We start from the raw sequence: 56010 nt of genomic DNA on the forward strand, positions 1-56010 counted from the left end.
CCGAGTTTCTGTTTGATCACTTCGGCCGCCACGTGAGTGGTCGCGACGCTGTCGGACCAGCCGTCAACGTAACCGATGTTCAGGGTCTGTTTTTCAGCGTTGGCGAAAGTGGAACTCATCGCAAGCGCCAGAGCGGCACCTGCGCCTAAAAGTCGTCGCATCTTCATCGTTTACTTCCCCGAAATGCTGCGCCCGACGGATGCCGGGCATCGTCAACGTATTGTTATGGTGCACAGCGCCCCCATCACGCCGGACCTCACACACCGAACATCAGCCGATTTTTCAAAAAGGGTACTGATGGTTTGATCATCAACCTCAAGCGGCCGGCGACCTGCTCTGTCAGCGACCTCAAGGCAGCGAGAAACGACATCAGAAAGCCATTAATCAAGCGCGATTAATTGACGCCAGACAATCCGCCCGAACTTTGCATGTACAACGCCTACAAGCCACCAGCCCTTCTATAAATGCAGGTAACATGCGTCGCTTTGCAGCCACTCGGCCTGACCATGTCCGCAACGTACCGATTTCCTTTTCTGCCTTATCTGTTCGCCTGCCTGCTCGGGCTCCTGGCCCTTGGCGGTTTCTGGTATGGCCTCGGCCAACCGGTGATCCTGCCGGACGCCGCGACGCCGACGCACAAGTTGCAATGCGCCTCCTACACACCGTTCGACAAAGACCAATCGCCGTTCGACGTGCCGTTCAAATTGCGCCCCGAGCGCATGGACGCCGACCTCGCGCTGCTGGCGACGCGCTTTGAATGCATCCGCACCTACTCGATGACCGGGCTCGAAGCCCTGCCCGATCTGGCGCGCAAACACGGTCTGAAGTTGATGATCGGCGCCTGGGTCAACAGCAACCCGATCGACACCGAGCAGGAAGTCGAGCTGCTGATCAAATCGGCCAATGCCAACCCCGACGTGGTCACAGCCGTAATCGTCGGCAACGAAGCGCTGCTGCGCAAAGAGGTCACCGGCGCGCAACTGGCCCGGCTGATCAACAAGGTCAAAAGCCAGGTCAAGCAACCGGTGACCTACGCCGATGTCTGGGAATTCTGGCTCAAGCATCCGGAAATCGCCCCGGCCGTGGACTTTCTGACCATTCACCTGCTGCCGTACTGGGAAGACGATCCGTCGAACATCGACGTGGCGCTGCAGCATGTGGCGGATGTGCGTCAGGTGTTCGGCAACAAGTTCGCGCCCAAAGACGTGATGATTGGCGAAACCGGCTGGCCGAGCGAAGGCCGTCAGCGTGAAACAGCCGTACCGAGCCGGGTCAACGAGGCAAAATTCATTCGTGGTTTCGTGACGATGGCCGAGCAGGAAGGCTGGCGCTACAACCTGATCGAAGCCTTCGACCAGCCGTGGAAACGCGGCAGTGAAGGCGCGGTCGGTGGTTATTGGGGCCTGTTCGATGCCGATCGCCAGGACAAGGGCGTGCTCGCCGGGCCGGTGAGCAATGTGCCGTACTGGAAAGAGTGGCTGGCGGTCGGTGGCTTGATCTTCTTCGGCACGCTGATCCTTGGCGGTGCCGTTCGCAGCACTCGTTCGGCGCTGCTGCTGCCGCTGCTTGGCGCCGTTGCTGCTTGCTCGATTGGCGCCTGGGGCGATCTGGCGCGGCTGACCACGCGCTTTGCCGGTGAATGGCTGTGGGTCGGTTTGCTCACCGGGTTGAATTTGCTGGTGCTCGCGCATGCCGCGCTGACGTTGAGTGCACGCAGCGGTTGGCGTTCGCGCGCGTTCGATTTCCTTGAGCGTCGCGCCGGGTGGCTGGTCGCAGCCGCCGGTTTTGCCGCGGCGGTGATGATGCTGGAGATGGTCTTCGATCCGCGCTATCGCAGTTTCGCCAGCATGGCGTTCGTGCTGCCGGCGTTGGTCTACCTGTGCCGTCCGGTAAGCGTGCCGCGCCGGGAGATTGCTCTGCTGACCTTTATCGTCGGTGCGGGGATTGCACCGCAGTTGTATCAGGAAGGGATGCTGAATCAGCAGGCCTGGGGCTGGGCGTTGGTGAGTGGATTGATGGTGGTGGCGTTGTGGCGCTGCCTGCGGGTTCGCAACCTCTGATCATCAGAGCGGTTCAGGCCTCTTCGCGAGCAGGCTCGCTCCCACATTGGATCTGTGGCGTTCACAAATCCCCTGTGGGAGCGGGCTTGCCCGCGATGACTGACTGTCAGGCGCTGCGGGACTCGCGGACCAGGCGCAACCCGGCAATCACCACCGCAAACACCGCCAACGTCGTGTTGTACAACGCCAGCGCCGGCAGGCCGAACACCAGCGCCAGCACCGCCAGCCACCACCCTGCCCGTCCCGGCACGACAAACGCCAATGCCGCCGTGCCCACCGCCGCCCAGCCCAACACCTTGAAATGGATCATCAGCCCCAGATTCGCACGCACCACGCATTCCCAACGACTGGCCTCGTCAACGCAGATGCCCACCCACTGCCCGTCTTCCATGAAGCCATAGCGCGCGGCATAGCTGGCGGCCAGCCACAGCGGCAACAAAACGAGCAGCGCAATCACGGGCAAGCGGCGGGACATGGAGCACTCCAATCTGCGGAAATCGGCGGCCAGCTTAATCTGCCGACCGGCATTCGCAAGCACTAACAACTGTTAACTGTTCAGCGAGCCCTTGCAACGTGTATCGTCCAGCTACTATTACCCCGAATTCCGCCTGTTTGGTGCCGCAGCATGGCACTTTGGCGCACGGCCGGTGGTCATAGCCTGCGAACTTCAATCGGCACCTTCCTCTAAGGGATCTAGTCATGCTCCGTTCCTTGCGCTTCGCCGCGCTGTTCAGCGGCCTTATCTTGAGTGCGTCCGCGCTGGCGGTGGATATCGACGCCGCCAGCTATGGCTACCCGCTGACCAACCCGTTCGAGGCGACGATCGCCACGACCCCACCGGACCTGCGTCCGGAGTTGCCGCTGGACGACGACATCAATCAAACGGACCGCAGCCTCACCCTGCGCCCGGAGCGTGAATTCCAGCTGCCGGACAATTTCTGGGCAGTGAAGAAGCTCACTTACCGCATCGCCACGCAGGACAAACCGGCGCCGCTGATCTTCCTTATCGCCGGCACCGGCGCGCGCTTTGACAGCACGCTCAACGAATACCTGAAAAAGCTTTACTACAAGGCCGGCTACCACGTCGTGCAACTGTCGTCGCCGACCAGCTTCGACTTCATCAGCGCCGCTTCGCGTTTCGCCACCCCGGGCGTTACCAAGGAAGACGCCGAAGACATGTACCGGGTGATGCAGGCCGTGCGGGCGCAGAACCCGAAACTGCCGGTCACCGAGTACTATCTGACCGGCTACAGCCTCGGCGCCCTTGATGCCGCGTTCGTCGCGCATCTGGACGAGACGCGCCGCAGCTTCAACTTCAAGAAAGTCCTGTTGCTGAACCCGCCGGTCAACCTCTATACCTCGGTGACCAACCTCGACAAGCTGGTACAGACCGAGGTGAAAGGCATCAACAACAGCACCACCTTCTATGAACTGGTACTGAGCAAGCTGACCCGCTACTTCCAGCAGAAAGGCTACATCGACCTCAACGATGCGCTGCTGTATGACTTCCAGCAGTCCAAGCAGCACCTGACCAACGAACAGATGGCCATGCTGATTGGCACGTCGTTCCGCTTCTCGGCAGCCGATATTGCCTACACCTCGGACCTGGTCAACCGTCGCGGCCTGATCACCCCGCCGAAATTCCCGATCACCGAAGGCACCAGCCTCACGCCGTTCCTCAAGCGTGCGCTGCAATGCGATTTCGACTGCTACATCACCGAGCAGGTTATTCCGATGTGGCGCGCGCGCACTGATGGCGGCAGCCTGCTGCAACTGATCGATCAGGTCAGCCTGTATGCGCTCAAGGATTACCTGCACGACAGCCCGAAAATCGCCGTGATGCACAACGCCGACGACGTCATCCTCGGCCCTGGCGACCTGGGCTTCCTGCGTAAAACCTTCGGTGATCGCCTGACCGTTTATCCACTGGGTGGCCACTGCGGCAACCTTAACTACCGCGTCAACAGCGACGCCATGCTGGAGTTCTTCCGTGGCTAAATATCTCCTGCTGATTGCAGCGTTCCTCTGTGCAGGCGTGGCCCAGGCCGACAACAGTAAAGCCGATGCCCCGGTAGTGGTCGACAGCGACGGCTTCAAGGAACCGCTGACCAAACTCAAGTTCAACCCGGGCCTGGACCAGCGCGAGTTCGAACGTTCGACGCTCAACGCGCTGAACGTCTATGACCCGCTGGAATCGTGGAACCGCCGGGTCTACCACTTCAACTATCGCTTCGACCAGTGGGTGTTCCTGCCGGTAGTCGATGGCTATCGCTACATCACGCCAAGCTTTGTGCGTACCGGGGTGAGCAACTTCTTCAACAACATTGGCGACGTGCCGAACCTGGTCAACAGCCTGTTGCAGTTCAAGGGCCAGCGCTCGATGGAAACCACCGCGCGCCTGCTGCTCAACACCACGATCGGCATCGCCGGCCTGTGGGACCCGGCCACCGCCATGGGCCTGCCGCGCCAGAACGAAGACTTCGGTCAGACGCTGGGCTTCTACGGCGTACCAGGCGGCGCCTACTTCGTACTGCCGATCTTCGGCCCGTCGAACATCCGCGACACCGCAGGTCTGGCCGTGGATTACACCGCCGACACTGCGATCAACTTCCTCAACGTCGCGGAAGTCAGCTCCAACCATCCGGAAGTCTGGGCCTTGCGTGCAATCGACAAGCGCTACCAGACCAGCTTCCGCTACGGCCAGATGAACTCGCCGTTCGAGTACGAGAAAGTGCGGTACGTGTATACCGAGGCGCGCAAGTTGCAGATTGCCGAGTAAATCGGCTGCCGCAAAACACTGTGGGAGCGAGCCTGCTCGCGAACGCGGAGTTTCAGTCAACATCGATATTGACTGAACTACCGCATTCGCGAGCAGGCTCGCTCCCACACTTGTTATGTGTTGCTGATTAACCCTTCAGCGCTTTCCAGAGCTTGCCTACGACCGAAACCACCGCCAACACCGCTGCGCCAGCAATAATCCCCGCAACACCATTGAGCAGCATCGGCACGGCGAACCCGGCGCTCCCTGCCGCTGCGCCGACGCCTTCGATCCAGTGATGCAGCACCGGCACGCCATGGGTGAGGATGCCGCCGCCGACCAGGAACATCGCTGCCGTGCCAACCACCGACAGGGTTTTCATCATGTACGGCGCGGCGCTGAGAATGCCGCCGCCGATCCTTTTCGCCATCTGCCCGGGTTTCTGTGTCAGCCACAGACCCAGGTCGTCGAGTTTGACGATGCCCGCCACCAAACCGTAAACGCCGACGGTCATGACGATGGCGATGCCGGACATGACCACCACTTGCTGAGTCAGTGAGGCATCTGCCACGGTGCCGAGGGTGATGGCGATGATTTCTGCCGAGAGAATGAAGTCAGTGCGGATCGCGCCTTTGATCTTGTCCTTTTCGTAAGCCACCAGATCAGTGGCCGGGTCGGCCACAGCCTCGGTCAACTGCGCATGACCGGCCTCGTCTTCCTCTTTGCTGTGCAAGAACTTGTGCGCGAGCTTCTCGAAACCCTCGAAACACAGGTACGCACCGCCGACCATCAACAGCGGCGTCACCAGCCACGGTACGAAAGCACTGATTGCCAGTGCCGACGGCACGAGGATCAGTTTGTTGACGAACGAACCCTTGGCCACCGCCCAGACCACGGGAATTTCCCGCTCGGCGCGTACACCCGAAACCTGCTGGGCGTTGAGCGCCAAGTCGTCACCGAGCACGCCGGCAGTCTTCTTCGCGGCCATTTTCGTCATCAATGCAACGTCATCCAGAACGGTGGCGATGTCATCGATCAGCACCAGCAAACTGCTTCCTGCCATGAATCCTGTTTCCTTCTGTGTATGAATGTTGCCAAGCATAACGCGACCGCCGGCCACAGGCTGCATTGTTGAGCGCCGCTCAAGGCCGGTGCTACCATGCGCCACCGCCAGAACAGGCAAGGAACCACCGGGTTTATGAGCACAATCCGCGAGCGTAACAAAGAACTGATCCTGCGCGCCGCCAGCGAAGAGTTTGCCGACAAGGGCTTCGCGGCGACCAAAACCAGCGACATCGCCGCCAAGGCGGGATTGCCCAAGCCCAACGTCTACTACTACTTCAAATCCAAGGAAAACCTCTATCGCGAGGTGCTGGAAAGCATCATCGAGCCGATTCTGCAGGCCTCGACCCCGTTCAACCCGGACGGCGTGCCGAGCGAGGTGCTGAGCGGCTACATCCGCTCGAAGATCCGCATCTCCCGCGACCTGCCCTACGCCTCCAAGGTGTTCGCCAGCGAAATCATGCACGGCGCCCCGCACCTGAGCGCCGACCTGGTCGAGCAGCTCAACGCCCAGGCCAAACACAACATCGCCTGCATCCAGAGCTGGATCGACCGCGGCCAGATCGCCCCGATCGACCCCAACCACCTGATGTTCAGCATCTGGGCCGCGACCCAGACCTATGCCGACTTCGACTGGCAGATTTCCGCGGTGACCGGAAAGGACAAGCTCGATGAAGCCGATTATGAAGCGGCCGCGCAGACGATCATCCGGTTGGTGTTGAAGGGGTGTGAGCCGGATCAGTGAGATCGGGGGAACCGCTTCGCGAGCAGGCTCGCTCCCACATTTGGAATGCATTCCCCTGTGGGAGCGAGCCTGCTCGCGAATGGCCGCACCGCAGATCTCAACTCATAACCAGATCGAATCCCACAACGGATAGTCGCCAAGGCTTTTGACCAGCCCTGCCCGCAATGGGTTGGCAATGACATACCGAGCCATCTTCACCAGATTCTCCTCTTTACGCAGTGCACGGTCATGGAAGCCAGGTTGCCAAAGGCTGTTCTTTCGACCGGTCGAAAGCTTTACCGCTTTGGTGCTGAGGGATTTGGTTCGCTGCATCAATTCGCCGAGCGAGCCACTCTTCAATTCAATCAGCCAGTGAAAGTGATCTGGCATTACGACCCAAGCCAGAGAATTGGCCAATCCCGTTTCCTCAACTGCCCGGAATTGGCTTACAAGCATTCTGCCAAGGAAGAAATCGCTGAATACGGGTTCTCTCCCGGCGGTATTGGCGGTCAGAAGGTAAATGCGGTTGTGTTCTGAATAGCGTCCGATGCGTAAGCGATGTGAAGCAGATAAACCCGGCATTCCGTTGCCTTCTCATAGGTTGATCATGAGAAGGCTAGCCGTGGAGATCGCAAAGGGAGCGTCAGACTTTTAGCAAGATGTGTAGCGCAGATCCTATTCGCGAGCAGGCTCGCTCCCACAGGGGCTTTCGAACACTCGAACACTTTGTGTCCAACCCAAACTCAATGTGGGAGCGAGCCTGCTCGCGAAAGCGGTTATTCAGACACTGACATTCAAACAGTCACCCCGCCATCCGCCCTCAAATCCAGCGCCTCTACCGCTTTAATTGCCACCTGCTCGTCGACATCCGACAAATCCCCACTGATCCCGATCGCGCCGAGCACTTCACCGGCCTGGTTGCGAATCAGCACGCCACCAGGTGCCGGGACGACGCTGCCCTGCCCCATGCTGTTCAACGAAGAAAAAAACGCCGGGCGTTGTTGGGCGTCCTGGGCGAGAAGGCGTGAGCCTTTGCCCAAGGCGATGGCGCCCCAGGCTTTGCCGATGGCGATGTTCGGGCGCAGCAGGCTGGCGCCGTCTTCGCGTTGCAGGGCGATCAGGTGGCCGCCGGTGTCGAGCACCGCGATGGTCAGCGGCGCGGCGTTGATGCCGCGTCCTGCGTTGATGGCTTCGCTGACCAGGTTGACTGCGACTTTCAAGGTTAAAGCGCTCATGGTGCCGTCCTCATTTTGTTATAGGGAAAGTCGTGGGACTGCGCGTTTGTGCCGCAGTCCGATGACACAAATAGAACACAATGAAGTATATTTTTGTATACAATAATTCTCGAAAAGCGCCACATGCGACGAAAAGCCACAGCACAGCGGGCTTCCGACGAATGAAACAGGCGCTTGAGAAAATGGATTGACCTGCGCCGTCCGCCGTGAATACACTCTGCGCAAAGCCACTTGTATACAATTACAAAACGTAAAGAGGCACAAAACCATGAGCAAAATGAGAGCAATCGAAGCCGCCGTTCTGGTGATGCGCCGTGAAGGGGTTGATACCGCTTTTGGCATCCCGGGCGCAGCGATCAACCCGCTGTACTCCGCCTTGCAGAAGGTCGGTGGCATCGATCACGTCCTTGCTCGCCACGTTGAAGGCGCCTCGCACATGGCCGAGGGCTACACCCGCACCAAGGCCGGCAACATCGGCGTGTGCATCGGCACGTCCGGCCCGGCCGGTACCGACATGGTCACCGGGCTCTACAGCGCCTCGGCCGACTCGATTCCAATCCTCTGCATCACCGGGCAAGCACCTCGCGCCCGTATGCATAAAGAAGACTTCCAGGCAGTCGACATCACCAGCATCGTCAAGCCAGTGACCAAGTGGGCGACCACCGTTCTGGAGCCGGGCCAGGTGCCTTACGCGTTCCAGAAAGCTTTCTATGAAATGCGCTCCGGCCGTCCAGGCCCGGTGCTGATCGATCTGCCGTTCGACGTGCAGATGGCCGAGATCGAATTCGACATCGACGCTTACCAACCGCTGCCATTGGCCAAACCGACCGCAACCCGCGTACAGGTCGAGAAGGCTCTGGCGCTGCTGGATCAGGCCGAGCGTCCATTGCTGGTCGGCGGCGGCGGCATCATCAACGCCGACGCTAGCGACCTGCTGGTGGAGTTCGCCGAGCTGACCGGTATTCCAGTCATCCCGACCCTGATGGGCTGGGGCACCATCCCGGACGATCACCCGCTGATGGTCGGCATGGTTGGTCTGCAGACGTCGCACCGTTACGGCAACGCGACGATGCTCAAATCCGACGTAGTGCTGGGCATCGGTAACCGTTGGGCCAACCGTCACACCGGTTCGGTGGATGTCTACACCGAAGGCCGCAAGTTCATTCACGTCGACATCGAAGGCACGCAGATCGGCCGCGTGTTCACCCCGGATCTGGGCATCGTTTCCGACGCCGCCGCAGCGCTGACCGTGTTCATCGAAGTCGCCCGTGAATGGCAAGCCGCCGGCAAGCTGAAGAACCGCAGCGCCTGGCTGCAGGATTGCCAGCAGCGCAAGGCCAGCCTGCATCGCAAGACCCACTTCGACAACGTGCCGGTCAAACCGCAGCGCGTTTACGAAGAAATGAACCAGGTGTTCGGCAAGGACACCTGCTACGTCAGCACCATCGGTCTGTCGCAGATTGCCGGCGCGCAGTTCCTGCACGTCTACAAGCCGCGTCACTGGATCAACTGCGGCCAGGCCGGCCCGTTGGGCTGGACCATTCCGGCGGCGCTGGGCGTGGTGAAGGCCGATCCGAACCGCAAAGTCGTGGCCCTGTCGGGGGACTATGATTTCCAGTTCATGATCGAAGAACTGGCGGTCGGCGCTCAGTTCAAACTGCCGTACATCCACGTCGTGGTGAACAACTCGTACCTGGGCCTGATCCGTCAGGCGCAGCGCGGGTTCGAAATGGACTACTGCGTGCAGCTGTCCTTCGATAACCTGAATGCGCCGGAACTCAACGGTTACGGGGTTGACCACATCGCAGTCGCCGAAGGCCTCGGCTGCAAGGCGCTGCGTGTGTTCGAACCGTCGGAAATCGCCCCTGCCCTGCGCAAGGCCGAACAGATGATCGAAGAGTTCAAGGTGCCGGTGATCGTCGAGATCATTCTGGAGCGTGTGACCAACATCTCCATGGGTACCGAGATCAACGCGGTCAACGAGTTCGAAGACCTGGCACTGGTCGGCAATGACGCGCCGACGGCGATTTCGTTGCTCGATTAACTGCTGACTGCTCTCCCTGTGGGAGCGAGCCTGTGTGGTGAGGGGATTTATCCCCGTTAGGGCGCGAAGCGGCCTCAAAACCTGAAACCGCGGCGTATCAGGTACACCGCATACAATGGTTTACGACTGCTTCGCAGCCGAACGGGGATAAATCCCCTCGCCACAGCTCGCTCCCACAGGGGACCTCACAAGATTTACGGGAGACCACCATGCCGCGTTTCGCAGCCAACCTGTCCATGCTGTTCACCGAACAGGATTTCCTTGCCCGTTTCGACGCCGCCGCCAAGGCCGGTTTCAGTGGCGTGGAATACCTGTTCCCGTACGACTTCAGCTCGGCTGAAATCAAGGCAAAACTCGAGGCCAACGGGCTGACCCAAGTGCTGTTCAACCTGCCGGCCGGTGACTGGGCCAAGGGCGAGCGCGGTATTGCCTGCCTGCCGGATCGGGTCGAAGAATTCCGCGCCGGGGTTGATCTGGCGAGCGCCTACGCACAAGTGCTGGGCAACACTCAGGTCAACTGCCTGGCCGGTATCCGCCCGCAAGGCGTTGACGATGCCACCGTGGAAAAGACCTTCGTCGCCAACCTCAAATACGCCGCCGACAAGCTGCAAGCGGTGGGCATCAAACTGGTGATGGAAGCGATCAACACCCGCGACATCCCGGGCTTCTACCTGAACAACACGGCGCAAGCCCTGTCGATTCGCGAACAGGTCGGCAGCGCCAATCTGTTCCTGCAATACGACATCTATCACATGCAAATCATGGAAGGCGATCTGGCCCGCACCCTGCAATCGCACCTGGGCGAGATCAACCACGTGCAACTCGCGGACAACCCGGGGCGCAACGAGCCGGGCACCGGTGAAATCAACTACCGCTTCCTGTTCGAACACCTTGATCGCATCGGCTATCAGGGTTGGGTCGGTTGCGAGTACAAACCGCTGACCACCACCGAAGCGGGCCTGGGTTGGTTGAAAACCCATAACGCAATCTGATTGACCACGCACTGCAAAAAATCTGGGGCAGCTGCGCTGCCCAACGGGGATAAATCCCCTCGCCACAAAAGCTCACCAGCCATGGGTTGGGGGCACGACAAAAACAAGAGGATTTTCTCATGGCTAAAATCGGATTCATCGGCACCGGCATCATGGGCCACCCAATGGCGGCGAACCTGCAGAAAGCCGGTCACAGCCTGTTCCTGTCGCAACACCACGACGCTGCCCCGGCCGATCTGGTCGCCGCTGGCGCCGTCGCCCTGGCCAATCCGCGCGAAGTGGCGCAGGAAGCCGAATTCATCATCGTCATGGTTCCGGATACCCCGCAGGTCGATGACGTGCTGTTCCGCGCCGACGGTGTTGCGGCTGGTATCGGCAAGGGCAAAGTGGTCATCGACATGAGCTCGATTTCGCCGACCGCGACCAAAGCCTTCGCCGCCAAGATCAATGAGAAAGGCGCGCAGTACCTCGACGCTCCGGTATCCGGCGGTGAAGTCGGAGCCAAGGCCGCGACCCTGAGCATCATGGTCGGTGGCGACGCCGATGCCTTCGAACGCGCCCTGCCGCTGTTCCAGGCCATGGGCAAGAACATCACCCTGGTCGGTGGCAATGGCGATGGTCAGACTGCCAAGGTCGCGAATCAGATCATTGTCGCGCTGAACATTCAGGCCGTTGCAGAAGCACTGTTGTTCGCTTCGAAAAACGGTGCCGACCCGGCCAAAGTGCGTGAAGCGCTGATGGGCGGTTTCGCTTCTTCGAAGATTCTCGAAGTGCACGGCGAGCGCATGATCAAAGGCACCTTCGACCCGGGCTTCCGCATCAGCCTGCACCAGAAGGACCTGAACCTGGCCCTGCAAGGCGCCAAGGAGCTGAACATCAACCTGCCGAACACCGCCAACGCCCAGCAAGTGTTCAGCACCTGCGCCGCCATCGGTGGCAGCAACTGGGACCACTCGGCGCTGATCAAGGGCCTGGAACACATGGCCAATTTCTCGATTCGCGACAACAAATAAAGCCTGCACAAAACCCTGTGGGAGCGAGCCTGCTCGCGAAAGCGGCTTCACATTCAACATCCAAGTTGGCTGACATACCGCGTTCGCGAGCAGGCTCGCTCCCACAAGGGATCTGAGTCGCCCATTCGAATAACAAGAATTCCGGGAGCCCGCCATGTCGGTCGATCCGCAACAACTGCTGCGCGAGCTGTTTGCCACAGCCATCGACGCGGCGCATCCGAACCAAGTCCTCGAAGCCCATTTGCCTGCCGATCGCAGCGGTCGAGTGATCGTCATCGGCGCCGGCAAAGCCGCTGCTGCCATGGCGCAAGTGGTCGAGCGTTGCTGGGAGGGTGAAGTCACCGGCCTGGTGGTGACCCGCTACGGCCACGGCGCCCCGTGCGAAAAAATCGAAGTGGTCGAAGCCGCGCATCCGGTGCCGGACGCCGCCGGTCTGGCCGTGGCCAAACGCGTGCTGGAGCTGGTCAGCAACCTGACTGAAGAGGACCGCGTGATCTTCCTGCTCTCCGGCGGCGGCTCTGCCCTGCTCGCCTTGCCGGCCGAAGGCATCACCCTTGCCGACAAGCAGTCGATCAACAAGGCCTTGCTCAAATCCGGCGCGACCATCGGCGAGATGAACTGCGTGCGCAAGCACCTCTCGGCGATCAAGGGCGGCCGCCTCGGCAAGGCCTGCTGGCCGGCGACGGTTTACACCTACGCGATTTCCGATGTGCCCGGCGACCTCGCCACGGTCATCGCTTCCGGCCCGACCGTGGCCGACCCGAGCACTTCCGCCGAAGCCTTGGCGATCATCAAGCGCTACGGCATCGACATTCCCGCCTCCGTGCGCACCTGGCTGCAAAGCCCGGAATCGGAAACGGTCAAACCCGGCGACCCGAGCCTGGCACGCAGCCATTTCCAGTTGATCGCCCGCCCGCAGCAATCGCTGGATGCCGCTGCGGTGAAATGCCGTCAGGCCGGTTTCAGCACGCTGGTCCTCGGCGACCTCGAAGGCGAATCCCGTGAAGTGGCGAAAGTCCACGCCGGCATCGCCCGACAGATCATCAATCACGGCCAGCCACTGGCGGCGCCCTGCGTGATTCTCTCCGGCGGTGAGACCACGGTAACCGTGCGCGGCAATGGCCGTGGCGGGCGTAACGCCGAATTCCTCCTCAGCCTGACCGACAGTCTCAAGGGCCAGCCCGGCGTCTACGCACTGGCCGGCGACACCGATGGCATCGACGGCTCGGAAGACAACGCCGGCGCAATCATGACCCCGGACAGCTACGCCCGCGCCGCCGCACTGGGTCTGAGCGCCAGCGACGAGCTGGATAACAACAACGGCTACGGCTACTTCCAGGCGCTCGATGCGCTGATCGTCACCGAGCCGACCCGCACCAATGTCAACGACTTCCGCGCCATTCTGATCCTTGAGAACTGCAAATCATGACGCCTGATAAAAAGGTCAAAATCCTCGCCACCCTCGGCCCGGCGGTCGATGGTATCGACGACATCCGCGAGCTGGTCGAGGCCGGGGTCAATATCTTCCGGCTGAATTTCAGCCACGGCGATCACGCCGACCACGCCAAGCGCTATCAGTGGATCCGCGAAGTCGAGCGCCAGCTCAACTACCCGCTGGGCATTCTGATGGATCTGCAGGGGCCGAAACTGCGGGTCGGCAAGTTCGCTGACGGCAAAGTGCAGTTGCATCGCGGTCAGGCCTTCCGTCTCGATCTCGATGCGACACCGGGCGATGAACGCCGGGTCAACCTGCCGCACCCAGAGATCATCGCTGCGCTGGAAGCCGGCATGGATCTGCTGCTCGACGACGGCAAACTGCGCCTGCGTGTGGTCACCAAGTACGCCGATGCGATCGACACCAGCGTGCTCAACGGCGGCGAACTGTCCGATCGCAAGGGCGTGAACGTGCCGCAAGCGGTGCTCGACCTGAGCCCGCTGACCGCCAAGGATCGCCGCGATCTGAGTTTCGGTCTGGAGCTGGGCGTCGACTGGGTTGCGTTGTCGTTCGTGCAGCGTCCGCAAGACATTGTCGAAGCCCGCGAATTGATCGGCGACAAGGCGTTTTTGATGGCGAAAATCGAGAAGCCTTCGGCGGTCGAGCAACTGCGTGAGATTGCTGAGTTGAGCGACGCGATCATGGTCGCGCGCGGGGATCTGGGTGTTGAAGTGCCGGCGGAGAGCGTGCCGCAGATTCAGAAAAACATCATCACCACTTGCCGTGCGCTGGGCAAACCGGTGGTGGTGGCGACGCAGATGCTCGAGTCGATGCGCTTCTCCCCTGCCCCGACCCGCGCCGAAGTCACCGACGTCGCCAACGCCGTGGCCGAAGGCGCCGATGCGGTGATGCTCTCGGCGGAAACCGCCTCTGGTGAATACCCGCTGGAAGCGGTGCAGATGATGAGCAAGATCATCCGTCAGGTTGAGAACGGCCCGGATTACCAGACTCAGCTCGACGTCAGCCGACCGAAAGCCGAGGCGACCGTTTCCGATGCGATCAGTTGCGCGATCCGCCGGATCAGCAACGTGTTGCCGGTGGCGGTGCTGGTCAATTACAGCGAGTCGGGCGCCTCGACGTTGCGCGCATCGCGCGAGCGGCCGAAAGCGCCGATCCTCAATCTGACGCCGAACCTGCAAACGGCGCGGCGCTTGAGCGTGGCGTGGGGCATTCATTCGGTGGTCAACGATCGCCTGCGTCAGGTCGACGAAGTCTGCTCGACCGCGCTGGAGATTGCTCAGGCGCAAGGGATGGCCGAGCGTGGCGACACGCTGCTGATCACCGCCGGCGTGCCGTTCGGGCAGCCGGGGTCGACCAATTCGCTGCGCATTGAGACGTTGATTTAGCGCTTGTACCGGCCTCTTCGCGAGCAGGCTCGCTCCCACATTGGTTCTGTGTCGATCACAGAACCGAGACTGGACGCAGATCCATGTGGGAGCGAGCCTGCTCGCGAAGCAGGCGCCTCGGTTTTCCCTGACTTTCAGAACTGCCATGCCTGCCAATCACTTCAACACCCACTGCCCCGACTGGGCCGAGGCTTTGCTCAACGGTTTCAGTCAGATTTTCTTCCAGCGCCATCCGCTGTGCGGCCTGCTGTGTCTGTTGGCAATTCTGCTGACGGCGCCGGTGCTGTTCGCCGGGGCGCTGCTCGGTGGCGTCGCCGGTCTGCTCACCGCGCAACGGCGCAACTACGCCAAGGCCGATCGCCAGGCCGGGTTGTTCAGCTACAACGGCGTGCTGCTCGGCCTGCTGCTGAGCCTGTATTTCCCTTGGTCGCCACTGCTGCCGCCGTTGATTCTTGCGGCGGGCGGCTTGAGTGCGATGCTCACTCAGCAATGGCTCAAACATGTGTACCGCAGTCGCGCCATACCGGCGTATACCTCGCCGTTCGTGGCGCTCAGCTGGGTGCTGCTGATGTTCGCCGAACCGTCCGCGCCGGTGGCATCGGTCGACCTGAACACGACAAATCTGCTGGCCGCTGAACTGCGCGGATTCGGCCAGGTTATGTTCCTCGACCATCCTTTGGCCGGGGCGTTGATTGCCAGCGGTCTGCTGATTGCCGATCGCCGTGCGTTCTGCTGGGCGCTGCTGGCGTCGGCGATCGGCCTGGGCTCGAGTCTGCTGCACCACGAAACGTCCGCCGCACTGCTCGGACTCGGTGGCTACAACGCTGTACTCGCCGCCCTCGCCTTCAGCGCTCAGCGACAAAATCCGTGGCTGCCGCTGCTCGCCATTGTCCTGGCCCTGCTGGTGACGCCGCTGTTTGCCGCCCTCGGGCTGGCCACCCTGACCGCGCCGTTCATCCTCGCCTGCTGGTTGATTCGTGCCGGCATTCAAATGCTTGGCAAAGCGTCGCTTGCGCATGAGTCTTGCGCTCACGAGGAGAATCACCCTAGGCTGCGCTGATCTTCGATTCAGGCGTTATCCATGGACAGCAGCAACAATTGGCGCGAACGGCTCTACGTCATGATTTTCCAGAGCGACACCCCGGCCGGGCGTCGCTTCGACGGCATCCTGTTGGTGATCATCCTCGCCAGCCTGGTGATCGTGATGCTCGACAGTATCGACAGCATTCACCGTAATTACGCCGACGTTCTGGCCTATATCGAGTGGGGCTTCACGGCGATTTTCCTCGGCGAGTACATCCTGCGTCTGTACTGCTCGCCCAAGCCACTGCGCTATGCCTTCAGCTTTTATGGTCTGGTGGATCTGCTTGCGATCGTGCCGGGCATCCTCGCGCTGTATTACAGCGATGCGCAGTATCTGCTGATCATCCGCATCATTCGGATGCTGCGGATTTTCCGCGTGCTCAAGCTCAGCCCGTATCTCAAGCAAGCCAACTATCTGATGTCGGCGCTGCGCGGCAGCAAGCAGAAAATCGTCGTGTTTCTGGTCAGCGTGTGCACGCTGGTGACGGTGTTCGGCACGCTGATGTACGTGATCGAAGGCCCGGAGCATGGCTTCACCAGTATTCCCAAGGGCATCTATTGGGCGATCGTAACCTTGACCACTGTGGGCTTCGGCGACATCGTGCCGAAGACGCCGCTGGGCCAGGTGATTTCCTCGCTGGTGATGATCACCGGTTACTCGATCATCGCCGTGCCCACAGGGATTTTTACTGCAGAACTGGCCAATGCGATGCGCGGCGAGCAGCTGCAAACTGACTGCCCGGGCTGTCAGAAAAAGATCCACGAGCAGAGCGCGGCGTTCTGTTCGCGCTGCGGTAGTCAGCTGTTCAAGAAACTGGAATAAGCACAGAGCTTTTTAATCTTTAAGCGACTATGCGAGGCCCGCTATAGTCGCTGGCAAATCGCCTCATTTTTGACACGACACCCCATAGAACAAGGAATGCGCAGTGAAAAAACTCTTTGGCGCCTCACTTCTCGCCGCCGGCCTGGCCTTGGCCAACATCGCCCAGGCAGCACCGACGCTGCTCAACGTTTCCTACGACGTGATGCGCGATTTCTACAAGGACTACAACACTGCGTTCCAGAAGCACTGGCAAGCCGAGCACAAGGAGAACATCACCGTGCAGATGTCCTTCGGCGGCTCGAGCAAGCAGGCGCGTTCGGTGATCGACGGCCTGCCGGCTGACGTCATCACCATGAACATGGCCACCGACATCAATGCCCTCGCCGACAACGGCAAACTGGTCCCGGACAATTGGGTCACGCGCCTGCCGAACAACAGCGCGCCGTTTACCTCGGCGACGGTGTTCATCGTCCGCAAGGGCAACCCGAAGGCCTTGAAAGACTGGCCGGATCTGCTCAAGGACGGCGTACAGGTGATCGTGCCGAACCCGAAAACTTCCGGTAATGGCCGCTACACCTACCTGTCAGCCTGGGGCTATGTGCTGAAAAACGGCGGCGACGAGAACAAGGCCAAGGACTTCGTCGGCAAGCTGTTCAAGCAGGCGCCGGTACTGGACACCGGTGGCCGCGCCGCCACCACCACGTTCATGACCAACCAGATCGGCGACGTGCTGGTGACCTTTGAAAACGAAGCGGAAATGATCGCTCGCGAGTTCGGTCGCGATCAGTTCGAAGTCATCTACCCGACCGTCTCCGCAGAAGCCGAGCCACCGGTTTCGGTGGTCGATAAAGTCGTCGACAAGAAAGGCTCGCGCGCTGCGGCTGACGAGTATCTGAAGTACCTGTGGTCGCCGGAAGGACAGGAAATTGCGGCGGCCAACTACCTGCGCCCGCGTGACCCGACGGTGCTGGCGAAGTACACCGACCGCTTCCCGAAAGTCGACTTCCTTTCGGTGGAGAAGACCTTTGGGGACTGGCGCACGGTGCAGAAAACCCACTTCAATGATGGTGGCGTGTTCGATCAGATTTATAGCGGGCAGTAAGTCTTGATCTGAAAAAATCAAAAGGCGACCCGCTGGGGTCGCCTTTTTTGTTGAGCCAGAAGCCCCTCACCCCAGCCCTCTCCCATTGTGAGAGGGGGCCGACCGAGGTGACTCAAGTCAGACATCGACCTGCAGGACCGAGTCGATTATGGATCGAGAGAGATAATTTTTGGATTCGACCGTTGTGGATTCAGCGAATAATCATCAGGTCGGCGTACCTCCCAAGCATCCCCCGATCGGTTCCCTCTCCCTCTGGGAGAGGGTTAGGGTGAGGGGCTTTTATGGGTGTACCAGGAAATACAAGACCCTACCCGCCCCTTTGACCCAGATTTCAAAACCAGTCATTACACAACGTAATAACAGTTATCATCCAAAAACGTCTTCTGCTAACCCGCGCTGTCCATTAGCCTCATCGCTTTCCTGTGCTCGACCCGAGATCCCCTATGACCACCACTCCTCACGCAATGACCCGAGGCATGGTCCTGCTGTTCGCGTTTTGCTGCGGCGCCATTGTTGCCAACATCTACTACGCACAACCGATCATCGGCCTGATCGCGCCGGACATCGGCCTCTCCGACACCATGGCCAGTTTCATCGTCTCGCTGACGCAGATCGGCTATGCGTTGGGCCTGTTCTTTCTGGTGCCGTTGGGAGATCTGCTGGAAAACCGGCGGCTGATGATCATCACCACGCTGGTGGCAATCGCCAGTCTGCTTGGCGCAGCGTTTACCGAGCAGCCCAACGTGTTCCTGCTGATCTCACTGCTGGTCGGCTTCAGCTCGGTGTCGGTGCAGATCCTGATTCCGCTGGCCGCGCATCTGGCGCCGGAAGAGTCCCGTGGCCGCGTGGTTGGCGGGATCATGGGCGGTTTGCTGCTGGGTATTCTTTTGGCGCGACCGGTGTCGAGCGTGGTCGCCGATCACCTCGGCTGGCGCGCCATGTTCATGATCGCCGCAGCGCTGATGGCAGCGATCAGCATGGTGCTGGCGCTGACCGTGCCCAAGCGCCAGCCAGATCACAGCGCAACTTATGGCCAATTGATCGGCTCGCTGTGGACGCTGCTGCGCCAGCAACCGGTGCTGCGTCACCGGGCGTTTTATCAGGGCTGTATGTTTGCCACGTTCAGCCTGTTCTGGACCGCCGTGCCGCTGGAGCTGGCGCGCAACCATGGCCTGTCGCAAAGCGAAATCGCGATATTCGCCTTGGTCGGCGCTATCGGAGCCATCGCCGCGCCGATCAGCGGCCGTCTCGCCGATGCCGGCCACACACGCATCGCCTCGCTGCTGGCCATGCTCTTCGCCAGCCTGAGCTTCCTGCCCGCCTTCATTCACCCGGCCTACAGCGTCATCGGCCTGGCCGTAACCGGCGTGGTACTCGACTTCTGCGTGCAGATGAACATGGTCCTGGGCCAACGCGCGGTGTACTCGCTGGACGCGAAAAGTCGTGGCCGTTTGAACGCGCTGTACATGACCAGCATCTTCATCGGCGGCGCCTTCGGCTCCTCGGTGGCCAGCGCGGTATACGAGCATGGCGGCTGGTTGTGGATCGTGATTGTTGGCAGCGTGTTTCCGTTGCTGGCGTTGTTGCGGTTTTTGAGCACTTCACGACGCGCTTCATTGGCCACGGCTTGAGGGCGTCAAAAGCTTCGCGAGCAAGCTCGCTCCCACAGGTTTTGGGTGACCTGCGAATCACTGCAATACACAAAACCAGTGTGGGAGCGAGCCTGCTCGCGAACGCGGTGTGTCAGCCAGATGAGTGCCTGACCTGACGCCTTCGCGAGCAGGCTCGCTCCCACAATTGGACAAGCCTTCAATACCGAACCAGTTTCTCCATCGCCGCATCCGCCAGAAACGACGAGCGGCTTTTCACGTTGTGCTCGCGCACATAGCGATCGATGCGCTGAATCACATAACCGGGCAGCGTAACGTTGACCTTCTCGGTCTTGCCCAGATACGGCGAGATATCCAGCTCCAGCATGCCCCAGCCCATCCTGGCAAAATCCGGATGGCTGCGATGCGCCGCTGCCGAGGTCGGCATCGGAATCGCCTGACCGGCCGCCGCGATCTCCTGCAGCATGAGGTGAGCCACTTCCACGGCCGCGTTGTAGGCCTCCTCAAAGCTGTCCCCGGCCGTGACTGCGCCGGGAATATCGGGGATCTGAATGCCGATGGCAGTGTTCTCGTCACCCCACTCGATGCAGATGGGATATTGCATTACGGATCTCCTTCATGACGGGTTGGCGGGCTGAATAACCCCGCGCGCCGCCGAATGCTTTTGACTGTCCCCAGCGGTAAATCCTTTTTCGGATGCGGGACGGCAATCGTGTTCGGGTTGTAACGATGAGTGAAGATGTGATGACTGCCCGCAACCCGATCCAGCGTCCAGCCCGCCTCCTCCAGCTCCTTCATCAATAGCCTGCTCTGCACCAACCGCCTCCTTGGCCTGGCCCATTAAAAGTAACTCTAGAGTTATCTTTACTCAAGCACAGAGTGGGACGGGGTGATGGTTGGTTGTTTTACAAAGTATTCCTGAACCAGTTTCGTTTATTGCGAATTTCGTTTGATTCGAATAACGTCCGCGGATCTTCCTTACAATGCTGGAACTGTCTTATGACCACCGCTACTCCATCCGCCATCAATCTGCCCGTCGAACGTGAGGTCAAAGCCGCGATTGCAGGCCAGCGCGCCCTGACCGCATTTCTCGCAAGCGGTTTTGAAACTCAGCGAATCCAGATTTTTGATGAACAGAACGAAGCCCACAGCGTCGAGCTGCCAACATCGGCGTTGCGCTTGCTGAGCGATATCCTCGCGGCGCTGGCGCAGGGCAACGCTGTGAAGGTGGTACCGATCCACGCGGAGCTGACCACGCAGGAAGCTGCCGATCTGCTCAACGTCTCACGTCCGCACATGATCAAACTGCTGGAGCGCGGTGAGATTTCCTACCACAAAACAGGCAAGCACCGACGTGTGCGTTTTGCCGATCTGATGGAATATAAAACCCGGCGAGACACCGCCAGCGAGCAGGCAATGATGCTTCTCGCGGAGCAGGCACAGGCGCTAAGGACAGGATACGAGTGAGGCATTCCTCTTTCACTGCTGTATACGATGCATGCGTTTTATATCCGGCCCCTCTAAGAGATTTCCTGATGTGGCTCGCGTTGTCAGGGCTGTATCGGGCTCGCTGGACTCAGGAAATACACCACGAATGGAAGCGTAACTTATTGAAGAACAGATCCGACCTGACCCTCGAACAACTCGATCGCACATCGCAATTGATGGACCTGGCCATTCCAGACGCGTGTATCGATGGCTATGAAGACTTGGTGTCAGGCCTGACACTGCCTGATGAGAACGATCGCCATGTTCTAGCGGCCGCAATCCGATGCGGTGCCGATGTAATAGTGACGTTCAACCTGAAAGATTTCCCCACCCGTCACCTCGCGCCATACGGCATTGAAGCTCAGCACCCGGATGAGTTTGTGGAAAACCTTTTCCATCTTGATTCGGCTGCCGTCGTCGCTGCGGCTCAAAGCCAGCGACGGCAATTGAAAACGCCCAATGTGGAGGTGGACAAATATCTTGGCTTTCTCCAACGGCAAGGACTAGTCGAGTCGGTAAAGGTGTTAGCCAACTATCGTGCGATTCTCTGAAAATCAGACGCAAAAAAAACGGCGATCCCAGGATCGCCGTTTCTCTTACTGCCCGAATTTCTTGCCCAACCCCGGCGGGACGCCGTGGATGTTGGTGTCTTCCCACGGGCCGTTGGGGCTGACCGAGCGGCTCCAGCCGTTGTTCCAGCGGTAGTAGGTGCGCTGGCGGTAGAAGGTGTTGGTCTGGTCGTCGAGGACGTAGACGCCGAGTTTCTGGTCCCAGTGGCTGTTGCCGCCCGGTGGCGGGGCGAAGCTGGCCGAGGTGCGTGGCACGGGCTTGGCGGGTTTGGCCGGGATGCTCTTGCCGGGAGTCGGCGAGGTCGACGGGGTCGGGCTCGGTTGCGAAGGCGGGATCGGTGGCAGGCTGGTGGTCGGTTCCGGGCGTTGTACCGCACATGCACTCAAGCCCAGGGCCAGTGTGAGGACTGTGATGCGGGCGATGGTGTGCATGGCGGTGCTTTCCTGTTGGATCCGGTTATTTGTCCGGGCTGTCGATAGTCAGTTTTTGTGGCGCGGTGGTGCTGCTGGCCAGTGGGCCGCTGCGACCGATCCACTCGCCGGCAGTCGGTTGACCGGCCCGTGAGATGCGCGCAACCAGTTGGACTTCAGGGAAGTTGGACAGTTTCAACTGCGGCATCATTGCGTCGGCATCGCCCAGTTCGACGGTCACCGGCAGGTCGGCCACGGTCAGGCGTTTGGCCGCCAGCGGCGCCGGTGGGCCTGAAGTGGCGCGGGCGAAGATGAACACGCTGTCGCCCGGCTGCACCTTGCCTTTGAGTTCGCTGGCCAGATCGACGCTGACTTTCAGCAACGCAGCTTTCGGCGCCCGCGCCTGAGCAACCCGACCACCGCTTGCCTTCAGCCGTTCGGCGGCACGCTCGATACCGCCTTGCAGCGCAGCGCGAGAGTTGTCATCCGGCGGCAGTTGCGCGAGCAGGCGATTCCAGTAGTCGATGGCCTCCTGATAACGCTCGCCTTCGAACGCGGCGATGCCGAGCAGGCCGAGGCTGGTGACTTCTTTCGGATCAGCCTTCAGCGCTTCGTCGGTCAGTTTCTGAATCTGCTCCGACCACTTTTTACCGTCAGCAAAATACTGCGCCTGCGCCCACTGGCCGAGCAGTTCCGGCTGGCGACCGGCGAGGTTGGCGGCGCGTTCGAACATCTTCGCCGCTTCCGCCGGGCGGTCTTGAGCCATATAGGTACGGCCAAGGAAATACAGACCTTCAGCGGAATCCGGTTGCGCGGCCACCGCACGCTCCAGACGCTGGGTCATCTCTTCCATCGACTGCGGTGCCTGAGCGAATTCGCGGGTCAGTTCGACCTTGTCGGCGGCGCCGAAATGCAGGTACAGACCGAGGCCCAACACCGGCACCAGCACGGCGGCCAGCAGCGGCAACGGTTTGCCCAGTCGGGAAACCCGTGGCGCGCTGACACCCTCGGTATCCGCCAGCAACTCACGTGCAGCCTCGGCGCGGCCGCTGTCCAGTTGCGCGGCGTCGAGCACGCCTTCGGCCTGCTGCGCTTGCAGTTCGGCAACACGTTCCTGATACAGCGCGACGTTCAGCGCGGTGCGATCTTCTTCCCGCTGGGCGCGACGTTCGCGCAGCACCGGGATCAGCAGAAAACTCAGGGCGACCAGAAGCAACAGCCCTGCGGCGAGCCAGAAATCAATCATTCTTGGTTTTTATCCAACAGTTGGTCGAGGCGCTGACGTTCTTCGGCAGACAGCGATGACGGCGTTTCGGCACGTTGCCCGCGACGCCTGCGCACGATCAGCGCGATCACCACGAAACCACCGAGCAACAGACCGGCCGGGCCGAACCACAGCAGTGCGGTCTTCGAATTGAGCGCCGGTTTGTAGCGGACGAAGTCACCGTAACGATCGACCATGAAGTCGATGATCTGCTGATTGTCCTTGCCCTCACCGAGCATGCGGAAAATCTCTTTGCGCAGGTCGGCGGCGATCGGCGCGTTGGAATCGGCAATGTCCTGGTTCTGGCACTTGGGGCAGCGCAGTTCCTTGGTCAGTTCGCGGAAACGCTCGCGGTCGCCCTCTTTGGCAAATTCGTAGGTGTCGATGGCCGCATGGGCGACACCGGCCAGGCTCAAACCCAGCACCACCGCTGCGAGAAAACGCTTCATGGCTTGGCCTCATCGACCAGCGCCTGATACTTGGCTGCGAGTTTTTCGCGCCAGACCTGCTCGTCGATCACCCCGACGAACTTGTCGCGGATGATGCCTTTGGCATCGATGAAGAAGGTTTCCGGCGCGCCGTAGACACCAAGATTCAAGCCCAGCGAACCCTCGTCGTCACGAATATCCAGCGCATACGGATTGTGAAACTCGGCCAGCCATTTCAAGGCGTCGGCGTTGGTGTCCTTGTAGTTGATGCCGTAGATCACCACGCCGCGCTCGGCGAGTTTGTTCAGCACCGGGTGCTCAACGCGGCAGGAGATGCACCAGGTGCCCCAGACATTGACCAGTGCCGGTTTGCCGAGAATGTCGGCCCTGGTCAGCGTCTTGTCACCCTGCACACTCGGCAGGGAAAACTCCGGGAACGGCTTGTCGATCATCGCCGACGGCAGCTCCGCCGGATCCAGATACAGCCCGCGATAAAGAAACACCGCCACCAGCAGGAATATCGCCAGCGGCAACAACATCAACCAACGCCTCATGCCGCCGCTCCCGTCATGCCCAGCGCTTCGCGCACTTTGCTTTTCACCTTGACCCGATAACGCCGATCCAGCGCCGCCAGCAAACCACCCAATCCGGTGAGCAAGCCGCCGAACCAGATCCAGCGCACGAACGGTTTGACGTGTACGCGCACGGCCCAGGCGCCGTTATCCAGCGGTTCACCGAGGGCGACGTAGAGATCGCGGGTAAAACCGGCATCGATGCCGGCTTCGGTCATCACCGAGTTCTGCACGGTGTACAGACGCTTTTCCGGGTGCAGCACGCTGATTTCCTTGCCATCGCGAATGACGCGGATGGTGCCTTTGTCCGAGGTAAAATTCGGCCCCTCGAAATGCTTGGCGCCTTCGAAGACGAACTGATAGCCGGCCAGATCCATCGACTCGCCCGGCGCCAGACGCAGGTCGCGCTCGGCACTGTTCTGGCTCGACAACACCACGCCCAGCGCGCACACGGCGATGCCGAGGTGGGCGATCTGCATGCCCCAATAACTGCGGGTCAGCGTCGGCAAACCTTTGATCAGGCCTTTGTGGCGAGTCTTGTCGAACAGGTCGCGCACACCGGCGAGCAACACCCAAGCGGCGAGCAGGAAAGTCGCAATTACCGCCCAGTTGAAATCGCCGTAGGCCACGCTGGCCACAACGGCCAATGCGACGCTGCCGAGCAGCACCGGAGTGAGCATGTTTGCCAGCCATTTCACCGGCGTGTCCTTCCAGCGCACGATCACACCGATCGCCATGACCAGCATCAGCAATGCCATCAACGGTATGAACAACGCATTGAAGTACGGCGGGCCGACCGACAGTTTGGCGCCACTGATGGCATCAAGAATCAGCGGATACAAGGTCCCAAGCAGGATCATCGATGCAGCGACGACCAGCACCAGGTTGTTGCCCAGTAGCAAGGTTTCCCGCGACCACAGATTGAAGCCAACCTGACTTTTCACCACCGGCGCACGCAGCGCAAACAGCGTCAGCGAACCGCCGACCACGAACAGCAGGAAAATCAGGATGAACACGCCGCGCTCCGGATCGGAGGCAAACGCATGCACCGAGGTCAGCACGCCCGAACGAACGAGGAAAGTGCCGAGCAGGCTCAACGAGAACGCGGCAATCGCCAGCAACACCGTCCAGCTCTTGAACACGCCGCGTTTCTCGGTGACCGCCAGCGAGTGAATCAGCGCGGTGCCGACCAGCCACGGCATGAACGAGGCGTTTTCCACCGGGTCCCAGAACCACCAGCCGCCCCAGCCGAGTTCGTAATACGCCCACCACGAACCGAGGGTGATGCCAATGCCGAGGAACGCCCAGGCGACGATCGTCCATGGCCGCGACCAGCGCGCCCACGCCGCATCGAGGCGACCGCCCATCAACGCTGCGATGGCGAATGCGAACGCCACCGAAAAGCCGACGTAGCCCATGTACAACATCGGCGGGTGAACGATCAGGCCAATGTCTTGCAACAGTGGATTGAGGTCAGCGCCATTGCTCGGCATCTGCGGCAGGATGCGTTTGAACGGGTTGGACGTGAGGATCAGGAACAGCAGGAAACCGGTGCTGATCATACCCATCACCGCCAGTACCCGGGCGAGCATGACTTGCGGCAACTGCCGGGAGAACACCGACACGGCGAAGGTCCAGCCGCCGAGGATCAACGCCCACAGCAGCAGGGAACCTTCGTGGGCGCCCCACACCGCGCTGAATTTGTAGTACCACGGCAAAGCGGTGTTGGAGTTGTTTGCCACGTAGGCGACAGAGAAATCATCGGTCATGAATGCGTAGGTCAAAATGCCGAACGCAAACAACAAAAAGGCAAACTGCCCCCATGCGGCGGGCTGGGCCAGACTCATCCAGAAACGGTCACCGCGCCAGGCACCGACCAATGGCACCACCGCTTGCACGAGGGCAAAGCACAGGGCAAGGATCATCGCCAGATGGCCCAACTCAGGAATAAAAATCGCCGAGGTCATCGATCAACCCTCCTTCACAGGCGTCGGTGCGGATTGACCGCTGTCCTTCAGCGCTTTGGTCACTTCCGGCGGCATGTACTTCTCGTCGTGCTTGGCCAGCACTTCATCGGCGACCACCACGCCATCAGCGTTGAGCTTGCCGAGGGCGACAATGCCCTGCCCTTCGCGGAACAGATCCGGGAGGATGCCGCGATAGGCGATGGTCACGGATTTGTTGAAGTCGGTGACGACGAATTTGACGTCCAGCGAATCCTTGGAGCGTTGCAGCGAACCGGCCTCGACCATGCCGCCGGCGCGGATGCGCGTGTCCTGCGGCGCTTCGCCGTTAGCGATCTGCGTCGGCGTGTAAAACAGATTGATGTTTTCCTGCAACGCGCTCAGGGCCAGGCCAACAGCAGCGCCCACTCCGACCAGAATCGCCAGAATGATGATCAGACGTTTTTTGCGCAGCGCATTCACTTGCCGTTCTCCCGGCGCAGACGACGCGCCTCTTGTTGCAGATAACGCTTGCGCGCCGCAATCGGCGCCACCACGTTGAGGGCCAGCACCGCCAGACAGATGCCGTAGGCCGACCAGACATACAGGCCGTGATGGCCCATGGCGAGAAAATCGCCGAATGAAGCAAAACTCATCGCACCGCCTCCAGACTCTGCTGCACTTCAGTCTTCACCCAACTGGCGCGGGCCTCGCGCTTGAGCACTTCAAGACGCATGCGCAGCAACAGCACAGCGCCGAAGAAGCAGTAGAAACCCAGCACCGTCAGCAGCAGCGGCAGCCACATTTCCGCGGGCATCGCCGGTTTTTCCGTAAGGGTGAACGTCGCGCCCTGGTGCAGGGTGTTCCACCACTCCACCGAGTATTTGATGATCGGAATGTTGATCACGCCAACAATCGCCAGCACCGCGCAGGCCTTGGCGGCGCTGTCACGATTGCTGATGGCGTTGCCCAGCGCGATCACGCCGAAATACAGAAACAGCAGAATCAACATCGAGGTCAGGCGCGCGTCCCACACCCACCACGAGCCCCAGGTCGGCTTGCCCCAGATGGCCCCGGTGACCAGCGCCACGGCGGTCATCCACGCACCGATCGGTGCAGCGCATTGCAGGGCGACATCGGCCAGTTTCATTTTCCACACCAGCCCTACCACACCGCACACGGCGAGCATTACGTAGATCGACTGGGCGAGCATCGCTGCAGGTACGTGGATATAGATGATGCGAAAGCTGTTGCCTTGCTGGTAATCCGGCGGCGCGAACGCCAGGCCCCAGACCACGCCAACGCCAATCAGCAGCAACGCTGCGATGCTCAACCACGGCAGGAACTTGCCGCTGATGCCGTAGAACCACTTGGGCGAGCCGAGCTTGTGAAACCAGGTCCAGTTCATACTGTTTCCATCACGGTTGCCGCTCATCATCGCGAGCTGGCAGAGGGTCATGCCTTTCTTCTGGAAGAAGTGGTCAATTTTTGACCAGGCCTCATTATTATTCGCCGACGCTGATCTTCAGGCCAGCGGCTATTGCAAAGGGTGTCAGGGTGATCGCCAGCGCTGTGAGGCTGGCCATCCACAACAGGTATCCGGTCGCCGGCATGCCTTGCAGCGCCGCTTGCAACGCGCCGCTGCCAAGGATCAACACCGGGATGTACAGCGGCAGAATCAGCAGCGCCAGCAACAGACCGCCGCGCTTCAGGCCGACCGTCAGCGCCGCCCCGACTGCACCGAGCAGGCTCAACACCGGCGTACCGAGCAGCAACGACAGCAGCAACACCGGCAGGCACGCGGCTGGCAAACCGAGCATCAGCGCCAGCAACGGCGACAGCAGCACCAGTGCCAGACCGGAGAACAGCCAGTGTGCCAGCACCTTGGCCAAGACCAGAAGCGGCAGCGGGTGCGACGAAAGGACCCACTGTTCCAGCGAGCCGTCTTCGAAGTCACTGCGAAACAATCCGTCCAGCGACAGCAGGACCGACAACAACGCCGCCACCCAGACTAACCCCGGGGACAGGTTTTGCAAGACTTGAGTTTCCGGGCCGACGGCCAGCGGGAAAAGGGCAATGACGATGGCAAAGAAAATCAGCGGATTGGCCAGCTCCGCCGGGCGGCGGAACAGCAGTCGCGATTCGCGGGCAAGCAGCAGGCCGAAGACACTCATACCGCCCATTTCCCCAAATCGATGTCGCGATAACCGGCCGGCATGCGGCTCAGGGTGTGGTGGGTGGTCAGCACCACCAGGCCGCCGCGTTCGCAGTGGCCGGCCAGATGCTCTTCCAGTTGCGCAACGCCCTGCTTGTCCAGCGCGGTGAAAGGTTCGTCGAGAATCCACAACGGCGGGCTGTCCAGATACAACCGCGCCAGCGCCACACGGCGCTGCTGGCCGGCGGAAAGGCTGTGGCAGGGAACGTCTTCGAAACCGCGCAATCCTACTGCTGCCAGCGCCTGCCAGATCGCCTCGCGTTCGGCAGGATGATGCAGGGCGCACAGCCACGACAGGTTTTCTTCAGGAGTGAGCAGATCCTTGATCCCGGCGGCGTGGCCGATCCACAACAGGTTTCGCGCCAGTTCGCTGCGTTGTTCGGTCAGCGGTTGACCATTGAGCAGCACCTTGCCATCGGTGGGTTGCATCAAACCGGCGAGCAGACGTAAAAGACTGGTCTTGCCGCTGCCGTTGGGGCCGCTGATCTGCACCATGTCGCCACTGGCCAGGCGCAATTCGAGGTTTTCGAACAGCAGCCGCAGATCGCGTTCACACGTCAGGGCAACGGTTTGCAGGACAGGACTGGTCAAGGGATCACGGGCCTTATACGGTTCAAGTCGGCTCTGGAGCGGCCGTTAAAGAGATGCAGCATAGATGCTTTGATCGCTCGATCTGGCGAGCTGGATCAAACAATTGCCAGGTTTTTTGAACGAAGCGCACGACGCGCGGCATTATACATGCCGTGCCTTACTCTCAAGAGCGCAATTTCCTCAGGTTGTGTCCGCGTATGACAGGCGAAATGAACATCCTCCCGCTGCCGCCCACCGTGTCGGCGAGCGCTCGCCCGCAGATGGGTGAACTGCTCAAGCTGCTGACGCCGGTGGAGGGCTTGATCGGCGCCGGGCAAAGCGCCAAGGCCGAGGTGTTATCGCTCAAGCAGGCCGACCAGACCTTTGAATTGCTGCTCAAAGTGACCCTCGACAGCGGTCGCCATACCACCGTGCAGGCCAGCAGCAATCTGCCGTTGCCACAGGGCACCAACCTGGCGATCACTCAGCCGTCGGCCGGCAATCTGGCGATCACCGTGCAGCAAGCGATCGCCAGCAGCGTCGCCACCCTCACCCTCATCGATACCGCGCAATTGCCCGCCGGCACCCTGCTGCAAGGCAAAGTCGTGACCTCGCAAGCCCTGCCGCAAACGCCGGGACAAGCGGCGGTATTTCGCTCGATGGTCACCCTGCTCAACACCGCGTTGAGCGGCAGCACCTTGACCGTCGACAGCCCGCAACCACTGCGCATCGGCACCTTGTTGTCGGCGCAGGTGCAGGACGCGCAGACCCTTAAATTCGTGCCGCTGAGCAGCCGTCAGGAACAATTGGCGGTCAGTCAGCAATTGCTCGGCCAGCAAAGCCGCCAGGGCTCGCTCGATGGCCTGCTGAAGATGTTGCAAAATCTGCCGCCGGCGACTGACCAGACCTCGGCCGATCTGCGCGCGGTGGTCGACAAGCTGCTCGCCAGCCTGCCGGACGTGCAGCAAATGAGCACCGCCAAAGGCGTGGCGCTGGCCTTGGCCAACAGCGGCGCGTTCCTCGAAGCGAAATTGCTCGGCGGACAAAATCCCACGCTCGCCCCGGACATGAAGGCCGACCTGCTCAAACTGATCGCGCAACTGACCCCGGGCCTGCCGAGCAACACCAATTTCAATGCGATCATCGCCGCCAACACCTTGGCGCAAGCGCTGCCGAGTTTCGTCCGGAACGCCCTCGGCACCCTCGGCCAGGTCAGCGCCAAACCGGTGCCCAGCAGCTTCCCGTTGCCCGAACGACTGCTGGCGAAACTCGAAGGCGAAGGTGATCTCGAACAACTGCTGCGCCTCGCCGCCGCTGCGGTGTCGCGTCTGCAGAGCCATCAGCTGTCGAGCCTGGAACAGACCGGCGTCACCGACGATGGCCGCCTGCTCAGCACCTGGCAGCTGGAAATCCCCATGCGCAACCTGCAAGACATCGTGCCGTTGCAGGTCAAGTTTCAGCGTGAAGAAGCGCCGGAGCGCGAACCGCAGCCCCACGAGCGCCGCGATGAGCGCGAAGCCAAACAGCAACTGTGGCGCGTCGATCTGGCCTTCGATCTGGAACCGCTCGGGCCGATGCAGATTCAGGCGCAACTGATCGCCGGCAGCCTGTCCAGTCAGCTGTGGGCCGAGCGTCCGTACACCGCTGACCTGATCGAAAACAATCTGTTTGCCTTGCGCCAGCGCCTGCTCGATTCCGGGCTCAACGTCGGCGACCTCGACTGCCACCACGGCACGCCGCCGCAAGGCAACCAAACCCGCCTCGAACACCGCTGGGTCGACGAAACCGCATGAACGATTCCACTGCCCCACGCCAGGCCATCGCCCTCAAATACGACGGCAACCACGCCCCGACCCTCACTGCCAAGGGCGACGAGGAACTGGCCGAAGAGATCCTGCGCATCGCCCGCGATTACGAAGTGCCGATCTACGAGAACCCTGAACTGGTGCGCCTGCTGGCGCGGATGGAACTGGGCGACAGCATCCCCGAAGAGCTCTATCGCACCATCGCCGAGATCATCGCGTTTGCCTGGAACCTGAAGGGTAAATTCCCCGAGGGACAAGACCCGAACGTGCCGATGGTCGAGAAGGACATCACCGCCCGTGGGGATGACTACTGAGCCGCAGTCGCAGTCTCTTCTGCGCCCTGCCATATACCGTTTGTCGCTACTGTCAGGTCTGACAGTAGCGCATGCCCGATCCCGCAGCGCTTGATTACGGACCAGACCTGAACCAGGTTGCCCGAAGGTCCACAATCTTGAGGGATTGATTCCATGCCAAACGAGAAAGATGAATTGCCCCTGAACATAAACGCTGAAGGCGGACTGCTGGTCATGGGCGCACGCGGCAATCGGGGTGGTCTTGGCAACTTCTACACGCGCAGCTGGCGACTTGTAGCGCTGGACGCCTCAACGCTCAAACCGTTGAACGTCACGTGGCAGTATGTTGGAGACAAGCAGTCCGCCACAGCTAGCGAATTTTTCGATGTCCGGCCTTATGAGGAACTGATCGTCTGGTCGGGCAAGAATCGGATAACCCTGAACCCGTCAAACATTCTCGGTACATCATTCGCCCTGTGCGCTGTTTTGGACAGCCGGGCAGTCCATGCATGGGGTCACGTCGATGGCGGCGGCATTTTGCCGGAACCGGTAAGAGAAGCGCACGACGTCGTAGAGTTGTCGGCGGGGATGAGAGCCTTTGCGATTCGGCGCGCGCAAGGCAATGTCCTCGCTTGGGGGCTTCAGCCCAGCGGGACCGTCCCCGAAGATATCGCACAGCTGAATACGGTTGTCGCGGTGTCGGGAAGCACTTATGTTTTCGTAGCCCTTCTTGAGTCGCGCAGGCTTGTCGTATGGGGCATGCCCGAGATGGGAGGCGCACTTCCGCCCGAAATCGCCGATTTGACCGATATCATGCAAGCGTCTGGTGGCCAGTATGGTTTCGCCGCGCTGCGCAGCACTGGCAACGTCGTCTGTTGGGGCTATCATGACCATTCAGCGCAGCTGCCGGACGATATCGCGTTGCTCACCGACATAACCAGACTGGCTTGCTCGACTCATGCTTTCGCAGTAGTGAGCGACAATGGCCAAGTGCGCGCATGGGGGCATGAATCGCTTGGAGGCCAAGTGCCGTCGGACATCGCAGCACTGAGAGATATCGTCGACCTGGCCAGTAACAGCTCAGCCTTTGCAGCACGCAGAAGCAATGGCGCACTGGTCGTATGGGGACATATGCCGCCCATGCCAGAAGAGATTGCCAGTCGCAACGACATCGTCCACGTCATAGGCTCCGGATCCGGATTTGTCGTGCTGTGCGGGGATGGCTCAGTGCACGCTTGGGCTACCCTCCCCAGCGATATCGTTAACATTCCGCCAGACATTCGCCAGTTGAGAGACATTGTCGCCATTAATGCCAACCAAGACGCGGTCGTAGCATTGCGCAGCAACGGCGTGGCAGTTGCGTGGGGAAGAGAGAACAGCGGCGGCGATACCAGCGCAGTTGCCCATTTGCTCACTGACGTGCGTGCTGTGTACGGAGGAGGCGATACTTTCGTGGCACTCAGGGCAGATCGTCGAGTAGTGGCTTGGGGCAACGCCGACTTCGGCGGTAACGGTGAGCAGAAAGCCCTGTATCAACTGATCAGTTACACAAAAACTCCGGCGAGCTGATCCGGACAACTGCGGATCGCTATGCCTGCGATGCAATCGAGAAAAAAGATCGCAGCCTTCGACAGCGCTTACACGAGATTTATGCAGGCGCTGCCTCCGATGCGATCTTTTGATCTTGCTTGCCGCTTGAAGCTTGAAGCTTGAAGCCCCTAGCTGCCTTTGTGCAACTTGCGCATCAACTCCGCCTCAGCCTGGGTCAACCCGCACGACTGAGTCAGTTCATCGACACTCGCGCCCATGCCCACCAGTTTCGCCGCCTGGGCGAATGACAGGCTCGACGGGTCGCGTTGTTCCAGTGCAACGATCTTGTCCGGCAACGGACTCACCACCGCACGCAACTCGTGCAGGGCCTCGCCCATGCGCACGTTGCCGTTCTGGTAGTCGTCAACGCGTTTGGCCAGGTCCTTGATGCGCTGATCACGCAGCGCATCGCCCTGGGCCTGCTGCGCAGCGATCACTCGCTGCGCCTTGATGTACGAGACGAACATCGCCAGCGTACCGGCCCAGAACAGGAACAGAACAATTACCGCAACCTCGAGAATCAAATCAGATGCTCTCCAGTTCCGACCATTCTTCTTCGCTCATCATCTTGTCCAGCTCGACCAGAATCAGCAGCTCGTTGTTCTTGTTGCACACGCCCTGGATGAACTTGGCCGATTCTTCGTTACCGACGTTCGGTGCGGTTTCGATTTCCGACTGACGCAGGTAAACCACTTCGGCCACGCTGTCGACCATGATCCCGACGACTTGCTTGTCGGCTTCGATGATGACGATACGGGTGTTGTCACTGATCTCGCCGCTGTGCAGGCCGAAGCGCTGACGGGTGTCGATCACGGTGACCACGTTACCGCGCAGGTTGATGATGCCCAGCACGTAGCTCGGTGCACCCGGTACCGGCGCAATCTCGGTGTAGCGCAGCACTTCCTGCACGCGCATCACGTTGATGCCGTAGGTTTCGTTATCCAGTTTGAAGGTCACCCATTGCAGGATCGGATCTTCAGAACCTTTTGCATTCGACGCCTGACTACTCATACCCTGACCCCTCGAAAAAACCGCCCCGGGCGGTGTGTGTTCTGTGTGGTGGCATTGAAAAATGCCATCGCCTGATTGTTATGTCGGCTGCTATGTCGGTTTATGTAGCGGCTTGTTGCCACTCAAGTGCTTTGCCCCACCGCTGGCGATCAACTCGGCCAGTGCGGATACGTCAAGCAATGCACACATGTGCTCGATCACGGTGCCGGCGAGCCATGGCCGCTGACCCCGGTGACTTCTCCATTTGATCTCATTCGGGTCCAGGCGCAACGAGCGGCTGACCTGATGCACCGCCAGCCCCCACTCGTAACCTTGTACCGAAATCACGTATTGCAGGCCCTGCCGGAAGTCATCGCGGTAGCGATCCGGCATGACCCAGCGCGCAGTGTCCAAGACTTTCAAATTACCGGCCTGGCTCGGCAGAATCCCGAGGAACCACTCCGGCTGACCAAACAGCGGCGTCAGCTCGTGGCCGGCCAGCGAATAGATCGAGCCGAGGCACACCAGCGGCACCGCCAGGGTCAGCCCGGCAACATCGAACAGCAAGCATTCGAAGGCTTCGGCAGCCCAGGCCGGACGGCCATCGGGCTCGACCGGTGGCGGCGGGTTGTTTGGCGGCAGGTGCACTTCCACCAGCGGCGGGACCAGCACCTGCGGCTCAGCAATCTGCGGCGCGGGTTCTGGCTCCGGTTCGGGTTCCGGCACGGTCAATAATTGTGTTTGCAGCAGCGGCGCCAGTGTCGACAGCGGCGCGCGCGGTTCGTCGATCAGCGCCACCGGTGCTTTGGCCACGGGGGCAACAGCAGGCGCGGCAATCGGAGCGACGGATTTCCGCGCGTCGCGGGCCTGTTCTTCCAGCACCGCGGCCTGGAACTCGTCCATGGCCTCGGTGCTTTCCACCACTTCAGGCTGCGCCGGCTCGACGACTGGCGGCAGCGCTTCGACCGGCGCAGGCAAGTCCTCGGGCAGGTCGAGCAGCAGGTCTTCCAGATAAGACTGCAAGGCCTGTTGCGGACGTGACGTGAGTTTCACTGGGCGGTTCATCGGTGATCAGCGCCTGACAGGGAAACCGCATCGCCTGCTTCGCGAGCAGGCTCGCTCCCACAGGGTTCGGGCAAGCGGATCGAAATCATCTCAGGCCACCTGCGGAACAAGTTGCTGCGCGAGCAGGTGCTTGAGCAGCGCGCGGTAGGCCAGCACGCCGCGGCTCTTGCCGTCGAATTGCGAAGGCGTGACACCGGCGCGGCTGGCGTCGCGCAGCCGGGTATCGACCGGGATGTAGCCGTGCCAGATATCCTCGGGGAATTTGTCGCGCAGCACGCGCAGGGTGCCCATCGACGCCTGCGTGCGGCGGTCGAACAGGGTCGGCACGATGCTGAACGGCAGCGGTTGTTTGCGCGAGCGATTGATCATCGCCAGGGTGTTGACCATGCGCTCCAGACCTTTCACCGCCAGGTGCTCGGTCTGCACCGGGATCACCAGTTGCTGGCTCGCCGCTAGCGCATTGACCATCAGCACGCCGAGCAACGGCGGGCTGTCGATGATCGCGTAATCGAAGTCCTGCCACAGTTGCGCCAGACTCTTGGCGATCACCAGGCCCAGGCCGCTCTGCCCCGGCGACTGCCGCTCAAGAGTGGCCAGTGCGGTGCTCGATGGCAACAGGGAAATGCGTTCGTCGCTGGTCGACAGCAGCAACTGCCCCGGCAGGCCTTGCGGCACGCTGCCCTTGTGCAGAAACAGATCGTAGTTGCTGTGTTCCAGGCTGTCGGGGTCGTAGCCGAAATAGCTGGTCATCGAGCCGTGCGGATCGAGATCGACCACAACCACGCGCTTGCCCGCCTCGGCCAGCAACCCGGCTAAAGCGATGGAGGATGTGGTTTTACCGACACCACCCTTTTGATTGGCGACTGCCCAGACTCTCATTCAGTTCGTTCCTCCCGGCCAGGTTGATTGGCCGAGACATGCTTCAGCGTGTTAATGCGGGCGACGGAGAATTGACGGCACTCTCGCGTCCCGGCGTCTTGACCGGGGTCGGTGCAGTTTGTGTGCCAGCGCGCTTCAACGCCGCATCCGGTTGCGCATTGGCGGTTCCGGTGCCGGTGAGGCTGCGGCGCACATCGAGATTGCGCGACACCACCAGCACCACGCGACGGTTCTTCGCCCGGCCTTCGACCGTGGCGTTGTTGGCCACTGGCTGGAATTCGCCGTAGCCCACCGACGCCAGTCGACCGGGGTTCACACCCTGCATGGCGAGCATGCGCACGATGCTCGCCGAACGCGCCGAGGACAGCTCCCAGTTGGTCGGGTACTGTGCGGTGCGGATCGGTTGATCGTCGGTGAAGCCTTCGACGTGGATCGGGTTATCGAACGGTTTGAGGATCGCCGCGACCTTATCGATGATGTTGAACGCGATGTCGCTCGGCATGGCATCGCCGCTGCCGAACAACAGGCTGGAGTTGAGTTCGATCTCGACCCACAACTCATTGCCGCGCACGGTCATCTGGTTGGAGCTGATCAAATCACCGAACGCGGCGCTGATGTCATCGGCGATGCTTTTCAGCGGATCGCTGGCCCCGGAAATACCGGCGTCGACCTGCTCGGCATCCTTGACCAGCGGCTTGGCCGGGGTCACGGTTTTCGGTCGTTCGTCGCCGATCGGAATCGGTTTGAGCGAGCGGTCGGAGTCGGTAAACACGCCGATCAACGCTTCGGAAATGACTTTGTATTTGCCTTCGTTGATCGACGAGATCGAGTACATCACCACGAAAAACGCGAACAGCAAAGTGATGAAATCCGCGTAGGACACGAGCCAGCGCTCGTGATTCACGTGTTCTTCCTGGTGGCGACGACGAGCCATGAGGTTATTCCCTTAGTCCATGAAGCCTTGCAGCTTCAACTCAATGGAACGAGGGTTTTCACCTTCGGCGATCGACAGAATTCCTTCCAGCAACATTTCGCGATAACGCGACTGCCGCAACGCGATGGACTTGAGCTTGGCCGCGACCGGCAAGAGAATCAGGTTGGCACTGGCCACGCCATAGATGGTCGCGACAAACGCCACGGCAATGCCGTTACCCAGTTGCGACGGATCGGCGAGGTTGCCCATCACGTGAATCAGGCCCATCACCGCACCGATGATGCCGATGGTCGGCGCGTAGCCGCCCATGCTTTCGAACACCTTGGCCGCTTCGATATCGCGGGATTCCTGGGTGTAGAAATCCACCTCGAGAATGCTCCGAATGGCTTCCGGCTCGGCGCCGTCGACCAGCAGTTGCAGGCCCTTGCGCGAATAGCTGTCAGGTTCGGCGTCGGCCACGCCTTCGAGGCCGAGCAGGCCTTCCTTGCGCGCCGTCAGGCTCCAATTGACCACGCGGTCGATGCCGCCAGCGAGGTCGACACGCGGCGGAAAGAAGATCCAGGCGAGAATCTGCATGGCGCGTTTGAACGCGCTCATCGGCGATTGCAGCAGCGCGGCACCGACTGTGCCGCCCAGCACGATCAGCGCCGCCGGGCCGTTGGCCAGCGCGCCGAGGTGGCCGCCTTCAAGGTAGTTGCCGCCGATGATGGCGACGAACGCCATGATGAGGCCGATAAGGCTGAGAACATCCATCAGATACACGCCTCGACGATGTGCTTGCCGATGTCGTCCAGACCGTACACGGCGTCAGCCAGATCGGCTTTGACGATGGCCATCGGCATGCCGTAGATCACGCAGCTTGCTTCGTCCTGCGCCCACACCGAACTGCCGCCCTGCTTGAGCAGACGCGCGCCTTCGCGGCCGTCGGCGCCCATGCCGGTCAGCACCACTGCCAGAACTTTGTCGCCGTAGGACTTGGCTGCAGAACCGAACGTGATGTCCACGCACGGCTTGTAATTCAGACGTTCGTCACCCGGCAGAATCTTCACCGCGCCACGGCCGTCGATCATCATCTGCTTGCCACCCGGCGCCAGCAGCGCCAGGCCCGGACGCAGGATGTCGCCATCCTCGGCTTCCTTGACGCTGATGCGGCAGAGCTTGTCGAGGCGCTCGGCAAACGCTTTGGTGAACGCCGCCGGCATGTGCTGGATCAGCACGATCGGCGCCGGGAAGTTCGCCGGCAACTGCGTAAGCACGCGTTGCAGTGCGACCGGGCCGCCCGTCGAAGTGCCGATGGCAACCAGTTTGTAGGCTTTGCGTTTCGGCGCCGACGACGAAGCACTGGCAGCGGATGCGCGAGCAGGCGCTGGCGCAGGCGCCGGACGTGCCGGGACAGGGCTGCTGTGGCTCGTGTGGCTGCCGTAGCTCGACGCTGCCGGAGCAGGCGTCGGCGCTGGCGCAGCGGCGGGAGCCGGCGCGCTGTAGGCACTGAAACGACGGTTGCTGCGCGAAATGCTGTGGACTTTCTCGCACAGCAGCTGCTTGACCTTCTCGGGATTGCGCGAGATGTCTTCGAAATTCTTCGGCAGGAAATCCACCGCGCCGGCGTCCAGCGCATCGAGGGTTACCCGCGCGCCTTCGTGGGTCAGCGAGGAGAACATCAACACAGGGGTCGGGCAGCGCTGCATGATGTGCCGCACTGCCGTGATGCCGTCCATCATCGGCATCTCGTAGTCCATGGTGATCACGTCAGGCTTGAGCGCCATGGCCTGATCGATCGCCTCTTTACCGTTGGTGGCCGTACCGACCACCTGGATGCTCGGATCCGCCGAAAGAATTTCCGAGACGCGGCGGCGGAAAAAACCCGAATCGTCCACCACCAGGACTTTGACTGCCATAAACACTCCATTAGGTGCAGCGGCGCGTCATCGCGCCGCCGCCCCGGATTCAAATACGCTTTGTGGCGTAACGCTTGAGCATGCTTGGAACATCGAGAATCAGCGCAATGCGGCCGTCACCGGTGATGGTGGCGCCGGACATGCCCGGAGTTCCCTGGAGCATTTTGCCCAATGGCTTGATGACCACTTCTTCCTGGCCGACCAGTTGATCGACGACGAAGCCGATCCGCTGTGTGCCCACCGAAAGAATCACCACATGGCCTTCGCGCTGCTCTTCGTGAGCGGCGGAGCTGACCAGCCAGCGCTTGAGGTAGAACAATGGCAGCGCCTTGTCGCGCACGATCACCACTTCCTGACCGTCGACGACATTGGTAGTCGACAGATCGAGGTGGAAGATTTCGTTGACGTTGACCAACGGGAACGCGAACGCCTGATTGCCGAGCATGACCATCAGCGTCGGCATGATCGCCAGGGTCAGCGGCACCTTGATGACGATCTTCGAACCCTGGCCCTTGGTCGAGTAGATGTTGATCGAACCGTTGAGCTGGGAAATCTTGGTCTTCACCACGTCCATGCCGACACCACGGCCGGACACGTCGGAGATCTCGGTCTTGGTCGAGAAACCCGGGGCGAAAATCAGGTTGTAGCACTCGGTATCGCTCAGGCGATCAGCCGCGTCCTTGTCCATCACACCGCGTTTTACCGCGATCGAACGCAGGACGTTCGGGTCCATGCCTTTGCCATCGTCGGAGATCGACAGCAGGATATGGTCGCCTTCCTGCTCGGCCGCCAGCACCACGCGACCGCCACGGGCCTTGCCCGATGCTTCGCGTTCTTCCGGCGACTCGATGCCGTGGTCAACGGCGTTGCGCACCAAGTGGACCAGCGGGTCGGCCAGGGCCTCGACAAGGTTTTTGTCGAGGTCGGTTTCTTCACCCACCAGTTCCAGGTTGATCTCTTTCTTCAGCTGCCGCGCGAGGTCGCGTACCAGACGCGGGAAGCGCCCGAAGACCTTCTTGATCGGCTGCATCCGCGTCTTCATCACGGCGGTCTGCAGGTCAGCGGTGACCACGTCGAGGTTCGACACGGCCTTGGACATGGCTTCGTCGCCGCTGTTGAGGCCCAGGCGCACCAGACGGTTACGCACCAGCACCAGCTCGCCGACCATGTTCATGATCTCGTCGAGCCGCGCGGTGTCGACGCGCACGGTGGTTTCCGCTTCGCTGGCCGGTTTTTCTGCCGGGGCAGCGGCTGGCGCGCGGGCCGGAGCCGGTGCAGCAGCGGCGGCAGGTTTCGGCGCCTCGGCTTTCGGTTCAGGCTTGGCGGCAGGTTTCGGCGCAGCAGCGGCAGCCGGAGCTTTCGCCGCTGGCGTGGCGACGCTTGATGCCGAGCCGGCAGTCGCAGCGCTGGCGTCAAACTTGCCTTTGCCGTGCAATTCGTCGAGCAGCGATTCGAATTCGTGATCGCTGATCAGGTCGCTGCCCGCCGCCGCAGCTGCCGGTGCAGCAGGGGCTGCCGGGGCCGAAGCAATGGCCGATTCCAGCGCGTCAACGGCGAAGTTGCCCTTGCCATGCAACTGATCGAGCAAGGCTTCGAATTCGTCGTCGGTGATGTCCGAGCTGTCGCCCTTGGCAGGCGCTGCCGGAGCTGCTGGCGCCGCTGGAGCGACCGCATCGACAGCGAACTGGCCTTTGCCGTGCAGTTGATCGAGCAGCGATTCAAATTCTGCATCGGTGATTTCATCGCTGGCCGCCGTGTCGGCAACCTGCGCTGGAGCAACAACAGCGGCCGGGGCCTCGGCCTGCGCCTTGACGGCATTCAGCGAGTCCAGCAACTGTTCGAATTCGTTATCGGTGATGTCTTCCGATGCGCTTTCGGCGACCGGCTCTTCAACCGCTTCTACCGGTGCGGCAACGGCTTCATCCGCCGATTGCGGTTCGGCCAGGCGCGCCAGCGCGGCCAACAGCTCCGGCGTCGCAGCGGTGATCGGTGAACGTTCACGGACTTCGCTGAACATGCTGTTCACCGCGTCCAGTGCTTCGAGCACAACGTCCATCAGTTCTGCATCAACGCGACGCTCACCCTTGCGCAGGATGTCGAACACGTTTTCGGCGATGTGACAGCACTCCACCAGCTCATTGAGCTGAAGGAAGCCGGCGCCCCCTTTTACAGTGTGGAAACCGCGAAAAATTGCATTGAGCAGATCTGCATCATCCGGACGGCTTTCCAGCTCGACCAGTTGTTCGGACAGTTGCTCAAGAATCTCGCCGGCCTCAACCAGGAAATCCTGAAGGATCTCTTCATCGGCGCCGAAGCTCATTAATGGGGTGCTCCTAACAGGTCTAAAAACCTAAACTTCAAAATCCAAGGCTGGATAGCAAATCGTCCACATCGTCCTGACCGGACACAACGTCTTCTCGTTTATCGGCATGAATCTGCGGACCTTCACCCTGCGAGAGATGTTTTTGTGGATCTTTTTCGGCAAGCATTGCGGCGCGGTCATGTTCGATGCCCGCAAAGCGGTCGACCTGGCTGGCCATGAGCACGAGTTTGAGCAGATTGCTTTCGACTTCGGTGACCAATTGAGTCACGCGCTTGATCACCTGACCGGTGAGATCCTGGTAGTCCTGAGCCAGCAGGATGTCGTTGAGGTTGCTCGACACTGCACGGTTGTCCGTGCTGCTGCGTGACAGAAAACCGTCGACCCGGCGCGCCAGTTCGCGGAACTCTTCAGCCCCGACCTCGCGACGCATGAAGCGCCCCCAATCGGCGCTCAACGTCTGCGCTTCATCAGCCAGACTGTTGACCACCGGCGTGGCGCTTTCCACCAGATCCATGGTGCGGTTGGCCGCGGCTTCCGTCAGCTTGACCACATAGCCCAGGCGTTCGGTCGCGTCGGTGATTTGCGACACTTCCTCGGCCTGCGGCATGTGCGGATCGATCTGGAAATTGACGATCGCACTGTGCAGTTCACGTGTGAGCTTGCCCACTTCCTGATACAGGCCGCGGTCACGGGTCTGATTGAGCTCATGGATCAGTTGCACCGCGTCGCCGAACCTGCCTTTTTCAAGGCTCTCGACCAGTTCGACCGCGTGTTTTTTCAGGGTCGATTCGAAATCGCCCTGTGATGATTCGTTATGCTCCATAGCTCCCCCGCGCATTCATCAGCCGATGCGTTCGAAAATCTTCTCGATTTTGTCTTTCAACGCTTGAGCCGTGAAAGGTTTGACTACGTAACCGTTCACACCGGCCTGAGCGGCCTCGATGATCTGCTCGCGCTTGGCTTCAGCAGTCACCATCAACACCGGGAGGTGCTTGAGTTTTTCATCGGCGCGCACGTGACGCAGCAGGTCGATACCGGTCATGCCCGGCATGTTCCAGTCCGTTACCAGAAAGTCGATGCTGCCGCTGTTGAGCACCGGAATGGCAGTGGTGCCATCGTCGGCCTCGACGGTGTTGGTGAACCCAAGATCGCGCAGCAGGTTCTTGATGATCCGCCGCATCGTTGAGAAGTCATCAACGATGAGGATTTTCATGTCTTTGTTCAATTCGACCTCCAAGCAGTCTTAAACGCGCCCAGCACCTGGACACGCCACTTCAATCAATCGGCATAGCACTCGAAGTTTGTCTGGAGCACAACGGATCGAGACCGGCGCCGTTGATCACCGCACCAGCCTCGTTTCGCAGTGTCCCCACACTGCCTTCAGCGCGCTCGCCACTCCCCCAAACGCCCCCGCAGACGGGCCGCGCACTGGCTGTGTAACTGGCTGACCCGCGATTCACTGACGCCAAGGACTTCACCGATTTCCTTGAGGTTCAGCTCTTCGTCGTAGTACAGCGCCAACACCAGTCGCTCACGCTCCGGCAAATTGGCAATCGCGTCCGCCAGCGCCGCCTGGAAGCGTTCATCTTCCAGATCGCGTGACGGCTCCATATGAGCACTCGCGCCATCCTCGTGCAGCCCTTCGTGTTCGCCGTCCTGCAACAGGTCGTCGAAACTGAACAGGCGACTGCCCAAGGTGTCATTCAGAATCCCGTAGTAATCGTCGAGACTCAATTGGAGTTCGGCCGCAACCTCGTGATCTTTAGCGTCACGGCCGGTTTTAGCTTCAATCGAGCGAATCGCGTCGCTGACCATCCTGGTATTACGGTGAACCGAGCGTGGTGCCCAATCCCCTTTGCGCACTTCATCGAGCATCGCGCCGCGGATTCGAATGCCCGCGTACGTTTCGAAACTGGCGCCTTTGCTGGCGTCGTATTTGGTCGAGACTTCGAGCAAACCGATCATCCCGGCCTGGATCAGGTCTTCGACCTGCACGCTGGCCGGCAGGCGTGCCAGCAAGTGATAGGCAATGCGCTTGACCAGTGGCGCGTAGCGCTCGATCAATTCGTATTGCGCGTCACGCGCCGACTTTTTGTAAAGATTCATGCCACTGGCGGTCATATCACAGGCCCTGCGGTTTGCTGCACGAGACGCTCGACGAAAAATTCCAGATGCCCGCGCGGGTTGGCCGGCAGCGGCCAGGTGTCGACCTTCTGGGCGATGGCCTTGAAGGCCAGCGCGCACTTGGAACGGGGAAAGGCTTCGTAGACGGCGCGCTGCTTCTGCACTGCCTTGCGCACGCTTTCGTCGTACGGCACGGCGCCGACGTATTGTAGGGCGACGTCAAGGAAGCGATCCGTGACCTTGGTCAACTTGGCGAACAGGTTGCGCCCTTCCTGCGGGCTCTGCGCCATGTTGGCCAGCACGCGGAAGCGGTTCATGCCGTAATCACGGTTGAGCAACTTGATCAGCGCGTAAGCGTCGGTGATCGAAGTCGGCTCGTCGCAGACCACCAGCAACACTTCCTGGGCGGCACGAACGAAACTGACTACCGAGTCACCAATACCCGCAGCGGTGTCGATCACCAGCACGTCGAGATTGTCACCGATATCGCTGAACGCCTGGATCAGGCCGGCGTGCTGCGCCGGGCTCAGGTGCACCATGCTCTGCGTGCCGGAGGCCGCCGGCACGATGCGAATCCCGCCCGGGCCCTGCAACAGCACGTCGCGCAGTTCGCAACGGCCTTCGATAACGTCGGCCAAAGTGCGCTTGGGTGTCAGCCCCAGCAGAACGTCGACGTTCGCCAGGCCCAGGTCGGCGTCCAGCAGCATGACCCGACGGCCAAGCTCTGCCAGCGCCAGCGACAAGTTCACTGACACGTTAGTCTTGCCGACGCCACCTTTGCCGCCGGTCACCGCGATCACCTGTACGGGATGCATGCTGCCCATGTTATTTCTTTACCTTGTCTTGCATAGACGGAGGCCACATTACTGGCTGCGCGTTCCTGATCGGAACAATGCGTGGCAGACCATCGATGTAGGTACAAAAACTGTTCATGATTACCTCAGCCAACCTGCTTGGTCGGGCTGTGATAGATATCAGCGAACATGTCAGCCATGGCTTCTTCGCTGGGTTCTTCCTGCATTTGCACGCTGACGGCGCGGCTGACCAGTTGATGACGGCGCGGCAGATGCAAATCATCCGGAATCCGTGGGCCATCGGTCAGGTACGCGACCGGCAATTCATGACTGATCGCCAGGCTCAACACTTCGCCGAGACTGGCCGTTTCATCCAGTTTAGTCAGGATGCAGCCGGCCAGCCCGCAACGCTTGTAACTGTGATAAGCGGCGGTTAGAACCTGTTTCTGGCTGGTGGTTGCCAGGACCAGATAATTTTTTGAGCGAATGCCACGCCCGGCCAGGCTCTCAAGCTGCATGCGCAACGCCGGATCACTGGCTTGCAGGCCGGCAGTATCGATCAAAACCACGCGTTTGCGTAGCAGTGGATCCAATGCCTGCACCAGCGACTGACCCGGATCGACGTGCGTTACCGGCACGTTGAGGATGCGCCCGAGGGTTTTCAGTTGTTCCTGCGCGCCGATGCGGAAGCTGTCCATGCTCACCAGTGCAACGTTCTGCGCGCCGTACTTGAGCACGTAACGCGCGGCGAGCTTGGCCAGCGTGGTGGTCTTGCCCATGCCGGCGGGGCCGACCATGGCAATCACACCGCCCTCTTCCAGCGGCTCGACTTCCGGTACGGCAATCATCCGCGCCAAGTGCGCCAGCAACATGCGCCAGGCCTGACGGGGTTCTTCGATATCGGTGATCATCGCCAGCAGATCGCGCGACAGCGGGCCGGACAGGCCGATGCGCTGCAGACGGCGATACAGATTGGCCTGGGCCGGACGGCTGCCTTGCAGCTGATTCCAGGCCAGGGTGCCGAGCTGAACTTCCATCAGCTCGCGCAGGCTGTTCAATTCAAAACGCATCGACTCCAGCGCACGCGGATCGACACCCGCCGAGGCCTGCGCAGGTGCTGCAGCCGGACGCGCCGGGGCAGCGTAGGTTGGCTCGCTCAGCGGTTCGGCAGCGGTCAGCGGCAGGCCTGCGGTCAATGGCAGCCCGGCGAACAACTGCTGATTGGTGTTGCCGTCGGCTTCGCCACGCAGGCTCAGCTCGGCCTGAGCGGTAACGATGCGCGACTGGGTCTTGCGCAGCTCGTCTTCGAGTTCCATGTTCGGAACCCGTGGCGCCAGCGCCGACAATTTGTAATCCAGTGCCGCCGTCAACTCGACGCCGCCGGCAATGCGGCGGTTGCCGATGATGGCGGCATCAGCGCCCAGCTCATCGCGAACCAGCTTCATGGCCTGACGCATATCGGCGGCGAAAAAACGCTTAACTTGCATAAACCACTACCTCAGCCGTTGGGCCCTACTGTCGCAACGATGGTCACTTGCTTGTTGTCCGGTACTTCCTGGTAGGCCAGCACATGCAGGCCTGGGACTGCGAGGCGGCCGAAGCGCGAGAGCATCGCGCGGATCGGGCCTGCTACCAGCAGGATCACCGGTTGGCCTTGCATTTCCTGACGCTGGGCCGCTTCGATCAACGAACGTTGCAGCTTCTCGGCCATGCTTGGCTCCAGCAGAACGCCCTCTTCCGAGCCTTGTCCTGCCTTCTGCAGACTATTGAGCAATATCTGTTCCAACCTTGGTTCCAATGTGATCACAGGCAGCTCGGACTCAGTGCCTACAATGCTTTGGACGATGGCGCGAGATACGCCGACCCGCACAGCAGCGACCAGAGCGGCGGTATCTTGACTCTTGGCAGCGTTGTTCGCGATCGCCTCGGCAATGCTGCGAATGTCGCGCACCGGCACGTGTTCGGCGAGCAGCGCTTGCAGGACCTTGAGCAACTGCGACAGCGAAACTACGCCCGGCACCAGCTCTTCTGCCAGTTTCGGCGAGCTCTTGGCCAGCAATTGCATGAGTTGCTGCACTTCCTCGTGGCCGATCAGCTCACTGGAGTGCTTGTACAGAATCTGGTTCAAGTGGGTGGCGACCACGGTGCTGGCGTCGACCACGGTGTAGCCCAGCGATTGCGCCTGGGCACGCTGGCTGATTTCGATCCACACCGCCTCGAGGCCGAAAGCCGGATCTTTGGCGTTGATACCGTTGAGCGAGCCGTAGACCTGGCCGGGGTTGATCGCCAGTTCGCGATCCGGGTAGATCTCGGCCTCGGCGAGAATCACGCCCATCAGCGTCAGGCGGTAAGCGCTCGGCGCCAGATCGAGGTTGTCGCGGATGTGCACGGTCGGCATCAAAAAGCCCAGATCCTGCGAGAGCTTCTTGCGCACGCCCTTGATCCGCGCGAGCAATTGCCCACCCTGATTGCGGTCCACCAGCGGAATCAGGCGATAGCCGACTTCCAGGCCGATCATGTCGATCGGCGTCACGTCGTCCCAGCCCAGCTCCTTGGTTTCCATGGCGCGGGCCGGCGACGGCAGCAGTTCCTGCTGACGCTTGACCTCTTCCAGCGCCACGACCTTGGCGACGTTCTGCTTCTTCCAGAACAGGTACGCGCCGCCCGCAGCCAGCGCCGCCATGCTCAGGAAGGAGAAGTGCGGCATGCCGGGCACCAGGCCCATCACCGCCATCAAACCAGCGGCCACGGCCAGCGCTTTCGGCGAGGCGAACATCTGGCGGTTGATCTGCTTGCCCATGTCTTCCGAGCCGGAAGCACGGGTCACCATGATCGCCGCTGCTGTAGATAACAACAGTGATGGCAATTGCGCCACTAAACCGTCACCGATGGTCAGCAAGGCGTAAACCTTGCCCGCATCGCCGAAGCTCATCCCGTGCTGGAAGATACCCACGGCCATGCCGCCGATAAGGTTGATGAACAGAATCAGCAGGCCGGCGATGGCGTCACCGCGGACGAACTTGCTGGCACCGTCCATCGAACCGTAGAACTCCGCTTCCTGGGCGACTTCCTGACGGCGCGACTTGGCTTGATTCTGGTCGATCAGGCCGGCGTTGAGGTCGGCGTCGATCGCCATTTGTTTGCCGGGCATCGCGTCGAGAGTGAAACGCGCGCTCACCTCGGAAATCCGCCCGGCACCCTTGGTCACCACGACGAAGTTGATGATCATGAGGATCGCGAAGACCACGATACCGACCACGTAGTTACCGCCGATCACCACCTCACCGAAGGCCTGAATCACCTTACCGGCGGCGGCGTGGCCGTCCTGACCGTGGAGCATCACCACTCGCGTCGAGGCCACGTTCAACGCCAGGCGCAGCAGCGTCGCCACCAACAGAATGGTCGGGAACACGGCGAAATCCAGCGGCCGCAGCGCATACACGCAGACCAGCAGGACGACGATGGACAGGGCAATGTTGAAGGTAAAGAACACGTCGAGCAGGAACGGCGGTACCGGCAACATCATCATCGCCAGCATGACCAGCAGCAACAACGGCACGCCCAGATTGCCTCGACTGAGGTCGGCAACGTTGGTACGTGCTGTATTGAATAACTGAGTGCGATCCACCGGTTTTCCCCGTTCCTTTAAAGCAAACTTTTGACGCCCCGAACGGACGCAGGGCGGCTATTGCAAGAAGCTTTCCAACTTTTGCCGGGGAATGAAATAGAGCGGTTTTACTTGGGATTATCGGCTGATTGGGTTGACCCCTTCGCGAGCAGGCTCGCTCCCACAGTTTGAAATGCATTCCCAATCGGACATTTGGAATACGGCCCCTGTGGGAGCGAGCCTGCTCGCGAAGAGGCCATCGAATGCCGCGCATTTTTTCGATTTAAACGAAGCTGTTTAAAAGACACCTTCAGACACGGTCTCAAGGCTACAAATCCTTGCGCCATTGCCTACAGCCAAGCCAGAATCCGCCGGCTTGTGCACCTGGGGGTCGAGTTTTATTGTGGTCCGGTCGCTGACGAATCAGCGATCGGGTTTAGCGACCCGGACCAACTCAGTGCATCAGCGATCGTGGCTTCGTTGCGGGATTTTTCGCCCGCAATAACGTTATGGCGGCTGTATGCGGGAGACCTTCGGGTCTACCGGGGTGCCTGAGACCGGTTCGCTAACCTGCGTACAGCTGCCACCTTCACTTGTTTAGCGACAGGGGGAAAGTGGCTCCATAACCTCAGGAGCTTCACCATGATCAAACCAACACCCAACCCGCCCGAATCCGACCCCACCTCCCCCTACGAATCCCTCGACTCAAAAAAACTCCACCAAGCCGCCGACCGCGCCCTCGACCACTACCTCTGCCCACCCGGCTCCACCCCACCGCCCTTCAGCCCCCGCGCCATGTACGCCGTCACCGCCGACACCAAAAACGAAGACCTGCTGGCCAACGCCTGCGAAACCCTCGCCTCCGCGAAAACCATCGCCCAGGAATTCGCCGGGCTGGTGAAGCCATCGCAGCGGCGGACGCTGATGGGGATTGCGCAGTTGATCATGCTTGGGGAATTGGCGGTGAATCGGGTGCTGGATAATCTGGAATTACCGCAGTAGCTCGGCGCAATGATCGTTCCCACGCTCCGGCGTGGGAATGCAGCCCGGGACGCTGTGCGCCCCATCCGGCGCCGAATCCGGAGCTTCCGAGACCGCTCGAACCACGACCGCTCGTCCGAGACAGGCATATACCTGTCAGGTTTGACAGGTGACGAAACCGGTCTTTTGGCTCTTGATACCTCCAAGCCAATCCACAGCAAGCTCGGAGATTCCCCATGAGAGGTACAAGCAAACCCAAAGCAATCGAACTCTCCCTGCCCTATGCGCCTGAGATGATTGATCTGGTTCCCCCCGACGAGAACTTTCACGGCGGTGTCTCGATTGCAGATGCAACGGCTGAGGCAGCTTTCGAAATGATCATGCTTGCCTATCTCAATCAGGAAAAAAGCGATGGGGTCAGGCTTTATCTCAATGATGAGCTTGTCGACAACACGACGATCGAAGAGGGGAAAGAAGCAGAAAACACATCTTTATACATTCCACCCGGACGTTTTCATTCAGGTCTCAACATCGCTCGCTTTGGCATCAAGCGCATTTCCCAAGATGAAGTACCAACCCCGGACCTGAAACTGCTTTACCGCAGCGTTCCGCCCGGCGGTACGCCGCCGGTGCTGAGCCTCAGGGCCAGCCACACCAGTGTCGGTCCCGATGAAGCAGACAAGTTTGTCCTGACCGTTAGCTATGACAAAGCGAACTGGTACGACCGAATCCATGTCGATTGCGCGGGCGAACCTGTGAGACATCAGTCGGTACCGCAGACCACTTCGCCACTGCCACCTGTTCCCGCCAGCATCGACATTCCGATTCCGAGATCGGTGTTTGAACAGGCAGGTGATAGCGCAGCATTTCCGATCACCTTCCGCGTCACCGATTACCTCACCAACTCCTCCCCCTCGTCGCTTCCTCTGACTATCGATGTGCATCTGCAACGCCAGCAATTGCCTGCGGCCGTATTTCGCGAAGTCCTCGCCGACATCAGTGACGATCCGACCGAGGTTAATCTTGGAAAAATGAAAGGCGGTCCGCTGTGGGCCCTCCTGTATTTGCCGAACACGACTTGGCAGCCGGAAGACTCCATTCACTTGAAATTCACATCAGTGATCGCCGCAGAAGTGGCGGAACACGACGTAACGCTGCTCAAACAAGACTTGCCCACCTATTTCAACTGGGAAATTCCGAACGTTAAGGTTCTGCGAGACAGTAAGGTCGAAATGATTTATGAGCAGATTCGGGATGGAAAAATTGTCGGACGCTCAATGGCTGCAATCGCTCAGGTGATCGGCAACCCGACAATCGAACTTCCACCACCAACCTTGAGCCCGCCCACGGTGCCAATTAACGTTTTGGCTAATCCGAATGGAGTGAAGCTGCAAGTAACAGATTTCACGGCAGAGAAAGACGATAAAGCCCAATTCGTCCAAGTAAACGCGCCGGCCGGAGCGCCGCCGTTTCCGGTGGTGGATTTTATTGATGGGCTTGCGGAGATTTTATTGAGTGCTGCGTTTTTGGCGGCGTGGCATGGGAAGGCGGTTGAGTTTCAGTGGAATTTGATACGCGCCGGAACTCCCGCAGAAGAATCACCAACTTCCAAATTTGAAATTATGAAAATTGCTGATGAGGATAAGCGGTTACCTTTACCGAACATTGCAGAGGTGCTCGATGATGTTCTAGACGTAAATAATCTTGCAGACGATGCACGTATCCATATCGCAAGATGGCAACCAATAGCGATTGGACAAAAAATCTGGCTGCGTTTGACGGGCACTGACGAGAATGGCGAACCATATGGCTGGATAATCTACGATGGTGCAAACGTGGAATCGAGCGATCTCAACGGGTTATTCCCACTAGCGTCGGCAGACAAGCTACGCGCATTGCAAAACGATTCTGAGCTGCAGGTTGAGTTCAAAATAAATTATTCCGGCGACACTAACGAAGATCAAGCAGTGACCGCCCCAATCAGGAGCTACATCATCATGTCAACGCCGAGATTATGCATCGAAACGACCACGCTGTATTTAGATGGCAAAAACGCAATCGTGATCAACCCGCCCGCAAGCTGGGCACGCTTCAGTGACCCTATTGGCTCCATGGACCGTCGACATGCATGTGGGGGCACCCCCCCTTACACCTATCGTTCGAACGATGTTTCCGTAGCTTCGGTTAATGACAGGGGAGTCGTGCGTAGCATCGGAAATGGAAAAGCGACGATAATGGTTACTGACGCAAAAAATAACTCAGTAAACTTTGAAGTACAAACAGCCAATGTATGGACCTTGATAATCTCCACAGAAACATTCGCAGACCCAGCGGCCTCCGACGCATGGATACGCTCGCAGAACGGGATCAAATTAGATCCTGACACATTGCTTCACCACGAAATACTTCAACTCGCAACCAGTTGCTATGGAGGAATGCAAATGGGCCCAGCTTATTTTGTCGGCAATAACAACTCCAACAACTACATGGTGTGCACCCTGGCGCAATTATATGGAAAAGTCCCTAAATTAACTTTTTATGCAGGATCTAACACTCCAAAACCATGGCCTGCCATGTATTTAAAGGAATAAATTCGGACAGAAAAGGGGACGGATCTATTTAACCAGGGATTTAAACAGCGGGGCTTGATCGAGGTTTTTCTGCTGACCGGGCTGGCCATTTTCGCGAGCAAGCTCGCTCCCATAGGCAAACGCATTCCAAATGTAGGCAAGCTTGTTCGCAAAGGCGCCAGCCCCTACGAATCCCTCGACTCAAAAAAACTCCACCAAGCCGCCGACCGCGCCCTCGACCACTACCTCTGCCCACCCGGCTCCACCCCACCGCCCTTCAGCCCCCGCGCCATGTACGCCGTCACCGCCGACACCAAAAACGAAGACCTGCTGGCCAACGCCTGCGAAACCCTCGCCTCCGCGAAAACCATCGCCCAGGAATTCGCCGGGCTGGTGAAGCCATCGCAGCGCCGGACGCTGATGGGCATCGCGCAACTGATCATGCTGGGTGAGCTGGCGGTGAATCGGGTGCTGGATAATCTGGAATTGCCAAGATGATGCGGTTCGGCTGAGTAATTGGGGGGGAGAGTGCCGGCCTTTTCGCGAGCAAGCTCGCTGCCACATTTTGATCCTCTTGGATGCAAACCTTGCAACGGCTGAAGATCCTGTGGGGTGCAGCTTGCGCGAGCCAGGCCTCTCGGCGGCGCAGGAGCGTCCACCCCTTCAGCGATACCATTGGTCGGAAAACCGTCCTCACCTGTCAGATCTGACAGGTGACGGACGCCTCGTTCTGCGTTGTGATGAACCTTGCCTGCCATTGTTCGTCACCATTGTCCTTGGAGAACAGAATGAGCGTTCAAGTCAATTCACTCGAAGCCAACGCAGCCCTGGCCTTATATCCCGTGTACCCACCGCAATGGATAACACCGGTGCTGCCTGCAGGTACTGCTGATGGCGGCCTTCCTCTCTCGGCATTCACTCCTTCTGGCGTAGAACTTGTCATCGACCCCATAACCGGCTTGCAGAATTGGGTTATGGCGGTTTATGACGTCGTGACTATTTTTGTCAACGGAGTCAGCACCGGCATCAGCAAAACTATCTATCCCGGGGAGGAGCAGGAACGCATTCTTTTGCGCGTGCCGGCGATCTGGTTCACAAACGGTGTCAACGATGTCCGCTACAGAGTGACCCGAGTCGGCAGCAACGACGCAGACTCACCCACACTCAAGTTGCTCTACAACAACCCGGCGCCTACCGTCACCGTCAGCCATCCAGCCAGCGTCGCACCGGGGCAGACGGCAGTCATCACGATCACCGTCGGTTACCCACGGCCTCACGACACGGTCACGCTCACCATAGGCACCTGGAGCATCACATTTCCCAACCCCACAAGCCCGATCAACCACACCCTGACGGCTGCCGAATTGCAGTTGATTGGCGACGGTACCCATTCGGTCTTCGCCGCGGTGCGCGATCAATTGACCAACAACAGTGAGTCGGCGAAGACCCCGATCACTATCACTGCCAATCAGAAGGTGTACAACGCGCCGATAATCGCTGAGGCCGTGGACGGCATGCTGGATGTGGCCGCACTGAAGGGCCAGGACGCCACGCTGCGAGCACGAGACTGGACGGGAATCCAGGTCGGTCAGCAGGTGTGGTTGAAGTTCACCGGCCAGAAACCAGACGGCTCGGCGCACGTCCTGCAATTCTGGAATGGTGACACCCACAAGGTGAATGCGACCTGGGTCAGTCAGGGATTCTGGAATAAACCGCTGCTCATCGTTTTCCTGAGAGCATTGAAAGACGGATCGCTGTTGAAAGTGGAATTCTGGGTGTCGGAGGACAAAAGCAATGACTTCGCTAGCGCCACGCGGTTTCCGGATCAGGTGTATACCGTCACAGGCCTGCAACTTGATCTGCCAGCCCCGACGTTGACACCGCCCACGGTGCCGATTGACGTTTTGGCTAATCCGGATGGAGTGAAGCTTCAGATAACAGGCTTCGCAGCAGAGAAAGACGATAAAGCTCAAGTCATCCAGGTGAACGCGCAGGCCGGCGCGCCGCCGTTTCCCGTGGTGGATTTTGTTGGTGGGATTGCAGAGATTTTATTGAGCGCTGCGTTTCTGGCGGCTTGGCATGGCAAGGCGATTGAGTTTAGATGGGATTTGATTCGTAGCGGAGTTGTGGCCGGCGAATCACTAGCGGCCACGTTTGAAGTTATGAAAATCACGGATGGTGACACACGCTTGCCGACGCCCATTCTTGCAGGAAATAACAGTAGCTCTCTGAACATCACTCAAATTCAAATTGCTGATCAGACGACAGTGGCAGCTTGGCCACACACCCCCAAGGAGCGGCTATGGTTGCATTTCGAAGGGTTTGACAGAAGCGGCAAAAAAGTTGAGCTTTATGCCCCCCAAGCAGAACTTAACACCTTACCTCCCGGCTTTGCTCGAGCCGTACCGTTAATATTATTGAAATCACTGGGAAACAGAACAACTTTGCACATAACTTTCATTGTCAATTTCGCTGGTGAACCCACCCTTGTGAATGCCACGCGATTTCCGCCTAGGAGTTATTTGGTTCAGGCACCGGAACGTCTCAATGACTTCACAAACTTTGCCAATCTGCAGCGAAACGGATGGGAAAATGGGCCGGCAATCATTGATCAGAGAGACTGGAGCTATAGTACATTTCTCGGATATACCTCTTTGACGAACAGCACTTATACAAATAGCTCAGCAGGGGTAGTATTGCGCAAGGTCTACAGCAATCTTGTGATAGGTCAAACCTATGAATTCTCTCTTTTGGCGACTAATGGAACTTGGCAGCCGGCAGCACAATTAACATTCAGATCTAATTACGGGACAATTATCAGCACATTCACCCCACCGAATCTTAGCTGGACACGCTACTCTGGCAATTTCGAAGCGCAGTCAAGTCAAATGATCTTTGAGTTTGTGAACGCCATCGCTACAGGGGCTGGCAATGACTATTTCCTGACTAATCTGCGCCTGATGGAAGTCTAGGCGACAAAGTGCTCGCATTTATGAGCATCAAGCGATGAACCGGAGGCTGGATAACCTGAAATAAAGGGGATGCTTATATCTACCGGGTGCCTTTGACCGGTTCGCTAACCCGCGTACAGCCGCCACCCTTCCTGTTTAGCGACAGGTTGTAGCGGCTCCACTTCAAAGGAGCTTCAAAATGATCAAACCAACACCCAACCCACCCGAAACCGACCCCACCTCCCCCTACGAATCCCTCGATTCAAAAAAACTCCACCAAGCCGCCGACCGCGCCCTCGACCATTACCTCTGCCCACCCGGCTCAACCCCATCGCCCTTCAGCCCTCGCGCCATGTACGCCGTCACCGCCGACACCAAAAACGAAGACCTGCTGGCCAACGCCTGCGAAACCCTCGCCTCCGCCAAAACCATCGCCCAGGAATTCGCCGGACTAGTCAAACCATCCCAGCGCCGAACGCTGATGGGCATCGCGCAGCTGATCATGCTCGGGGAATTGGCGGTGAATCGGGTGCTGGATAATCTTGAGTTGCCGCGGTAGGTCGGCGCAATGATCGTTCCCACGCTCCGGCGTGGGAATGCCTCAACGGACGCTCTGCGTTCGGCTTTGGAAGCGAAGCGGAGCTTGCCGGGCTGCATTCCTTTGCTGCGCGTGAGAAAGATCATCAGTGGGCGAGCTACTAAGCAGTCAGTATCTGCTTGGCCGTGATTTCGCCGAAAGCCAGCTGATTGCGATCGACATACTTCACGCCTCGAAATACCGATTGGCCTTCAACCTCGACGAAATCCTCGTGCATGTACATGAGCACGACTTTGGTCATTGGCACTGTGATTTTCGGAATGGCCAAGTCAGCCTGCAACAGGTTCAGCGCCCAATGAAATTGCATTAAGGGTAAATCATTGATCGTGATCAGGCGGCTGTCGTGCAGTAATCGGAAGTCCCGGCTTGCAGTGATACGCAACTTTTGCCCGACGATCTGAAACGCAGGCTTGCTATAGCGCACCTCCAGATCAGCATTCGAGGCCCATTGATCCATGTAATAACGTGGCGATGTGAACAGCGCGAACAAGGCCATTTTGTGTCCGACATTGCCCGCGCTATCGAACAGATAGTTGTAGGAGTAGTGGTAAGCCAATCCGTCCAGTTCAGGCCTGATGGCATTGACCGGGTTGTTCAGATAATCGGGGATATAAACGTTGGCCATCTGCACGAAGTAAGTAAAGTCGAGATCGAGGTCAAAGCTCACCGTGTACCGTATGGATCGTTCTTTGGGGTTTTGCTCCAACTGTCCTGAAACGTAGTCCAGTGTCATTCCTTCGAGTTTTTTATAGATTCGCTCTGCCATGATCTCTATCTCTGCGCTCAGGGATTATTCCCAAGTGCATAGCAACGCGGTTGGATAGCGGCGTCTACTGTCAGAGTTGACAGGTTGAGAGACTTTCCAGACGAGCGGTAAACATCAGGAATCCCGACGCAAATCCGGCGGGATTGGCAGATCATCCTTCAGCGGATCCGGCCGCTTGCCCTTGCCCGCCTGGTGTTGGCGGATCTGGTAGACGTAAGCCAACACCTGCGCCACTGCCAGATACAGCCCGCCAGGAATTTCCTGCTCAAGCTCAGTTGAGTAATAGATCGAGCGCGCCAACGCAGGCGACTCGAGCAGCATGACGTTATTGGCCACGGCGATTTCGCGGATTTTCAAGGCGATGAAGTCGCTGCCCTTGGCCAGAAGCACCGGGGCGCCGCCCTTTTCCGAGTCGTACTTGAGCGCGACGGCGTAGTGGGTCGGGTTGGTGATGACCACGTCGGCTTCGGGGATCGCCGACATCATGCGGCGCTGGGACATTTCGCGCTGGGTCTGGCGGATGCGTTGCTTGACCTCGGGGCGGCCTTCCTGGTCCTTGTGTTCGTCGCGCACTTCCTGCTTGGTCATCAGCAGTTTCTTGTGCGCTTCCCAGAGCTGCACCGGCACGTCGACGGCGGCGATGATGATCAGGCCGCAGGCCAGCCACAGGGTGCTCCAGCCCACCAGCAACACGCTGTGGATGATTGCCATGTCCAGCGGCTCGTGGGCGATGCGCAAAAAGTCATCGACGTCGGCAGACAACACCACCAGGGCCACGCCCAGGGTAATCAGAAACTTCGCCAGTGCCTTGAGCAGTTCGACCACAGCCTTGAACGAGAACATGCGCTTGAGGCCGGCGGCCGGGTTCATTCGGCTGAACTTGGGTGCCAGGGAGCTTGCGGCGAACAGCCAGCCACCGAGGGAGATCGGCCCGATCACGGCGGCGAGCAACAGGGTGATCATCACTGGCTGAATCGCCAGCAAGGCAATCAGGCCCGACTCCAGCAAGAACCGGCCCATGGCGCCCTGGTCCAT

56 protein-coding genes (2 of these 56 only partly in view) are annotated in these 56010 nt (G+C 59.8%); 23 read left to right on the plus strand and 33 right to left on the minus strand.

Annotated features, from left to right (window positions below; genetic code table 11):
• On the minus strand, positions 1 to 167 hold the start of the coding sequence (locus tag PspCFBP13508_RS24675) for a glycine betaine ABC transporter substrate-binding protein (protein ID WP_041479599.1). It extends 685 nt beyond the left edge of the window; the window shows 167 of its 852 coding nt (coding positions 1–167); its start codon is at positions 165 to 167; the stop codon falls past the left edge of the window.
• A 297-nt stretch (positions 168 to 464) separates the two neighbouring features.
• On the opposite strand from PspCFBP13508_RS24675, the gene PspCFBP13508_RS24685 reads away from it, so the two are divergent.
• Positions 465 to 2060 carry a beta (1-6) glucans synthase gene (locus PspCFBP13508_RS24685; RefSeq protein ID WP_137215971.1) on the plus strand — a complete coding sequence of 532 codons (1596 nt, stop codon included), beginning with the start codon at positions 465 to 467 and terminating at the stop codon, positions 2058 to 2060.
• Positions 2061 to 2166: 106 nt separating this feature from the next.
• On the opposite strand, the gene PspCFBP13508_RS24690 is transcribed toward PspCFBP13508_RS24685, so the two are convergent.
• Entirely contained in the window at positions 2167 to 2535 is a 369-nt protein-coding gene (locus PspCFBP13508_RS24690; RefSeq protein WP_137215972.1) for a hypothetical protein, read from the minus strand.
• A 224-nt stretch (positions 2536 to 2759) separates the two neighbouring features.
• On the opposite strand from PspCFBP13508_RS24690, the gene PspCFBP13508_RS24695 reads away from it, so the two are divergent.
• Together PspCFBP13508_RS24695 and PspCFBP13508_RS24700 are read left to right on the plus strand one after the other, a co-directional pair.
• Positions 2760 to 4058, plus strand: a complete 1299-nt coding sequence (locus PspCFBP13508_RS24695; RefSeq protein WP_016771020.1) for a serine protein kinase PrkA — start codon at positions 2760 to 2762, stop codon at positions 4056 to 4058.
• A complete protein-coding gene (locus PspCFBP13508_RS24700) occupies positions 4051 to 4839 on the plus strand; it encodes a VacJ family lipoprotein (RefSeq protein ID WP_024012144.1) in 789 nt (262 codons plus the stop codon). Before PspCFBP13508_RS24695 ends, PspCFBP13508_RS24700 begins: the two co-directional genes overlap by 8 nt.
• Positions 4840 to 4966: 127 nt before the next feature.
• Here PspCFBP13508_RS24700 and PspCFBP13508_RS24710 read toward each other — a convergent pair whose 3' ends face one another.
• Entirely contained in the window at positions 4967 to 5881 is a 915-nt protein-coding gene (locus PspCFBP13508_RS24710; RefSeq protein WP_137215974.1) for a DUF808 domain-containing protein, read from the minus strand.
• A 135-nt stretch (positions 5882 to 6016) separates the two neighbouring features.
• Between PspCFBP13508_RS24710 and PspCFBP13508_RS24715 the strand changes: the two genes are divergently transcribed.
• Complete coding sequence (locus PspCFBP13508_RS24715) at positions 6017 to 6625, plus strand: TetR/AcrR family transcriptional regulator (protein WP_051600396.1); 609 nt, start codon at positions 6017 to 6019, stop codon at positions 6623 to 6625.
• Between the two features lie 102 nt (positions 6626 to 6727).
• On the opposite strand, the gene PspCFBP13508_RS24720 is transcribed toward PspCFBP13508_RS24715, so the two are convergent.
• Complete coding sequence (locus tag PspCFBP13508_RS24720; protein ID WP_137215976.1) at positions 6728 to 7186, minus strand: transposase; 459 nt, start codon at positions 7184 to 7186, stop codon at positions 6728 to 6730.
• Between the two features lie 212 nt (positions 7187 to 7398).
• Entirely contained in the window at positions 7399 to 7839 is a 441-nt protein-coding gene (locus PspCFBP13508_RS24725; protein ID WP_137215978.1) for a heme-binding protein, read from the minus strand.
• Between the two features lie 268 nt (positions 7840 to 8107).
• Between PspCFBP13508_RS24725 and gcl the strand changes: the two genes are divergently transcribed.
• From gcl to PspCFBP13508_RS24770, 9 genes are all read left to right on the plus strand, one after another.
• On the plus strand, positions 8108 to 9883 hold the full coding sequence (gene gcl / locus PspCFBP13508_RS24730; protein WP_137215980.1) for a glyoxylate carboligase: 1776 nt from the start codon (positions 8108 to 8110) through the stop codon (positions 9881 to 9883).
• Positions 9884 to 10092: 209 nt separating this feature from the next.
• Positions 10093 to 10875, plus strand: coding sequence for a hydroxypyruvate isomerase (hyi, locus tag PspCFBP13508_RS24735; RefSeq protein WP_137215982.1), 783 nt, complete (start codon positions 10093 to 10095; stop codon positions 10873 to 10875).
• 119 nt (positions 10876 to 10994) lie between these two features.
• A complete protein-coding gene (locus PspCFBP13508_RS24740) occupies positions 10995 to 11888 on the plus strand; it encodes a 2-hydroxy-3-oxopropionate reductase (protein ID WP_016771028.1) in 894 nt (297 codons plus the stop codon).
• A gap of 154 nt (positions 11889 to 12042) precedes the next feature.
• A complete protein-coding gene (locus PspCFBP13508_RS24745) occupies positions 12043 to 13317 on the plus strand; it encodes a glycerate kinase (RefSeq protein ID WP_137215983.1) in 1275 nt (424 codons plus the stop codon).
• Positions 13314 to 14729, plus strand: coding sequence for a pyruvate kinase (gene pyk / locus PspCFBP13508_RS24750; RefSeq protein WP_137215985.1), 1416 nt, complete (start codon positions 13314 to 13316; stop codon positions 14727 to 14729). Before PspCFBP13508_RS24745 ends, pyk begins: the two co-directional genes overlap by 4 nt.
• 145 nt (positions 14730 to 14874) lie before the next feature.
• Positions 14875 to 15789 (plus strand): urea transporter, encoded by a 915-nt coding sequence (locus tag PspCFBP13508_RS24755; protein WP_130911960.1) that lies wholly within the window; start codon positions 14875 to 14877, stop codon positions 15787 to 15789.
• 21 nt (positions 15790 to 15810) lie between these two features.
• Positions 15811 to 16635, plus strand: coding sequence for an ion transporter (locus PspCFBP13508_RS24760; RefSeq protein ID WP_137215987.1), 825 nt, complete (start codon positions 15811 to 15813; stop codon positions 16633 to 16635).
• Between the two features lie 103 nt (positions 16636 to 16738).
• The gene (locus tag PspCFBP13508_RS24765) at positions 16739 to 17737 is read left to right on the plus strand and encodes a sulfate ABC transporter substrate-binding protein (protein WP_137215988.1); all 999 of its coding nucleotides are present in this window, start codon (positions 16739 to 16741) and stop codon (positions 17735 to 17737) included.
• Between the two features lie 443 nt (positions 17738 to 18180).
• Positions 18181 to 19368 carry an MFS transporter gene (locus tag PspCFBP13508_RS24770; RefSeq protein WP_137215990.1) on the plus strand — a complete coding sequence of 396 codons (1188 nt, stop codon included), beginning with the start codon at positions 18181 to 18183 and terminating at the stop codon, positions 19366 to 19368.
• Positions 19369 to 19546: 178 nt separating this feature from the next.
• Here PspCFBP13508_RS24770 and PspCFBP13508_RS24775 read toward each other — a convergent pair whose 3' ends face one another.
• Positions 19547 to 19951: a type II toxin-antitoxin system HicB family antitoxin gene (locus PspCFBP13508_RS24775; RefSeq protein ID WP_137215991.1), complete on the minus strand. Its 405-nt coding sequence runs from the start codon at positions 19949 to 19951 to the stop codon at positions 19547 to 19549.
• Positions 19951 to 20163 (minus strand): type II toxin-antitoxin system HicA family toxin, encoded by a 213-nt coding sequence (locus PspCFBP13508_RS24780; protein WP_076566640.1) that lies wholly within the window; start codon positions 20161 to 20163, stop codon positions 19951 to 19953. The genes PspCFBP13508_RS24775 and PspCFBP13508_RS24780 overlap by 1 nt, the downstream gene beginning before the upstream one ends.
• Positions 20164 to 20346: 183 nt before the next feature.
• On the opposite strand from PspCFBP13508_RS24780, the gene PspCFBP13508_RS24785 reads away from it, so the two are divergent.
• Together PspCFBP13508_RS24785 and PspCFBP13508_RS24790 are read left to right on the plus strand one after the other, a co-directional pair.
• Complete coding sequence (locus PspCFBP13508_RS24785) at positions 20347 to 20814, plus strand: helix-turn-helix domain-containing protein (protein WP_130911976.1); 468 nt, start codon at positions 20347 to 20349, stop codon at positions 20812 to 20814.
• Positions 20811 to 21386 carry a PIN domain-containing protein gene (locus PspCFBP13508_RS24790; protein ID WP_130911964.1) on the plus strand — a complete coding sequence of 192 codons (576 nt, stop codon included), beginning with the start codon at positions 20811 to 20813 and terminating at the stop codon, positions 21384 to 21386. Before PspCFBP13508_RS24785 ends, PspCFBP13508_RS24790 begins: the two co-directional genes overlap by 4 nt.
• A gap of 45 nt (positions 21387 to 21431) precedes the next feature.
• Here the strand turns inward: PspCFBP13508_RS24790 and PspCFBP13508_RS24795 are convergent, their stop codons facing one another.
• The 10 genes from PspCFBP13508_RS24795 to ccmA form a co-directional block, all read right to left on the minus strand.
• Positions 21432 to 21836: a hypothetical protein gene (locus PspCFBP13508_RS24795; RefSeq protein ID WP_073472737.1), complete on the minus strand. Its 405-nt coding sequence runs from the start codon at positions 21834 to 21836 to the stop codon at positions 21432 to 21434.
• Positions 21837 to 21861: 25 nt separating this feature from the next.
• Complete coding sequence (gene ccmI / locus PspCFBP13508_RS24800; protein ID WP_137215993.1) at positions 21862 to 23061, minus strand: c-type cytochrome biogenesis protein CcmI; 1200 nt, start codon at positions 23059 to 23061, stop codon at positions 21862 to 21864.
• Positions 23058 to 23528 (minus strand): cytochrome c-type biogenesis protein, encoded by a 471-nt coding sequence (locus PspCFBP13508_RS24805; RefSeq protein WP_137215995.1) that lies wholly within the window; start codon positions 23526 to 23528, stop codon positions 23058 to 23060. Before PspCFBP13508_RS24805 ends, ccmI begins: the two co-directional genes overlap by 4 nt.
• Complete coding sequence (locus PspCFBP13508_RS24810; protein ID WP_137215997.1) at positions 23525 to 24061, minus strand: DsbE family thiol:disulfide interchange protein; 537 nt, start codon at positions 24059 to 24061, stop codon at positions 23525 to 23527. The genes PspCFBP13508_RS24805 and PspCFBP13508_RS24810 overlap by 4 nt, the downstream gene beginning before the upstream one ends.
• Positions 24058 to 26046: a heme lyase CcmF/NrfE family subunit gene (locus tag PspCFBP13508_RS24815; RefSeq protein WP_137215998.1), complete on the minus strand. Its 1989-nt coding sequence runs from the start codon at positions 26044 to 26046 to the stop codon at positions 24058 to 24060. Before PspCFBP13508_RS24815 ends, PspCFBP13508_RS24810 begins: the two co-directional genes overlap by 4 nt.
• 3 nt (positions 26047 to 26049) lie before the next feature.
• Entirely contained in the window at positions 26050 to 26505 is a 456-nt protein-coding gene (gene ccmE, locus PspCFBP13508_RS24820) for a cytochrome c maturation protein CcmE (protein ID WP_016771044.1), read from the minus strand.
• Entirely contained in the window at positions 26502 to 26678 is a 177-nt protein-coding gene (gene ccmD / locus PspCFBP13508_RS24825; RefSeq protein ID WP_016771045.1) for a heme exporter protein CcmD, read from the minus strand. The genes ccmE and ccmD overlap by 4 nt, the downstream gene beginning before the upstream one ends.
• Positions 26675 to 27430: a heme ABC transporter permease gene (locus PspCFBP13508_RS24830; protein ID WP_122611635.1), complete on the minus strand. Its 756-nt coding sequence runs from the start codon at positions 27428 to 27430 to the stop codon at positions 26675 to 26677. The genes ccmD and PspCFBP13508_RS24830 overlap by 4 nt, the downstream gene beginning before the upstream one ends.
• A 97-nt stretch (positions 27431 to 27527) precedes the next feature.
• A complete protein-coding gene (gene ccmB / locus PspCFBP13508_RS24835) occupies positions 27528 to 28196 on the minus strand; it encodes a heme exporter protein CcmB (RefSeq protein ID WP_039763615.1) in 669 nt (222 codons plus the stop codon).
• On the minus strand, positions 28193 to 28828 hold the full coding sequence (gene ccmA / locus PspCFBP13508_RS24840) for a cytochrome c biogenesis heme-transporting ATPase CcmA (RefSeq protein WP_137215999.1): 636 nt from the start codon (positions 28826 to 28828) through the stop codon (positions 28193 to 28195). Before ccmA ends, ccmB begins: the two co-directional genes overlap by 4 nt.
• Before the next feature lie 197 nt (positions 28829 to 29025).
• Between ccmA and PspCFBP13508_RS24845 the strand changes: the two genes are divergently transcribed.
• From PspCFBP13508_RS24845 to PspCFBP13508_RS24855, 3 genes are all read left to right on the plus strand, one after another.
• Complete coding sequence (locus PspCFBP13508_RS24845; RefSeq protein WP_137216001.1) at positions 29026 to 30600, plus strand: flagellar hook-length control protein FliK; 1575 nt, start codon at positions 29026 to 29028, stop codon at positions 30598 to 30600.
• Entirely contained in the window at positions 30597 to 30926 is a 330-nt protein-coding gene (locus PspCFBP13508_RS24850; protein ID WP_137216003.1) for an EscU/YscU/HrcU family type III secretion system export apparatus switch protein, read from the plus strand. The genes PspCFBP13508_RS24845 and PspCFBP13508_RS24850 overlap by 4 nt, the downstream gene beginning before the upstream one ends.
• A 153-nt stretch (positions 30927 to 31079) precedes the next feature.
• Positions 31080 to 32474: a hypothetical protein gene (locus tag PspCFBP13508_RS24855; RefSeq protein WP_137216005.1), complete on the plus strand. Its 1395-nt coding sequence runs from the start codon at positions 31080 to 31082 to the stop codon at positions 32472 to 32474.
• A gap of 149 nt (positions 32475 to 32623) precedes the next feature.
• Here the strand turns inward: PspCFBP13508_RS24855 and PspCFBP13508_RS24860 are convergent, their stop codons facing one another.
• The 14 genes from PspCFBP13508_RS24860 to flhA form a co-directional block, all read right to left on the minus strand.
• The gene (locus PspCFBP13508_RS24860) at positions 32624 to 33019 is read right to left on the minus strand and encodes a DUF2802 domain-containing protein (RefSeq protein WP_137216006.1); all 396 of its coding nucleotides are present in this window, start codon (positions 33017 to 33019) and stop codon (positions 32624 to 32626) included.
• Position 33020: 1 nt separating this feature from the next.
• Positions 33021 to 33506: a chemotaxis protein CheW gene (locus tag PspCFBP13508_RS24865; RefSeq protein ID WP_016771050.1), complete on the minus strand. Its 486-nt coding sequence runs from the start codon at positions 33504 to 33506 to the stop codon at positions 33021 to 33023.
• A 90-nt stretch (positions 33507 to 33596) separates the two neighbouring features.
• On the minus strand, positions 33597 to 34550 hold the full coding sequence (locus PspCFBP13508_RS24870) for a CheW domain-containing protein (RefSeq protein ID WP_130911973.1): 954 nt from the start codon (positions 34548 to 34550) through the stop codon (positions 33597 to 33599).
• Positions 34551 to 34640: 90 nt separating this feature from the next.
• Positions 34641 to 35429, minus strand: a complete 789-nt coding sequence (locus PspCFBP13508_RS24875; protein ID WP_039763606.1) for a ParA family protein — start codon at positions 35427 to 35429, stop codon at positions 34641 to 34643.
• A 43-nt stretch (positions 35430 to 35472) separates the two neighbouring features.
• Positions 35473 to 36363 carry a flagellar motor protein MotD gene (motD, locus tag PspCFBP13508_RS24880; RefSeq protein ID WP_016771054.1) on the minus strand — a complete coding sequence of 297 codons (891 nt, stop codon included), beginning with the start codon at positions 36361 to 36363 and terminating at the stop codon, positions 35473 to 35475.
• Between the two features lie 12 nt (positions 36364 to 36375).
• Positions 36376 to 37116, minus strand: coding sequence for a flagellar motor protein (locus tag PspCFBP13508_RS24885; RefSeq protein WP_039763601.1), 741 nt, complete (start codon positions 37114 to 37116; stop codon positions 36376 to 36378).
• Positions 37116 to 38261 carry a chemotaxis response regulator protein-glutamate methylesterase gene (locus PspCFBP13508_RS24890; RefSeq protein WP_137216008.1) on the minus strand — a complete coding sequence of 382 codons (1146 nt, stop codon included), beginning with the start codon at positions 38259 to 38261 and terminating at the stop codon, positions 37116 to 37118. The genes PspCFBP13508_RS24885 and PspCFBP13508_RS24890 overlap by 1 nt, the downstream gene beginning before the upstream one ends.
• 49 nt (positions 38262 to 38310) lie before the next feature.
• On the minus strand, positions 38311 to 40581 hold the full coding sequence (locus tag PspCFBP13508_RS24895; RefSeq protein ID WP_137216010.1) for a chemotaxis protein CheA: 2271 nt from the start codon (positions 40579 to 40581) through the stop codon (positions 38311 to 38313).
• A gap of 37 nt (positions 40582 to 40618) precedes the next feature.
• The gene (locus tag PspCFBP13508_RS24900) at positions 40619 to 41407 is read right to left on the minus strand and encodes a protein phosphatase CheZ (protein WP_042607546.1); all 789 of its coding nucleotides are present in this window, start codon (positions 41405 to 41407) and stop codon (positions 40619 to 40621) included.
• Positions 41408 to 41425: 18 nt separating this feature from the next.
• Entirely contained in the window at positions 41426 to 41797 is a 372-nt protein-coding gene (locus PspCFBP13508_RS24905; RefSeq protein WP_024012118.1) for a chemotaxis response regulator CheY, read from the minus strand.
• A 167-nt stretch (positions 41798 to 41964) separates the two neighbouring features.
• A complete protein-coding gene (fliA, locus tag PspCFBP13508_RS24910; protein ID WP_016771059.1) occupies positions 41965 to 42705 on the minus strand; it encodes an RNA polymerase sigma factor FliA in 741 nt (246 codons plus the stop codon).
• Positions 42702 to 43532, minus strand: coding sequence for a flagellar synthesis regulator FleN (gene fleN / locus PspCFBP13508_RS24915; RefSeq protein ID WP_016771060.1), 831 nt, complete (start codon positions 43530 to 43532; stop codon positions 42702 to 42704). Before fleN ends, fliA begins: the two co-directional genes overlap by 4 nt.
• A gap of 116 nt (positions 43533 to 43648) precedes the next feature.
• Positions 43649 to 44989 carry a flagellar biosynthesis protein FlhF gene (gene flhF, locus PspCFBP13508_RS24920; RefSeq protein ID WP_137216012.1) on the minus strand — a complete coding sequence of 447 codons (1341 nt, stop codon included), beginning with the start codon at positions 44987 to 44989 and terminating at the stop codon, positions 43649 to 43651.
• 11 nt (positions 44990 to 45000) lie between these two features.
• The gene (gene flhA, locus PspCFBP13508_RS24925; protein ID WP_016771062.1) at positions 45001 to 47130 is read right to left on the minus strand and encodes a flagellar biosynthesis protein FlhA; all 2130 of its coding nucleotides are present in this window, start codon (positions 47128 to 47130) and stop codon (positions 45001 to 45003) included.
• A 621-nt stretch (positions 47131 to 47751) separates the two neighbouring features.
• On the opposite strand from flhA, the gene PspCFBP13508_RS24935 reads away from it, so the two are divergent.
• The 5 genes from PspCFBP13508_RS24935 to PspCFBP13508_RS24955 all read left to right on the plus strand — a co-directional run bounded on the left by PspCFBP13508_RS24935 (position 47752) and on the right by PspCFBP13508_RS24955 (position 54170).
• On the plus strand, positions 47752 to 48111 hold the full coding sequence (locus tag PspCFBP13508_RS24935; protein WP_024012116.1) for a DUF6124 family protein: 360 nt from the start codon (positions 47752 to 47754) through the stop codon (positions 48109 to 48111).
• 215 nt (positions 48112 to 48326) lie between these two features.
• Entirely contained in the window at positions 48327 to 50681 is a 2355-nt protein-coding gene (locus tag PspCFBP13508_RS24940; protein ID WP_137216015.1) for a hypothetical protein, read from the plus strand.
• A gap of 123 nt (positions 50682 to 50804) precedes the next feature.
• Positions 50805 to 51158, plus strand: coding sequence for a DUF6124 family protein (locus tag PspCFBP13508_RS24945; RefSeq protein WP_137216062.1), 354 nt, complete (start codon positions 50805 to 50807; stop codon positions 51156 to 51158).
• A gap of 290 nt (positions 51159 to 51448) precedes the next feature.
• On the plus strand, positions 51449 to 53632 hold the full coding sequence (locus tag PspCFBP13508_RS24950) for a hypothetical protein (protein WP_137216017.1): 2184 nt from the start codon (positions 51449 to 51451) through the stop codon (positions 53630 to 53632).
• Between the two features lie 178 nt (positions 53633 to 53810).
• Complete coding sequence (locus PspCFBP13508_RS24955) at positions 53811 to 54170, plus strand: DUF6124 family protein (RefSeq protein WP_137216019.1); 360 nt, start codon at positions 53811 to 53813, stop codon at positions 54168 to 54170.
• A 139-nt stretch (positions 54171 to 54309) separates the two neighbouring features.
• Here the strand turns inward: PspCFBP13508_RS24955 and PspCFBP13508_RS24960 are convergent, their stop codons facing one another.
• Entirely contained in the window at positions 54310 to 54975 is a 666-nt protein-coding gene (locus PspCFBP13508_RS24960; protein ID WP_137216020.1) for a hypothetical protein, read from the minus strand.
• A gap of 114 nt (positions 54976 to 55089) precedes the next feature.
• Positions 55090 to 56010: the 3' portion of a flagellar biosynthesis protein FlhB gene (flhB, locus tag PspCFBP13508_RS24965; RefSeq protein ID WP_130912803.1), read on the minus strand. The gene runs 219 nt beyond the window's last position; 921 of the gene's 1140 nt are visible here — the last part of the coding sequence; its start codon lies beyond the right edge, outside the window; its stop codon occupies positions 55090 to 55092.

It is taken from the genome of Pseudomonas sp. CFBP13508, assembly GCF_005233515.1.
GTDB classification, from domain to species: domain Bacteria; phylum Pseudomonadota; class Gammaproteobacteria; order Pseudomonadales; family Pseudomonadaceae; genus Aquipseudomonas; species Aquipseudomonas mercuritolerans.

Excerpts from the sequence above, each read along its gene's own strand:
- PspCFBP13508_RS24685 (WP_137215971.1), top strand. The coding sequence starts at position 465 with ATGCAGGTAACATGCGTCGCTTTGCAGCCACTCGGCCTGACCATGTCC.
- PspCFBP13508_RS24690 (WP_137215972.1), bottom strand. The coding sequence starts at position 2,535 with ATGTCCCGCCGCTTGCCCGTGATTGCGCTGCTCGTTTTGTTGCCGCTG.
- PspCFBP13508_RS24695 (WP_016771020.1), top strand. The coding sequence starts at position 2,760 with ATGCTCCGTTCCTTGCGCTTCGCCGCGCTGTTCAGCGGCCTTATCTTG.
- PspCFBP13508_RS24710 (WP_137215974.1), bottom strand. The coding sequence starts at position 5,881 with ATGGCAGGAAGCAGTTTGCTGGTGCTGATCGATGACATCGCCACCGTT.
- PspCFBP13508_RS24715 (WP_051600396.1), top strand. The coding sequence starts at position 6,017 with ATGAGCACAATCCGCGAGCGTAACAAAGAACTGATCCTGCGCGCCGCC.
- PspCFBP13508_RS24720 (WP_137215976.1), bottom strand. The coding sequence starts at position 7,186 with ATGCCGGGTTTATCTGCTTCACATCGCTTACGCATCGGACGCTATTCA.
- PspCFBP13508_RS24725 (WP_137215978.1), bottom strand. The coding sequence starts at position 7,839 with ATGAGCGCTTTAACCTTGAAAGTCGCAGTCAACCTGGTCAGCGAAGCC.
- gcl (WP_137215980.1), top strand. The coding sequence starts at position 8,108 with ATGAGCAAAATGAGAGCAATCGAAGCCGCCGTTCTGGTGATGCGCCGT.
- hyi (WP_137215982.1), top strand. The coding sequence starts at position 10,093 with ATGCCGCGTTTCGCAGCCAACCTGTCCATGCTGTTCACCGAACAGGAT.
- PspCFBP13508_RS24740 (WP_016771028.1), top strand. The coding sequence starts at position 10,995 with ATGGCTAAAATCGGATTCATCGGCACCGGCATCATGGGCCACCCAATG.
- PspCFBP13508_RS24745 (WP_137215983.1), top strand. The coding sequence starts at position 12,043 with ATGTCGGTCGATCCGCAACAACTGCTGCGCGAGCTGTTTGCCACAGCC.
- pyk (WP_137215985.1), top strand. The coding sequence starts at position 13,314 with ATGACGCCTGATAAAAAGGTCAAAATCCTCGCCACCCTCGGCCCGGCG.
- PspCFBP13508_RS24755 (WP_130911960.1), top strand. The coding sequence starts at position 14,875 with ATGCCTGCCAATCACTTCAACACCCACTGCCCCGACTGGGCCGAGGCT.
- PspCFBP13508_RS24760 (WP_137215987.1), top strand. The coding sequence starts at position 15,811 with ATGGACAGCAGCAACAATTGGCGCGAACGGCTCTACGTCATGATTTTC.
- PspCFBP13508_RS24770 (WP_137215990.1), top strand. The coding sequence starts at position 18,181 with ATGACCACCACTCCTCACGCAATGACCCGAGGCATGGTCCTGCTGTTC.
- PspCFBP13508_RS24775 (WP_137215991.1), bottom strand. The coding sequence starts at position 19,951 with ATGCAATATCCCATCTGCATCGAGTGGGGTGACGAGAACACTGCCATC.
- PspCFBP13508_RS24785 (WP_130911976.1), top strand. The coding sequence starts at position 20,347 with ATGACCACCGCTACTCCATCCGCCATCAATCTGCCCGTCGAACGTGAG.
- PspCFBP13508_RS24795 (WP_073472737.1), bottom strand. The coding sequence starts at position 21,836 with ATGCACACCATCGCCCGCATCACAGTCCTCACACTGGCCCTGGGCTTG.
- ccmI (WP_137215993.1), bottom strand. The coding sequence starts at position 23,061 with ATGATTGATTTCTGGCTCGCCGCAGGGCTGTTGCTTCTGGTCGCCCTG.
- PspCFBP13508_RS24805 (WP_137215995.1), bottom strand. The coding sequence starts at position 23,528 with ATGAAGCGTTTTCTCGCAGCGGTGGTGCTGGGTTTGAGCCTGGCCGGT.
- PspCFBP13508_RS24810 (WP_137215997.1), bottom strand. The coding sequence starts at position 24,061 with ATGAGGCGTTGGTTGATGTTGTTGCCGCTGGCGATATTCCTGCTGGTG.
- PspCFBP13508_RS24815 (WP_137215998.1), bottom strand. The coding sequence starts at position 26,046 with ATGACCTCGGCGATTTTTATTCCTGAGTTGGGCCATCTGGCGATGATC.
- ccmD (WP_016771045.1), bottom strand. The coding sequence starts at position 26,678 with ATGAGTTTTGCTTCATTCGGCGATTTTCTCGCCATGGGCCATCACGGC.
- PspCFBP13508_RS24830 (WP_122611635.1), bottom strand. The coding sequence starts at position 27,430 with ATGAACTGGACCTGGTTTCACAAGCTCGGCTCGCCCAAGTGGTTCTAC.
- ccmB (WP_039763615.1), bottom strand. The coding sequence starts at position 28,196 with ATGAGTGTCTTCGGCCTGCTGCTTGCCCGCGAATCGCGACTGCTGTTC.
- PspCFBP13508_RS24845 (WP_137216001.1), top strand. The coding sequence starts at position 29,026 with ATGACAGGCGAAATGAACATCCTCCCGCTGCCGCCCACCGTGTCGGCG.
- PspCFBP13508_RS24850 (WP_137216003.1), top strand. The coding sequence starts at position 30,597 with ATGAACGATTCCACTGCCCCACGCCAGGCCATCGCCCTCAAATACGAC.
- PspCFBP13508_RS24855 (WP_137216005.1), top strand. The coding sequence starts at position 31,080 with ATGCCAAACGAGAAAGATGAATTGCCCCTGAACATAAACGCTGAAGGC.
- PspCFBP13508_RS24865 (WP_016771050.1), bottom strand. The coding sequence starts at position 33,506 with ATGAGTAGTCAGGCGTCGAATGCAAAAGGTTCTGAAGATCCGATCCTG.
- PspCFBP13508_RS24870 (WP_130911973.1), bottom strand. The coding sequence starts at position 34,550 with ATGAACCGCCCAGTGAAACTCACGTCACGTCCGCAACAGGCCTTGCAG.
- PspCFBP13508_RS24875 (WP_039763606.1), bottom strand. The coding sequence starts at position 35,429 with ATGAGAGTCTGGGCAGTCGCCAATCAAAAGGGTGGTGTCGGTAAAACC.
- motD (WP_016771054.1), bottom strand. The coding sequence starts at position 36,363 with ATGGCTCGTCGTCGCCACCAGGAAGAACACGTGAATCACGAGCGCTGG.
- PspCFBP13508_RS24885 (WP_039763601.1), bottom strand. The coding sequence starts at position 37,116 with ATGGATGTTCTCAGCCTTATCGGCCTCATCATGGCGTTCGTCGCCATC.
- PspCFBP13508_RS24890 (WP_137216008.1), bottom strand. The coding sequence starts at position 38,261 with ATGGCAGTCAAAGTCCTGGTGGTGGACGATTCGGGTTTTTTCCGCCGC.
- PspCFBP13508_RS24895 (WP_137216010.1), bottom strand. The coding sequence starts at position 40,581 with ATGAGCTTCGGCGCCGATGAAGAGATCCTTCAGGATTTCCTGGTTGAG.
- PspCFBP13508_RS24900 (WP_042607546.1), bottom strand. The coding sequence starts at position 41,407 with ATGGAGCATAACGAATCATCACAGGGCGATTTCGAATCGACCCTGAAA.
- PspCFBP13508_RS24905 (WP_024012118.1), bottom strand. The coding sequence starts at position 41,797 with ATGAAAATCCTCATCGTTGATGACTTCTCAACGATGCGGCGGATCATC.
- fliA (WP_016771059.1), bottom strand. The coding sequence starts at position 42,705 with ATGACCGCCAGTGGCATGAATCTTTACAAAAAGTCGGCGCGTGACGCG.
- fleN (WP_016771060.1), bottom strand. The coding sequence starts at position 43,532 with ATGGGCAGCATGCATCCCGTACAGGTGATCGCGGTGACCGGCGGCAAA.
- flhF (WP_137216012.1), bottom strand. The coding sequence starts at position 44,989 with ATGCAAGTTAAGCGTTTTTTCGCCGCCGATATGCGTCAGGCCATGAAG.
- PspCFBP13508_RS24935 (WP_024012116.1), top strand. The coding sequence starts at position 47,752 with ATGATCAAACCAACACCCAACCCGCCCGAATCCGACCCCACCTCCCCC.
- PspCFBP13508_RS24940 (WP_137216015.1), top strand. The coding sequence starts at position 48,327 with ATGAGAGGTACAAGCAAACCCAAAGCAATCGAACTCTCCCTGCCCTAT.
- PspCFBP13508_RS24950 (WP_137216017.1), top strand. The coding sequence starts at position 51,449 with ATGAGCGTTCAAGTCAATTCACTCGAAGCCAACGCAGCCCTGGCCTTA.
- PspCFBP13508_RS24955 (WP_137216019.1), top strand. The coding sequence starts at position 53,811 with ATGATCAAACCAACACCCAACCCACCCGAAACCGACCCCACCTCCCCC.
- PspCFBP13508_RS24960 (WP_137216020.1), bottom strand. The coding sequence starts at position 54,975 with ATGGCAGAGCGAATCTATAAAAAACTCGAAGGAATGACACTGGACTAC.